The 50,435-nt window shown below is 29.5% G+C and carries 70 protein-coding genes; 4 read left to right on the forward strand and 66 right to left on the reverse strand.

All coding sequences use genetic code 11. From position 1 onward, the window contains the following. Positions 1–424: 424 nt before the first annotated feature. From BLP75_RS16760 to BLP75_RS16780, 6 genes are all read right to left on the reverse strand, one after another. Positions 425–2,701, reverse strand: a complete 2,277-nt coding sequence (locus BLP75_RS16760; protein WP_092727696.1) for a hypothetical protein — start codon at positions 2,699–2,701, stop codon at positions 425–427. Continuing rightward, positions 2,694–2,945: a hypothetical protein gene (locus BLP75_RS16765; protein ID WP_092727697.1), complete on the reverse strand. Its 252-nt coding sequence runs from the start codon at positions 2,943–2,945 to the stop codon at positions 2,694–2,696. Before BLP75_RS16765 ends, BLP75_RS16760 begins: the two co-directional genes overlap by 8 nt. Positions 2,946–3,099: 154 nt before the next feature. Further along, the gene (locus BLP75_RS16770; protein WP_092727698.1) at positions 3,100–3,495 is read right to left on the reverse strand and encodes a hypothetical protein; all 396 of its coding nucleotides are present in this window, start codon (positions 3,493–3,495) and stop codon (positions 3,100–3,102) included. A 380-nt stretch (positions 3,496–3,875) separates the two neighbouring features. Then, entirely contained in the window at positions 3,876–4,037 is a 162-nt protein-coding gene (locus BLP75_RS18235) for a hypothetical protein (protein WP_170139130.1), read from the reverse strand. Between the two features lie 129 nt (positions 4,038–4,166). After that, positions 4,167–5,168 carry a hypothetical protein gene (locus tag BLP75_RS18300; RefSeq protein ID WP_207645442.1) on the reverse strand — a complete coding sequence of 334 codons (1,002 nt, stop codon included), beginning with the start codon at positions 5,166–5,168 and terminating at the stop codon, positions 4,167–4,169. 283 nt (positions 5,169–5,451) lie between these two features. After that, entirely contained in the window at positions 5,452–7,071 is a 1,620-nt protein-coding gene (locus BLP75_RS16780; protein WP_092727699.1) for an MBL fold metallo-hydrolase, read from the reverse strand. A gap of 596 nt (positions 7,072–7,667) precedes the next feature. Between BLP75_RS16780 and BLP75_RS18450 the strand changes: the two genes are divergently transcribed. Together BLP75_RS18450 and BLP75_RS16790 are read left to right on the forward strand one after the other, a co-directional pair. Further along, positions 7,668–9,104: an amidase domain-containing protein gene (locus BLP75_RS18450; protein WP_242872455.1), complete on the forward strand. Its 1,437-nt coding sequence runs from the start codon at positions 7,668–7,670 to the stop codon at positions 9,102–9,104. Between the two features lie 11 nt (positions 9,105–9,115). Further along, entirely contained in the window at positions 9,116–9,919 is an 804-nt protein-coding gene (locus BLP75_RS16790) for a hypothetical protein (RefSeq protein WP_092727700.1), read from the forward strand. 159 nt (positions 9,920–10,078) lie between these two features. Here BLP75_RS16790 and BLP75_RS16795 read toward each other — a convergent pair whose 3' ends face one another. The 60 genes from BLP75_RS16795 to BLP75_RS17045 all read right to left on the reverse strand — a co-directional run bounded on the left by BLP75_RS16795 (position 10,079) and on the right by BLP75_RS17045 (position 48,295). Continuing rightward, a complete protein-coding gene (locus tag BLP75_RS16795) occupies positions 10,079–10,930 on the reverse strand; it encodes an N-acetylmuramoyl-L-alanine amidase (RefSeq protein ID WP_092727701.1) in 852 nt (283 codons plus the stop codon). Position 10,931: 1 nt separating this feature from the next. After that, entirely contained in the window at positions 10,932–11,192 is a 261-nt protein-coding gene (locus tag BLP75_RS16800) for a hypothetical protein (protein ID WP_092727702.1), read from the reverse strand. Between the two features lie 68 nt (positions 11,193–11,260). Then, on the reverse strand, positions 11,261–11,986 hold the full coding sequence (locus BLP75_RS16805) for a hypothetical protein (RefSeq protein WP_092727703.1): 726 nt from the start codon (positions 11,984–11,986) through the stop codon (positions 11,261–11,263). 73 nt (positions 11,987–12,059) lie between these two features. Beyond that, a complete protein-coding gene (locus BLP75_RS16810; protein WP_092727704.1) occupies positions 12,060–12,584 on the reverse strand; it encodes a sigma-70 family RNA polymerase sigma factor in 525 nt (174 codons plus the stop codon). A gap of 94 nt (positions 12,585–12,678) precedes the next feature. Beyond that, positions 12,679–12,807, reverse strand: a complete 129-nt coding sequence (locus tag BLP75_RS18025) for an XkdX family protein (protein ID WP_139149861.1) — start codon at positions 12,805–12,807, stop codon at positions 12,679–12,681. Positions 12,808–12,820: 13 nt separating this feature from the next. Further along, positions 12,821–13,138: a hypothetical protein gene (locus BLP75_RS16815; RefSeq protein ID WP_092727705.1), complete on the reverse strand. Its 318-nt coding sequence runs from the start codon at positions 13,136–13,138 to the stop codon at positions 12,821–12,823. Positions 13,139–13,156: 18 nt separating this feature from the next. Beyond that, complete coding sequence (locus BLP75_RS16820) at positions 13,157–13,900, reverse strand: hypothetical protein (protein ID WP_170139131.1); 744 nt, start codon at positions 13,898–13,900, stop codon at positions 13,157–13,159. A gap of 184 nt (positions 13,901–14,084) precedes the next feature. Beyond that, complete coding sequence (locus tag BLP75_RS16825) at positions 14,085–15,143, reverse strand: pyocin knob domain-containing protein (RefSeq protein WP_092727707.1); 1,059 nt, start codon at positions 15,141–15,143, stop codon at positions 14,085–14,087. Position 15,144: 1 nt separating this feature from the next. Next, positions 15,145–16,257, reverse strand: coding sequence for a siphovirus ReqiPepy6 Gp37-like family protein (locus tag BLP75_RS16830; RefSeq protein WP_092727708.1), 1,113 nt, complete (start codon positions 16,255–16,257; stop codon positions 15,145–15,147). A 2-nt stretch (positions 16,258–16,259) separates the two neighbouring features. Beyond that, positions 16,260–17,141, reverse strand: a complete 882-nt coding sequence (locus BLP75_RS16835; RefSeq protein ID WP_092727709.1) for a phage tail family protein — start codon at positions 17,139–17,141, stop codon at positions 16,260–16,262. Between the two features lie 14 nt (positions 17,142–17,155). Next, on the reverse strand, positions 17,156–21,496 hold the full coding sequence (locus BLP75_RS16840; protein WP_092727710.1) for a phage tail tape measure protein: 4,341 nt from the start codon (positions 21,494–21,496) through the stop codon (positions 17,156–17,158). Between the two features lie 226 nt (positions 21,497–21,722). Continuing rightward, entirely contained in the window at positions 21,723–22,142 is a 420-nt protein-coding gene (locus BLP75_RS16845) for a phage tail tape measure protein (RefSeq protein ID WP_092727711.1), read from the reverse strand. Positions 22,143–22,305: 163 nt separating this feature from the next. Next, positions 22,306–22,782 (reverse strand): hypothetical protein, encoded by a 477-nt coding sequence (locus BLP75_RS16850; RefSeq protein ID WP_092727712.1) that lies wholly within the window; start codon positions 22,780–22,782, stop codon positions 22,306–22,308. A 66-nt stretch (positions 22,783–22,848) separates the two neighbouring features. After that, entirely contained in the window at positions 22,849–23,415 is a 567-nt protein-coding gene (locus BLP75_RS16855) for a hypothetical protein (RefSeq protein ID WP_092727713.1), read from the reverse strand. A gap of 1 nt (position 23,416) precedes the next feature. Continuing rightward, positions 23,417–23,764: a hypothetical protein gene (locus BLP75_RS16860; protein ID WP_092727714.1), complete on the reverse strand. Its 348-nt coding sequence runs from the start codon at positions 23,762–23,764 to the stop codon at positions 23,417–23,419. Positions 23,765–23,773: 9 nt separating this feature from the next. Next, on the reverse strand, positions 23,774–24,115 hold the full coding sequence (locus tag BLP75_RS16865; protein ID WP_092727715.1) for a hypothetical protein: 342 nt from the start codon (positions 24,113–24,115) through the stop codon (positions 23,774–23,776). Position 24,116: 1 nt separating this feature from the next. After that, positions 24,117–24,473 (reverse strand): hypothetical protein, encoded by a 357-nt coding sequence (locus tag BLP75_RS16870; protein ID WP_092727716.1) that lies wholly within the window; start codon positions 24,471–24,473, stop codon positions 24,117–24,119. Continuing rightward, a complete protein-coding gene (locus tag BLP75_RS16875) occupies positions 24,470–24,721 on the reverse strand; it encodes a hypothetical protein (RefSeq protein ID WP_092727717.1) in 252 nt (83 codons plus the stop codon). Before BLP75_RS16875 ends, BLP75_RS16870 begins: the two co-directional genes overlap by 4 nt. Before the next feature lie 19 nt (positions 24,722–24,740). Continuing rightward, the gene (locus BLP75_RS16880) at positions 24,741–24,866 is read right to left on the reverse strand and encodes a Rho termination factor N-terminal domain-containing protein (RefSeq protein ID WP_092727718.1); all 126 of its coding nucleotides are present in this window, start codon (positions 24,864–24,866) and stop codon (positions 24,741–24,743) included. A 40-nt stretch (positions 24,867–24,906) separates the two neighbouring features. Continuing rightward, on the reverse strand, positions 24,907–25,965 hold the full coding sequence (locus tag BLP75_RS16885) for a major capsid protein (RefSeq protein ID WP_092727719.1): 1,059 nt from the start codon (positions 25,963–25,965) through the stop codon (positions 24,907–24,909). An 18-nt stretch (positions 25,966–25,983) separates the two neighbouring features. Beyond that, on the reverse strand, positions 25,984–26,295 hold the full coding sequence (locus BLP75_RS16890; RefSeq protein ID WP_092727720.1) for a hypothetical protein: 312 nt from the start codon (positions 26,293–26,295) through the stop codon (positions 25,984–25,986). Next, on the reverse strand, positions 26,295–26,915 hold the full coding sequence (locus BLP75_RS16895) for a phage scaffolding protein (protein ID WP_092727721.1): 621 nt from the start codon (positions 26,913–26,915) through the stop codon (positions 26,295–26,297). Before BLP75_RS16895 ends, BLP75_RS16890 begins: the two co-directional genes overlap by 1 nt. 87 nt (positions 26,916–27,002) lie before the next feature. Beyond that, positions 27,003–27,542 carry a DUF1643 domain-containing protein gene (locus tag BLP75_RS16900; protein ID WP_170139132.1) on the reverse strand — a complete coding sequence of 180 codons (540 nt, stop codon included), beginning with the start codon at positions 27,540–27,542 and terminating at the stop codon, positions 27,003–27,005. Positions 27,543–27,579: 37 nt separating this feature from the next. Beyond that, entirely contained in the window at positions 27,580–28,515 is a 936-nt protein-coding gene (locus tag BLP75_RS16905) for a structural protein (protein ID WP_092727723.1), read from the reverse strand. Then, on the reverse strand, positions 28,515–28,787 hold the full coding sequence (locus BLP75_RS16910; protein ID WP_092727724.1) for a DUF2829 domain-containing protein: 273 nt from the start codon (positions 28,785–28,787) through the stop codon (positions 28,515–28,517). Before BLP75_RS16910 ends, BLP75_RS16905 begins: the two co-directional genes overlap by 1 nt. A gap of 34 nt (positions 28,788–28,821) precedes the next feature. Next, entirely contained in the window at positions 28,822–29,004 is a 183-nt protein-coding gene (locus tag BLP75_RS16915) for a hypothetical protein (protein WP_139149862.1), read from the reverse strand. After that, a complete protein-coding gene (locus BLP75_RS16920) occupies positions 28,997–30,448 on the reverse strand; it encodes a phage portal protein (RefSeq protein WP_092727726.1) in 1,452 nt (483 codons plus the stop codon). Before BLP75_RS16920 ends, BLP75_RS16915 begins: the two co-directional genes overlap by 8 nt. Before the next feature lie 11 nt (positions 30,449–30,459). Then, positions 30,460–31,797, reverse strand: a complete 1,338-nt coding sequence (locus tag BLP75_RS16925) for a PBSX family phage terminase large subunit (RefSeq protein ID WP_330385838.1) — start codon at positions 31,795–31,797, stop codon at positions 30,460–30,462. Beyond that, a complete protein-coding gene (locus tag BLP75_RS16930; RefSeq protein ID WP_092727727.1) occupies positions 31,790–32,698 on the reverse strand; it encodes a terminase small subunit in 909 nt (302 codons plus the stop codon). The genes BLP75_RS16925 and BLP75_RS16930 overlap by 8 nt, the downstream gene beginning before the upstream one ends. A 75-nt stretch (positions 32,699–32,773) precedes the next feature. Beyond that, positions 32,774–33,463: a hypothetical protein gene (locus BLP75_RS16935; RefSeq protein ID WP_092727728.1), complete on the reverse strand. Its 690-nt coding sequence runs from the start codon at positions 33,461–33,463 to the stop codon at positions 32,774–32,776. Positions 33,464–33,628: 165 nt separating this feature from the next. Then, positions 33,629–34,252 carry a ribonuclease D gene (locus BLP75_RS16940; protein ID WP_242872456.1) on the reverse strand — a complete coding sequence of 208 codons (624 nt, stop codon included), beginning with the start codon at positions 34,250–34,252 and terminating at the stop codon, positions 33,629–33,631. Positions 34,253–34,265: 13 nt separating this feature from the next. Then, positions 34,266–35,060 carry a hypothetical protein gene (locus BLP75_RS16945; RefSeq protein ID WP_092727730.1) on the reverse strand — a complete coding sequence of 265 codons (795 nt, stop codon included), beginning with the start codon at positions 35,058–35,060 and terminating at the stop codon, positions 34,266–34,268. Between the two features lie 29 nt (positions 35,061–35,089). After that, entirely contained in the window at positions 35,090–35,257 is a 168-nt protein-coding gene (locus BLP75_RS18240; RefSeq protein ID WP_170139133.1) for a hypothetical protein, read from the reverse strand. A gap of 352 nt (positions 35,258–35,609) precedes the next feature. Next, positions 35,610–36,122, reverse strand: coding sequence for a sigma-70 RNA polymerase sigma factor region 4 domain-containing protein (locus tag BLP75_RS16950; protein ID WP_092727731.1), 513 nt, complete (start codon positions 36,120–36,122; stop codon positions 35,610–35,612). Positions 36,123–36,141: 19 nt separating this feature from the next. Continuing rightward, on the reverse strand, positions 36,142–36,588 hold the full coding sequence (locus BLP75_RS16955; RefSeq protein ID WP_330385839.1) for a RusA family crossover junction endodeoxyribonuclease: 447 nt from the start codon (positions 36,586–36,588) through the stop codon (positions 36,142–36,144). A gap of 107 nt (positions 36,589–36,695) precedes the next feature. Further along, a complete protein-coding gene (locus BLP75_RS18245; protein ID WP_170139134.1) occupies positions 36,696–36,869 on the reverse strand; it encodes a hypothetical protein in 174 nt (57 codons plus the stop codon). 73 nt (positions 36,870–36,942) lie between these two features. Further along, positions 36,943–37,080, reverse strand: coding sequence for a hypothetical protein (locus tag BLP75_RS18250; protein WP_170139135.1), 138 nt, complete (start codon positions 37,078–37,080; stop codon positions 36,943–36,945). A 21-nt stretch (positions 37,081–37,101) separates the two neighbouring features. Beyond that, positions 37,102–37,416 carry a hypothetical protein gene (locus BLP75_RS16960; protein WP_092727732.1) on the reverse strand — a complete coding sequence of 105 codons (315 nt, stop codon included), beginning with the start codon at positions 37,414–37,416 and terminating at the stop codon, positions 37,102–37,104. A 24-nt stretch (positions 37,417–37,440) separates the two neighbouring features. Continuing rightward, on the reverse strand, positions 37,441–37,848 hold the full coding sequence (locus BLP75_RS16965) for a hypothetical protein (protein ID WP_092727733.1): 408 nt from the start codon (positions 37,846–37,848) through the stop codon (positions 37,441–37,443). A 32-nt stretch (positions 37,849–37,880) separates the two neighbouring features. Next, positions 37,881–38,129, reverse strand: coding sequence for a hypothetical protein (locus tag BLP75_RS16970; protein ID WP_092727734.1), 249 nt, complete (start codon positions 38,127–38,129; stop codon positions 37,881–37,883). Between the two features lie 33 nt (positions 38,130–38,162). Then, the gene (locus tag BLP75_RS16975) at positions 38,163–38,633 is read right to left on the reverse strand and encodes a DUF5662 family protein (RefSeq protein ID WP_092727735.1); all 471 of its coding nucleotides are present in this window, start codon (positions 38,631–38,633) and stop codon (positions 38,163–38,165) included. Between the two features lie 128 nt (positions 38,634–38,761). Continuing rightward, entirely contained in the window at positions 38,762–39,346 is a 585-nt protein-coding gene (locus tag BLP75_RS16980) for a hypothetical protein (RefSeq protein ID WP_092727736.1), read from the reverse strand. A gap of 17 nt (positions 39,347–39,363) precedes the next feature. Next, a complete protein-coding gene (locus BLP75_RS18255; RefSeq protein ID WP_170139136.1) occupies positions 39,364–39,525 on the reverse strand; it encodes a DUF6906 family protein in 162 nt (53 codons plus the stop codon). Between the two features lie 15 nt (positions 39,526–39,540). Further along, the gene (locus tag BLP75_RS16985; protein WP_092727737.1) at positions 39,541–39,819 is read right to left on the reverse strand and encodes a hypothetical protein; all 279 of its coding nucleotides are present in this window, start codon (positions 39,817–39,819) and stop codon (positions 39,541–39,543) included. Further along, a complete protein-coding gene (locus BLP75_RS18260; protein WP_170139137.1) occupies positions 39,771–39,944 on the reverse strand; it encodes a hypothetical protein in 174 nt (57 codons plus the stop codon). The genes BLP75_RS16985 and BLP75_RS18260 overlap by 49 nt, the downstream gene beginning before the upstream one ends. 8 nt (positions 39,945–39,952) lie before the next feature. Next, positions 39,953–40,450, reverse strand: a complete 498-nt coding sequence (locus tag BLP75_RS16990) for a dUTP diphosphatase (protein ID WP_092727738.1) — start codon at positions 40,448–40,450, stop codon at positions 39,953–39,955. After that, entirely contained in the window at positions 40,443–40,601 is a 159-nt protein-coding gene (locus BLP75_RS18265; protein WP_170139138.1) for a hypothetical protein, read from the reverse strand. The genes BLP75_RS16990 and BLP75_RS18265 overlap by 8 nt, the downstream gene beginning before the upstream one ends. Positions 40,602–40,610: 9 nt before the next feature. Next, a complete protein-coding gene (locus BLP75_RS16995) occupies positions 40,611–41,195 on the reverse strand; it encodes a hypothetical protein (protein ID WP_092727739.1) in 585 nt (194 codons plus the stop codon). Between the two features lie 92 nt (positions 41,196–41,287). After that, on the reverse strand, positions 41,288–41,539 hold the full coding sequence (locus BLP75_RS17000) for a hypothetical protein (RefSeq protein ID WP_092727740.1): 252 nt from the start codon (positions 41,537–41,539) through the stop codon (positions 41,288–41,290). Continuing rightward, complete coding sequence (locus BLP75_RS18270) at positions 41,536–41,679, reverse strand: hypothetical protein (RefSeq protein ID WP_170139139.1); 144 nt, start codon at positions 41,677–41,679, stop codon at positions 41,536–41,538. The genes BLP75_RS17000 and BLP75_RS18270 overlap by 4 nt, the downstream gene beginning before the upstream one ends. Before the next feature lie 15 nt (positions 41,680–41,694). After that, on the reverse strand, positions 41,695–42,498 hold the full coding sequence (locus BLP75_RS17005; RefSeq protein ID WP_092727741.1) for a phage replisome organizer N-terminal domain-containing protein: 804 nt from the start codon (positions 42,496–42,498) through the stop codon (positions 41,695–41,697). A gap of 43 nt (positions 42,499–42,541) precedes the next feature. After that, a complete protein-coding gene (locus tag BLP75_RS17010) occupies positions 42,542–43,264 on the reverse strand; it encodes an MBL fold metallo-hydrolase (protein WP_092727742.1) in 723 nt (240 codons plus the stop codon). Next, a complete protein-coding gene (locus BLP75_RS17015) occupies positions 43,264–44,139 on the reverse strand; it encodes a recombinase RecT (protein ID WP_092727743.1) in 876 nt (291 codons plus the stop codon). The genes BLP75_RS17010 and BLP75_RS17015 overlap by 1 nt, the downstream gene beginning before the upstream one ends. A gap of 1 nt (position 44,140) precedes the next feature. Continuing rightward, positions 44,141–46,102, reverse strand: coding sequence for an AAA family ATPase (locus tag BLP75_RS17020; protein ID WP_092727744.1), 1,962 nt, complete (start codon positions 46,100–46,102; stop codon positions 44,141–44,143). Positions 46,103–46,195: 93 nt separating this feature from the next. Then, a complete protein-coding gene (locus BLP75_RS17025) occupies positions 46,196–46,375 on the reverse strand; it encodes a hypothetical protein (RefSeq protein ID WP_092727745.1) in 180 nt (59 codons plus the stop codon). Next, positions 46,366–46,518, reverse strand: coding sequence for a hypothetical protein (locus BLP75_RS18275; RefSeq protein ID WP_170139140.1), 153 nt, complete (start codon positions 46,516–46,518; stop codon positions 46,366–46,368). The genes BLP75_RS17025 and BLP75_RS18275 overlap by 10 nt, the downstream gene beginning before the upstream one ends. Positions 46,519–46,531: 13 nt before the next feature. Continuing rightward, positions 46,532–46,840, reverse strand: a complete 309-nt coding sequence (locus BLP75_RS17030) for a helix-turn-helix domain-containing protein (RefSeq protein ID WP_092727746.1) — start codon at positions 46,838–46,840, stop codon at positions 46,532–46,534. A gap of 9 nt (positions 46,841–46,849) precedes the next feature. Further along, a complete protein-coding gene (locus BLP75_RS17035; RefSeq protein WP_092727747.1) occupies positions 46,850–47,209 on the reverse strand; it encodes a hypothetical protein in 360 nt (119 codons plus the stop codon). A 17-nt stretch (positions 47,210–47,226) separates the two neighbouring features. Continuing rightward, positions 47,227–48,030 carry a phage regulatory protein/antirepressor Ant gene (locus BLP75_RS17040; RefSeq protein WP_092727748.1) on the reverse strand — a complete coding sequence of 268 codons (804 nt, stop codon included), beginning with the start codon at positions 48,028–48,030 and terminating at the stop codon, positions 47,227–47,229. Between the two features lie 64 nt (positions 48,031–48,094). Further along, entirely contained in the window at positions 48,095–48,295 is a 201-nt protein-coding gene (locus BLP75_RS17045; RefSeq protein ID WP_092727749.1) for a helix-turn-helix transcriptional regulator, read from the reverse strand. Between the two features lie 175 nt (positions 48,296–48,470). Between BLP75_RS17045 and BLP75_RS17050 the strand changes: the two genes are divergently transcribed. Next, entirely contained in the window at positions 48,471–49,148 is a 678-nt protein-coding gene (locus BLP75_RS17050) for a LexA family protein (RefSeq protein WP_139149863.1), read from the forward strand. A 14-nt stretch (positions 49,149–49,162) separates the two neighbouring features. After that, entirely contained in the window at positions 49,163–50,305 is a 1,143-nt protein-coding gene (locus tag BLP75_RS17055) for a site-specific integrase (RefSeq protein ID WP_242872457.1), read from the forward strand. Positions 50,306–50,435: the final 130 nt, after the last annotated feature.

Consider the following 50,435-nt stretch of genomic DNA (forward strand, 5'->3'; position numbering starts at 1 on the left):
GAGTATAAAACACAGTTATTAAATATAGTATTTTCAATGTTTTCGTTCAATATTTTTTAAAATTGTCAGTAGCTATTGTCAGTTTTTATTCTTAAAAAGTAAAAACCACATATTTATCCACATTTTATCCACACAGTAGGGGCTAGATTACTAGCCCCTATTTTTAATTATATTTCTCTTTCAAATATTGTAAACATAATATATATATTTTTTTATATAAATTAGTTTTTATATATAGACATGCACTTTTTCAATGTCATTTCGCATACGTATATATTAACTAGCAAATAAATTAGTATACGCTTCTAAACTGGTTTAGAAAATTTAGTTGCTGATTAGTTAATGGTTATATACGGTCATAGGCATACTCTATGTATTTAGAATATGCCTATTTTTATGTCTAAATAAAAAGAAGTTACCTACATTATGCAGGTAACTTACATACAAAACTAGAATATCCAGTATCTTCATTTTTAATTAAACATAGAGCATGATATCTTTCTAGCTCTGCTAAATCTGTTTCAGTATATCCATCTTTTTCAAAATACCTCTTAAGTTCATTATATACTTTTATATCTGTCCCTTGGATCAGTAAGAAGGATGCTCCAGATGCCAAAATACTCTTTTGTAAATTCTTAGTGCATTGGTCCAGATAATGAAGTGATAAAGTAGGTGTTAAATTAAACTTCCTACATTCTACTAATATATCTTCCATTAGCAACTGACAATGATAACTTTGATGTATTTCATTTATGAATAATTCTGTTTGTGTCTGTGTTGCCCCCTGCTCTTTCGCTATCCATATTTTTTGTAAAAAGAATGTAGCTAGTAAACTTCTCATAGTTTTGCTGAATTTCTTAGCTGGTATCTTAATTAATATAACCTTGCCTTCATTTATAGCTTTTATAAAATCTATATTATTTGAACTTTCATTTACATATGCTAATTTAGTAAAAATACTAGAGCTTTTAAGCTTACTTATCCTATCTAAAATTCCATCTATTTTAGTATCTGCATTTTCTATAGTTCCATTTTTTCTTTTAGATAGTTCTTCCAAGTCATCTATTTCATCTTTTAAAAGATCAGTTGCTGTTTTAGGAAGCCTAGATATTGTTTCATCTCTCTTTTTAGGATTCTTAAGAATATCTATAATATCTTTTAAACTAGAGTATTGATTAACTCTAAAAACTATAGTAGCAGCTGCATTTAAATATCTAAGCATTCTAGGTGTTAAAGTACTGTTAACATCATTTATTGTATCTAAGAGCATATTATATTGTTGTGCTTTCTGCATACATACATCTACTTTTTCGTATTCTGTCATGCTATCATTATAACTATATTCATCATATGAAAATGTTTGAAGCGTCTTAGGATTAGTACAATCAATTTCAATTAATCTATCTGGAGGAGTTATAGCCTTTATACTGTCTGCTAATTGACACTTATCTATATAATCTTCAACTATAAGTCCTCTACCAGCTTTTATAATATCCTTAGCTAAATTAGTCATGTAGTAATCCTTACCAGCTCCCATAGGACCTAATAGTACTCTACCCATTCTTTTCATTTGTTCATCTGTAGAATAATAAGTCATTTGTTTATTATCTTTAACTTTGACATCACCTATTCTAACATCACCATTTTCTAAACATCTTGGAGCTCTTAATTCTAGTATCTTATTATGTTTAATATTTTTATGTTGCTCAATGATATCTTTGCCAGCAACATTAATAAATTTTCCAGCTTCTAAAACAGAGGTATAATTACTTTTAACTTTTATATCATCCTTATAAAAATCTAAATCTTTTTTAACTTCTTGCATTTCTAATTCATTATCTCCATTTACACTGCTAAAAGTATTGTACAAAGTAGTACAAAGTTGATTTTCTCTATCTTTATTATCACTTTTAGCTATAATTATAGCTTGAGTTTTGATAATATCGCTCTTAGTTTTTCTAGTAGTGCTAGTAGATGTCTGCTTATCAAAAGGCACAATCATATTAACATTATTTGAAGATGTGTTTAAAAAGGCATTTAAAAGACCGTTTATAAAATCAACTAAAAATTTTAACGTTATAACACCTAAATCTATAATATTTTTAGATTTTTTTAAGTTTATACCTTTTTTAAAATTACATAAAGCTTCTCTAGAACTAATTTTAAAATAATTTTGTTCTTTTTGGCTCATAGGTATGAAGTTATAAAATATACCTACTGCTTCATCTGTTTGTAAAATTTCTAAAATACTCATATTTGCATTTAGCAAACTATTGTTTCTTTTATCTACATTTAGGCTTAATACATCGTTAAGTTTATATTGAAGTTGATACTTAGTACACTCATTTATATTTATAGGCAAACTATCAACTTTATTAATCTCCACATTTTTCCAAGTTTCCGATAACTTGGTTTTTACTTGACTATAAAAACATGAAGGTACTATAAAGTAAAATTCCGTACTTTGCTTACTTATATGAATGTAATAACTAAGTTTTAATTTACTTTCTATTATAAGCTTCTTATTCTCTATTCTAATTAATTTATCTAGCTTTTTATACATTGTATTAGCTAACACTAATATCTTATCTGTATTTGTATTCTTGCAACTCTTAGAAGGTATTACTTGGATATGTGTATACTCTGCTTTATTTACTTCTATACATTTAGACAATTTTATAGATATTCGTTTTTTAAACACCGAATACAAGGTTTCCTATTATTTTTATAAGCAGATATATAGCAGGACTTAATGTTGCTACTTTTTTACCTTTATCATATCCAAATACATACAGTATAAGAGCTACCATACCAACTATTAAACATGTATTAAAGCTTAGATCACTTACAAGTTGTAAAAATGAATGCATAGATTGTTCGAACCATCCATTAACCCAATTTTCTATCCAGCCGAATACATTATGAACACTTAAATAATCAAACATATTATAATCCCCCCTATTATTCTATTTCCATCTTGTAAATTCTTTTCCGCACTTATTGCAGATACAAATATATCTATCTTCTCTTTCCTCTATAATAGTGTAGTCGTTAGTTTCATAACATTTATTTGCCCAATCCATACTTATATCCCCCTTATTAAAGTTTTATCATTTCAAATAATCTTGGATAAATCATTATGAATATATAACACATCCAATATTGTACCCCAGCTAAAGAAGCTTGCTTGAAATTAGCACCACTTAGCATTTCTTCTACTAATCTTTTGAGTCCCATGCCTAAGCATCCCCATTTAGCAAAGCTCTTTAATAACTCTATCAATTGACCGAATGTAGCATCTAGTGAAGCTTCCATACTATCTGCAAATACAAAATTCATGTTATAGTTTAGTAATAATGCTGTGACTAAAATTAACTTACAATACATAATTTTATTTTCTTTTATGTGATCTAAAATTTTCTCTACTAATGATAGATCCTCTTTTCTGAACTCTCCAAATTTATATACTTTTGTATTATATTTTCCTAGTAACACTGTATAATCCCCCTTAGTTTAGGCAAAAATATTCTTATAAATAATTTTATCGGAGGTAATTTATATGGATATTCTTTGGTTTACTGCATTTGGTGTAATCGGTACTGCTCTAGAAATGTTAATGAAATAATTAATTTACGTGATTTATAACTCTTAATATCTTCTACTAAAACACATCTTAAGAAATTTATAGGTTTTTTTATCGTTGGTATAAGTGCAGATTTGTTTTCGCACTATTGATAGGTTAATTAGAATTATTTTGAAGTTTTAGAAGGGTTTTAGTAATATTTGTAGAAATATATCTAAGAATTATAATATTTTATTATAGTTCTAGTGTTAGGCTTCCATGGCTCTTGGTCGGGTAATGGAAGTCTTTTAATTTATTCATCTTTTATTGATTGTTTTTGGTCAAACTTTTCCTTTAAAAGGCTTTTCATATAAGCACTTTTTCCTATTGTTTCTGATTCACTCTCTAAAAAATCATGTAGCATAAGATCATTAACATTATTCTCTTTAAAACTAAGAGTAACCTTTATAGCCATGTTTTTTCCTCCTTTTTCTGTCTCTTTACTCCATCTTATGCCGCTTTACATCCAAAGATGTCTGTCCTATAAAAATTTTCATAAAAAAATAACCCTCAAGTATTAATACTCAAAGGTTATATTATATATCTAATTTTTCAAACTTGGTAGAACCCAAACATCACTAGACTTATCTATTATTTGATTAGCAGGTGTATTTCCAGATTTAACACTGTCTATAAGGTTTTTATCTAAAGTAAAGCTTATAACTTTACTTTCCGAACCATCTTCCATATCTGCAACAGCCCAGTATTGGATTTCATTGAATTGATCTCCACCTTGATTTTTTATTATATCTTCTACATTAAATTCATTTTGACTTATAGTTAGTTTATTATTTAAATTAGGCTCAATTTTAGTCTTTATTACTAGTATATCTTCAGTTATATTAGATGATAGAAATTCACCATGCTTTATAGTAAATTTCCTATTTGAATTTGAAGTTGAATCTACGTTCCCTTCAGCAAGTTTTATAGTTCCATCAATAGCTAACGAAGAGTAGTGATTTTTAGCTTCTTTAATTATGCCAGAAACATCATATTCTTCTATTTCAGGAACTTCTTCTTTTAATCCAAACACCTCATTTTTAGCTAAATACATAGAGTTATTTAATTCTTTAGTTAATGAAGGTAACACTGCGTTTATATATTTTTCTAAGCTGCTATTAAGTTTAGATTGATTTTTTTCTTCTAGAGAAGCTACTATTTCGTCTGATGAATTATCAATATTGATAGCCATGTTCTTTAGTAATATAACAGCATCTTTAAATGAGCTATTATCTATATCTTTTTCAAATACAGATATTTTATCTAATAGATCTGTACATATTTCTCTTGTATAATTTATCCTTTCTATAAAAATTTCTTTAGTAGTTACTTCATCATACGATAATACTTCGAAATATGTAGGTATTAAATCATTAGATGTCAGTTTAATACATTCTGAATATTTATCCCATATAGCTTCATCACCTTTAACTGAATTATTAATTTCAATATTTTTACCATCTTCCTGAACTTTAGTTTTAGAATTACAGGCAGTTAGACTTAAAGTTATCATAGTAATAAGTACTAATATTAGAGTTTTTTTCATATATGTCTCCCCTTTATTTTAATATCAACCAATAGTATATAATATCATCTGTGTCATATTTTGTAATTTTATGCCTAGTTTTTAAATTTTTGCATAAAAAATAGGATAGCTAATCAAAAGCTATCCTTTACTAATAATTTATATGTATTTACTTTCCAATAAATTCTAAACATTTTCTAATGGTTTAAGCTCTATCTTTTCCTTTTAGAGCTTCTCATTTAGCGTGTTTATTCTATATACTTTATTTACACACATGTATATTCATTGTAAGCTTAATTTAGTATTATCTATAGCAGCTACCACAAGGTATATATCCTTTTGATTTAGCTTGATTTCTTGTCATTTTTATTGCACCTTTCATACCATGAGCATTAGGTGATTTATGATATTTATTAGACGATGAGCTTCCTCCGTTTGCATAAACAATTCCTGAAGTATCGCTTGTATTTCCGTTGTCATTAGAGCTTCCACCATTAGAAGTTCCGCCTGTACTTGCAGGTGTTCCTACTCCACTAGCATTTATATTCCATCCACCTATAGTAGTGTTAGTTGCCATTACTCCACTTCCATAGAAATAATACCATTTACCTTGTATTTGTTGCCATCCTAAACTCATAGCACCGCTATTATTTAAATAATACCAGTTGCCACTTAATTGTTTCCATCCTTTAGCCATCACTCCGCTATTCTCTAAATAATACCAACTGTTTCCTACTTGTTCCCAACCTGTAGCCATTACTCCACTTCCTCTTAAGTAATACCAATTGCTACCAACTTGCTGCCATCCAGTTGCCATTGCTCCACTTTGTTTTAAGTAATACCAGTTTTTACCTACTTGTTGCCAACCAGTTGTCATTGCTCCATTAGATTGTAAATAGTACCAAACTCCATTCACTTGAGTCCATCCTTTTTGCATAACACCTGTTGAATTTAAGTAGTACCACTTATTAGCATCTTGTATCCAACCTTTTTGTTTAACTCCATTTTTATAGTAATACCAACTTCCATTTTCTTGAACCCAATTGTTTTTACTTGAAGTGTCTCCATTTGCTACCGATTGGCCATTTATAATTAAGTTGCTACAATCTAACTTAGCAACTATATCACCAGTAACATCAGTCCTCCATATTTTAGAACCTGCAGCAGTTAATCTATTTATTGCATTTGCATTAGGATGTCCATAAGAGTTATCCTTTCCTACGCTTATAACTGCATTTTCTGCTTTAGCTTTATTTAAAAAAGATTGTGTAGAACTATATGCAGATCCATGATGTGCAACTTTTAATATATCTACATCTGGTACTAAATTTTGAGAAACCATATCATTTTCTGTATTTTCTCCTATGTCTCCAGTAAGTAATACTTTTTTATTGCAATAATTAACTAATGTCACTACACTATCATCATTTCTATCTTCATAATCTTTAGTTGGTTGTATGAATTTTATTTCAGCTCCACCTATATTTAAATTTGTACCTGTCTTAGCATCTTTTATAGAACATCCTTCTTTACTAGCTAAATCTAACACATTTTTCCATGTCTGAGTTGTATGTGGTGCATCTGTAGGATAATAGAAGTTCTTAATATTTAGTTGCTTAAATACTTCTTGCATACCACCTACATGATCTGAATCAGGATGTGTAGCTATAAGATATTCAATATCAATATCTTTTTCTTGATTTTTCAAATAATTTACAACACTTTTTCCATATTTGCCATCTCCTGAGTCAATAAGCATATCAGTTCCATCTGGTAACTCAATATACGTCGCATCTCCTTGTCCTACATTAATAAAATGTACTTCTAATTGTTGAGATTTGATATCTGCATTAGACACAAATATACTTGATGTTACTAGCCCTAGTGCTAATGCACTAGCCATAATCTTTTGTTTAAATTTCATATATTCCCTCCAAATAAATTTTCTCCACAAGTATTATAAGCTAAAGTGTATGTCGTTTTTTGTATAATTTTGGTCATATTTAATATTTTTATTATTATTTTTTTAAATATTATATACCTTATATATACATATTATTTTTTTATAAAATAATGCATTAAATCATCAGAAATTTTACTAATATATATCCATTGAGGTCGAAAAAATACCTATTGGTGCAAAATATATTGAAAAAAATCAAAAAAAATATATATTAATTTGTAGAGATAAGTCTATATTTTTTATACAGATTATCTCTACAGTTAATTTAAATTTAACAGTTGAGACACCGAGATATGTGTAAAAAGTGTAAATATCTCTTATGGAACATTGAATTAACTAATGCTCAATATTTTAAAATAGTATTTTAAATAACTTTTTTATAAGTTTTACAATTAACTTTTTATAGGGTATAGAAATAAAAATACTTTCTATAGTTAATTTTATATGTAGATGAGTATTTATAGATGTAAAATACATAGATTTTTGTGTTTTCGGTATAGGGGAATAAATTTAAATATAACTAAGCTAAAAAATATATGCAAAAAAGAGGGGAAAACATGAAAAAAATTAATCGTAGTAGGTCAGTTTTATTAAGTTTAATATTGTCAGGAGTTACAATTAATTCTTTGCAAGTAGGCAAAGTATTTGCTGATGATGGTGGTTATAATAAAAAATGGATTGTTCATAAATCTGTAAGTGGAGAGGATACAGAATTATTAAATTCAAGAATAAGAACTATAACAAATAATATAGATTCACCTAAAAATTCTAATTCTGAATTATTATTATTGAGAGATCAATACTTAAATGATAATTATTCATTATACCAAAAATATGTTACTTGTGAACCATTATCAAAGGAAGAATTCATAGAAAATATTTTAAATGGTAGTAATGGATTATTAAATTATTTCAATGAAAGCTATAAAAATTTATCTGAAAATGAAAAATTAGAAAAAGAAGTTAAGTTGATGAGATATTGTAATGATAATGATATAATTTTAGACTCTTCTGGAAATTTTTACGAATCAATAGAAGCCTCATATCAATTAGATTGCTACTTAAAGGATGGTGGAAAAGATAACTTAATAAAAAGATCTAGTGACATGACAGATTCAGAATTATGCGAACAAAGCAACTTTTTAATTGATAATATGGAAGATTTACTTCAAAATACAGATGTTGATGTTGAGAGTATCGTTGAGCAAGTTATTCCTATAGGTGCAGATAATTTATCAGAAAAGCAAGTTGAAGAAATATTAGATAAAGCTAATGATAAAGCAATTAATTCAGAAGTTAAAAGCATAGCACCTAGGAATTTTAATCATTCAAAAAATATAAGTGAAAATAGTAGATTAGATAAATATATAAAATTAGTGAAAAATTTAAGCGATGAATATAATAAAGAAAATAATAATTTACCAATACTAAAATCAATTAATTCAATAAAAAGATCAGTAACAGCATCTTCATATCAAACTAATTGCTTAAACTATGCAAGAAAGCATGGCTATACTAATGGTTACTACGGAAGTAGTAATGACCGCAATGATGCACCATCTCCTTATTATAACTATAGAAAAAATGGTGAACATGATTGCGCTAACTTTGTATCTCAATGTTTACGTGCAGGAGGGGTAAGTTTTTGGAAGGATTGGTTTTTCAATAATAAAAATGACTATTCATACTCTTGGATAAGAGCTAAGGATTTTAGAACTCATTGGCAATCAAGAGTTCCTAGTGAGTATATGTATGTTACTAATTCATTAAGCTTTTTAAAACCAGCAACACCAATTAGTATTCTTAATCCAAGAAGTAACTTTGTAGCTACACATACTCTTATAACTACAGATAAACACAGTAATGGATATAATTTCTCTTATGCTGCTCATTCAGATCAAGGAAAAAGAACTAACTTGATAGCAAAATTACAAGCTCATAATACTCATAATGTAAAAAATAATGAAATAAAATATTATAAAGTTTACTGGTAAGAGGTGATTTTATGAAAAAAACAATCATTTTACTTATAACTACGCTACTTTTATTAATAGCTGTTGGATGTAATTCTCGTGATAATAAAAGCAACTATAATTATACATGGGATTATGAAACTGAAGAATACAAAAACATGAATGTTAGTGACTTAATTAGTTTGAGAGATAAATTAATTGATGATGAATTAAAAGGATTATCAAAAAGTGATTACGAACAACAAAAAAAAGAAATTTTAGGAAATAATAATTATCAATTAGTTGGATTTGTAAACTGCCTTTATACTGCTATGCCTGAAAAAGATAAGTTGATTAAACAAATCAAATTAATTAAGTACTTAGATTCTCTTGACTCAGGTATTGATCCAGCTGGAGAATTCATATATCAAACTAATATGAATTATCAGCTAAATGAATTCTTTACAATTAACAATTTGTGGACTGAAGAAAATAAAGAAAAACAATGCTTTGATCCAACTATTTTAGTTGATAATTTTGAAAAAATATATGAATATACAGATTTAAATAAGTATCTTGTATTTGAGTTAATTCGCTCTAGCTATGGTGATTATACAGGTAAATCAATATCATTAGAAAAAGAAATTTTCCTATTAAATGAATTAAAAAATATTAACGATAAAAAATCTGATAATAGATTAGTTGATGAAGATTACGAAAAAAATCTTTTTTTAAGTCATCTTAGATCTATGAAAACAGAATTTGAATCAAAATTAAAGGAAGAAAAATTAAGTCAAATTGAAAAAGAAAATATAAAATCTAATATAGAATTAATCAATAACTTGATTAAAAATTAGCTGCAACAAAGGAGTATCAATATTGATACTCCTTTAAATATGTTTTATAAAAAATGTAAACTTGGAATTGTCTACCTTTTACGTTTTAGACGGGAAACTCCAAAATCATCCTATTTTGGTAGGGTTAATAATATATACGCATAATAATTATAGTATAATTTACTTTCCAACAAAATCTAAACATTTTCTAACAGTTTCAGCTCTGTCTTTCCCTAATACAATTCCATATATCTCACCATTATTAAGTGCTTTTATAGCTCTTTCAGCATCTCCACCTACTACGAATAGATTTGTAGCTTCCCATTTAACATGATCTTTAACATGCTTTAAGATACAATCATCTTTGTACCAAGAGATTATTTCTGCTCCAACTCGATCTACATCATTTCCGTACAATACACAGTTTTTATAACGCTTAGTATTCTCTGTATCTGGTGGTTTGATATCATTAATTGTTTTATTTAGTACACCTTCAACAACTTTTCTAGCAATTAATCTAAGTTCATGGTCTTCATCTGCTTTATTATAATCTATTTTATTATCACAGAAAAAATACTCATTCAATATTGCAACAGGTTTAGTTTGAGTTAGTATGTATAGATCGTCTCTAGCTTTTATATCTCTATCTTCCCATATATCATCTAGTTTATCGTTAACTCTTTGAGCTACTTCTTTACCTTTTACACTACCTTTAGAATACAAAGTTTCAGTCCCCTTAGCAGTTCCATTAAACGCATTCAAGTGACTTTCTATAACTAAATCATATCCTCCACTATGTATCTTATTTAATTTATAATTTTTTTCTTCTTTAGCTGATAGAAATTGTCTTTCTGGACATTGAATGCAGTCGGCTTCTACTCCTTGATTTTTAAATTCATCAACTAATATAGGTACAAATTTCTTGCACCATCTATATTCATTTACCCCTCCTTTAGAAGTTCCATCAGCACTTGTTATATTTCCATTTTTTAAAACACTATGACCTATTGTACATGCTATTTTTTTAAACATATTACTTTACCTCCTCATTAGCTTCTTTTAAATCTTCTATTTCTGCAAATATTTTTCGTCCCCAAAACGCTATCGTTCCACCTATTAATCCTGTTATCAAACCTTCTTTAGTTTGATTAAAGAACCAACCACCAAGTCCACCTATAACTAGCATTAATAAAGCTTGATAGCTAACTGGTACAGGTGGCTCCCATTTTTCTAATATCATCTTTATTCCTATCATAACTATTAAAAGTTCTATAATTGATTTTATCTCTATCATTTTTACTCTCCTTAAATTTTCGTATTAAAAAAGACAAGCTATAAATCAGCTTGCCTTTAAAATTATTATTATACTGCCGCTGTGTTGTTAAAGTCTATTGAACTTGTAAATCCTTTAGAATGGAATCCAGTTACAGTACAACATTCATTAACTACATATGGTGGATATGTATTGCTATCACAGTTTACAACTTTTGAATGAGAATATGGTAATGCAAAACCACTTTCATCAACTGGTATTGCTTCTGATATTTTAGCATTTCTGAAGTATGCTCTACCATAACCAATACTATTTGATACATAATGAGTACTTGATTTAGGTACAAGGTTTAATTCATGAGTTACTTTATATACGTTACCATCTGCTGCTTCTTCTGCTATAGTCCCTAATGGTTTATCCTCAGGTAAATATCTATTTAATTTGATAACTAAATTACCATTAACGTATAAGCATAAATATTTATCATTCCCAAACTTTTTGCCTTTAAATTTAACTTCAACATTTTGTCCCGTTATGTCTGGTAGACGTTTCTCTATCCATGAATTATTGCCATTTAATCCACCGTTTACAAATGCAGCCCAATAACCATCTCTTCTTAATATACCACCATCAAAATACCCTCCATTTTTTGTACATATACTTATGAAAAACTCTGGGAATACTGCATGTGTATCATCCCACTTACCAAATTGGTTATAGTCAGTTGGAATTTGTATAAAACAAGACCCTCCTGTACATCTTTTTGTAGCTGAGCTAGAAACATCTTGGAATAATGCAGTTCTAAATCCTGCCATAATAATTACCTCCTATAATTTTAATATTTTGTATTACATATATTACAGAGTAATTTTTAGTAAAAAATGTAAACTAAAAATAATATTTTTTTAATTTATCTAAAGCTTTATTTTTATTAGAATAAACTGATTGTCTTGAAATACCTAAAGCACATGCTATTTCATTATCTGTTAATTTATTTATATATTTACTTATAATAATCTTTTTTTGTATGTCATTTAAACAATCAAGCATTTCATAAATTTCTACTTTATTAGTTTGTAAGTATTCTTTTTCAGTATTTATTTCATCATCATATACAATAATTTCATTATTAAATTTAGAGTTTGACTTATATAACATATTAGATTTATTATCTAAGCAAATATTTAAATATTTAAATATGCCATTATCAGATTTATTTTTTAAATTACATATATTAATAGACTTAATTAATTCTATAAAATATATTTTTAAATCAATTTCAGCACATTCATAACTTAATTTTTTAGATAGTTTATTTATTTTCAACTCAAACTTATTTAAAAGTTCTAAAATTATTTCATTCTCTCCATTTTGATATTTTAAAATTGTGTCAACTAAATTTATTGTAATCATCCCCTAATTGTCAAAAAAAGAGCTACTATTTTATTAGTAACTCTCTTTTGCTTGTTTTTATGTATAAAAAAAGAACTATTCTATGTAGTCCTTGCTAGTTTTTTATAATTTTAATTAGTTTTTCTTTTTGAGCGTCATCTATCCAACCTTTTAAAACGGCATTATTAATTTCTTTTTCACCCAAAGTTTTTTTCTCGCACATTCTTAATAAAGTTTCATACATGGTATATTCCTCCCTACTTATTTAATGAATCTAATACTAATTGTTCTATTGTTGATTCTAATTCAGATATTCTTTTTAGACTTTCAGGATCTTGTGCATATCCTTTTTTCATATTATCTATATACTTTTGAGCCACTTCATCTGAAGTTGAGTTCTCAGGCATTAGAAGATTAGCCCTCATGACATCAACTGATTCTACATAGAATACTGTTCCTGACTGTTTCACTAGGAATACATCTCCCTCCCTTAGGTGAGAATTCTCCTTCAACCAGTAACTTGCTGGAAATCCTTTTATATCCGATTTCTTGTCCCACATTTCATAACTAAACATATTGTTATTCCTCCCTTATTAATTAGTTTTTTGATTAAATAATTGTATTTTGTGAATACCATACTCACCGTGTGCCGAGAATAATATAAAGTCTTCGGTTTCAATAGGAACTACATATGAACCTACTGAAGAGGTTACACATATAATTTGATGAGTATCCATATTATATCTGAACCATCCATACTTTGAACCCGCTTGAGGGTAAAAGAATATATCTCTATCTACTAATACACCCGGATGAGATTGAACAAAGCAAGGAACACCCTCCTTCACCCAGTTTGGGTATAAGTACTCCATCTCAACACCCTTTCTAAGTAAGGATATAGTATGAGAATTAGCATCATATTTCATAATGTGTACTATATAGTAGTTTGCAGAGTCATTCCCTATCATTATAAACTGATTATTACCTATATGACATACTGAGGGAGCAGTTCTTAGAGTTATACCCGAAGGAAACACTATATTCGTAAGGTTTGTCTCTACATTAGTATTTGCGTCATATTTATGTACAGCTAGCTGTTTACCTACCTCCATTATTTTCAATGTGAATATAAAATCTGTACCATAAACAGCCCTTGGCCTATTTCCATTGTAAGACCTTACCCTAGAGAATGTGTTTGCATCCACATCTAGCTTCCATATAGATGATCCAGGGCAATCCATAATTTTAAGATTTCCATACTTATAGTCTTGTACTTCGAACATCTTATAGTCAACCTGAGCTGGATCTTGTTTATAGTCTAAAGTATCAAATTCCATATCATATACTAAAGCTTGTTTATGAGTGCCAGACATAGGAGGACGTGGATAGAAATGTACCTTGTTTCCTTTACTGACTATATTATAGGGAACAGCTTTACTACTAAGAGTGAATGCATCTGGTCCAAGTACTCCATATTGTACTGCAATACCTGCTTTCTCTAAGCTACTTCCTTTTGAACCGTCAAAGTAACCTCCAAGGTCCCCATGTATTACCCACTTGCTGTCTATGGAATACCCTTATATTATTAAAGTCGCTTAATGAAGTAGCTTTCTGATAACAGAATCCATTTAAATTAGTATGTTGCATTACTTCTATATACCACCAACCTTGATTACCCTTTGGAGCATTAGTGAATTTCTCTCCATTATACACACCAGCTTTAGTAAGTGTGTTAAGATCATACCCTGCATTCAGTAATTGAGCTGTTCCATTGTCAGAAGTAAGTTTATGTTTTTGTCCTTTATTTACTGTATCTTTAAGGGTATTATAATTGACTTGCACTGAATTCCCATCAGCCATCTGCATATTATCAGCTTTAAGTCCATTCTCTATCTTGTCTTCAAGGGCTAGAATTCTATTTGCTAATTGTCCAGCTGCATCCTCTCCTAATACACCTTTGATAGTATCAAACCAAGCCATGAAGTCCTTTTCCCACTTACCTGTTGATTCACCCATCCAGTGTTTAATGTCTTCCCCTCTCTCCATTATAAAAGCATCAAGTTTTCTATATAGTTCTGTAGTATCTATAGTCTGTACTGTTTGAGTAACTATACCACATAACTCAGAGTTTAATATCTGGTCAGTTATTTTAGATTGAAGTATATTCATAATTCCAGGATCTATCTTTATGTCACATAAAGCTAACTCATATGCATCTACATCCCTTTGTAGTGTAGGAGGCACTGGATTACTATTAAATACTCCAGCTTTAACTTTAGCAGTTATCTCTCTATTAACAAAGTCGCATCTTAGTACCACTCTGTCTATACGAGATAGTACTGCATCAGCTGGTCCTATAGTTAATGTTAGGTTATCAGTATTAGTATATGCATATCCATTAATAAAGGCATAACCAGGTGATAATGAAACGGTCATATCACCATTAGTACTAACTCTTAATGCACTACTTGGATTAGGAAATACTCCATTACCTATGAAATTAGCAAAATATGCAGCCCAGTCTGTAGCTTTGTATTTTCTGTCTCCATTTAAGGATGTAAAGAAACTACTCTTTTCCATATTAATCACCTATCTTTCTTTTTATCTTATCTATTAAAGTTGGTATGTTATTCCCAACTCTTACGTCTATTTGTAATCCTTCTTTTGTGTAAGTCTCCACTATTTGAGTTATTCTTTCGTTGAGCATTATACCTAGCTCTCTATCCATAAGAGTTACTTTATCTCCTAAGTCATAATCTTCTCTATAAATTAGCCCTTCAGTTTGTATTATATCTCCTTCGTAAGTAAGAGTTTCTTCACAATCTGATAGCTTTTCTAAACCTCTTTGCTTAAGTAGTTCATTATACTCATTGATAGGTATACTGACTTCATTTTCTCCAGATACTCTTTTATCAGATATATCCCTAGCATCTACAAATAATTCTCTTCTATCTAACCCACTTACTTCTGAATTTAACATAAGAGTCTTTCTAGCTTTACCTTCTCCAGCACCAGCTACTAAGCATGTATTCTTTAACTCAGAATCACTATCTACAAATGTTTGACCTTCTATGTTCTCGAAGTCAACTGAGAATATAGCTGGTGCATTAGTCTCCTGTAGTGCTGTTCTATCCTTACCTTTATAAAACTCTATTCCTATTTTAAAGTCGCTCTCATCAAAATATGACCTTATACCTAACTCTGATTCTTTTATAACCTCTATGACTTCTTTGTTTAAATTCTTATAATGGCTTACTCTGCTTATTTCTTTTCCTAGATCTTTGTATATGCCTAACTTAAGAAAAGGAATAACCCTTTTTAAATCTTCACAGTTTATACAATTCTTATCTATTAAAGCTCTAGCCACTGTTTCAGAGTTTCCTTTCTCTTCTTGTTGAAATAAAGTTATTCTTCTGTCTAACCATCCATCATGAGATAGTCCTCTTATAGTCAAGAAGTTAATTCCATCATCATCTTTTGATATACTTCTGTGGTCTATATAAATAGATTCTTTCATATCTGGAGCCTTAACTAGTGTGTATCCATTCTGAAACAATTCCATATTGTCAAAGTTCGGAGGAACTTTTATTGTAATCTTATCAGGATCATAATAGTTTCTCTCCCACATGAATGAATCAAACTCATCTATATTTCCTATTAACTTCATATTTTTATCAAATACATACAAATTCATATTTATACCCCCAAGAAATATTCAGTATGGTATATAAAGACTTCTAGCTGTTCTAAAAGTTCCTCTGCATCATACCTTATAATATTGTCGCCTTCTTCAAGCCACATGAATGTACTTCTAAAATCTAGTAAGTTAAATATATTTTTAGTTACTCCATTTAACTTACTAGTTACTCTCTTCTTACCTCTATGAGTAGTTACAGTTATTTCTTCTCCAGGATCCATAGTCTTATTTATCTTTATATATTCTTTAGTATATACATTATATATAGAGGGATTCTTTACCCTGGACCTAGCCCTGAATACCACTCTTATAGGTGTTGGAGATTCTCCCTGATTCTTTATATCAGCTACTATAGAATTGTTTCTAATAGATAACTCTTTACCTTCTTCTTCAATCTCTAAATCAAAGAAGAAATTGCCTATATCATTACCAAAGTCGGTTCTTATTTCATTCTCGGCTTCAAAGTATGGATAAGGCATCAAAAGTTGAATTTGAAACTCAACTAATTGATTTAGTGTAGAATAATCATCTTTAAACTCAGGAGCTTGGATAACTCTAAGGTTACTAGCTTTCCTTTGGCAAGTTTCTTTGTATATTATCATAGTACCTGATAACTTAGGATTAAAAGCTTTATATAAGTCTCTTTTCAGTTTCTCTCTTTGAACTTCTGTATCAACAAATATATAGCAATTTAAAGTTAATACTCTTTCTTTTAATATCACAGAATGTACTGTACTTCCATCCTGGTATAAAGTTTGAGTAGTAATTGGATCAGCATCCATACCATGAAATCCTTTAGGTTCATATAAAAAGAGAGGGCCATTATGATCTAATGTAATAGATTGCCCTCTCTCATTTACATATTTTATTTTATCTATCATAGTGATCCTCCTTTCTATCTTAATAGATACCCTAATTTTCTTAATTGCACTTCTTCTTGTCTCTTTAACTCTCTTATAGAAGCCTGTTTAGGACTATTATAAGTATTGTATATAGTAACATTTGGTTTATTATCATTTCTACTGTTGGAAGATTCACTAGAACCTGTATTCCTATTCGACTCTATTCCTCTAGAGTACCCTAGACTCATAGCTGATGCACTTAATGCCCTTTCATTTGAATTCATTAGATCTCTAGTTGATATATTAGAATTTCCACTCTTAAAATCATTTATTTCTTTTACAGCTCCCCTTACAGAAGTAACAACTTTAGAAGTTATTCTCTCCACAGTATTATATAAACTTCCTTCCATTGATTCTAAACCTTTTATAAATTCTATTATAGACAATTTACCAGATTGAAGGAAATCTTGAGGTACAGCACCGAACTTTTTATTAATAGTATCTATTTGCTTTTGCACTTCATCAGCCATGTCTTTACCAAGCTTTTCATACTCAGCTAAATATTTATCTTTAAGTCCTGCTATTTCATTCTCAATCCTGTTCTTTTCATCCTCAGTGTCTTGTTTAGCTCTTTCTTCAGCCATTCGCTTCTTCTCTTCAAATAGCTGTTCATATCTTTCAAGTTCTTTTTGTGATAATCTATTTAATGCTGCTATCTCTTGATGTGCTTGTGGTCCTTTCTTAAGTAATTCATCATATAGACCTTTTCCTACTTTACCTGCTAAGTCATTCATATCTTCATCCCAAGTTTTAAATATTTCTACTTGTTGTTGAAGATTATCTACTAACTGACTTCCAGATACATCATCCTTCATTTTTACTTCTGCAAATATATCAGACCATCCCATAAGAGAATTAACTCTTGATTCATATATCTTTTGATATTCATCATTTAGTTTCTTTTCTTCATTTATGTACTTTTCGTTTAAGTCTTGAACCTTCTGATGATACTTTTCTTGTATATCTAAAAGATTTTCTTTGAACAATCTCTCAGCTTCAGCTCTATCCTCTTCTAACTTTTCCTTATCTGAGTTAAGTTTTTCTAGAGATTCTTTTTCTTTCTCAGCATAATCTTCATTTATCTTAGCTTTCTTTTCCCAGTAATCTTGATTAGCTTTAGACATAGTCTCATTATGCTTCTCAGTAGCTTTTCTTTCAGCTTCTCTATACTCCTGGTCAGCTTTTTTAATAGCTTCATTACGTTTCTTTCTGTCTTTAGCATACTTACTATTAGCTTCTGATATTTTCTGAGCCTTCTTTCTTTCTGCTTCATCTAAAGCTTTTGCTTGTACACTTTGAGCTTCTGCACTTTTCTTGGCCCAGTCCTTATCTAACTCTTCTAACTTTTTATTTCTATCCTTGCCATACTTAACTAATCTATCTTCATGGTCTTTCTGTAGCTTTTCTATTCCTCCAAGGCCAGACTCCCATCTTTCTTCATTCTTATTCCACATACCGTCTACTTGGCCTATCATTACTGATAACCCTTCTATAAAGGCATTAGCAGCATTCTCACCGGACATCTTATAAGAACTCGTTATATCTAGAGAACTAGCTGCATTAGCAAGAGTATTTTTAACAGCTGATATTATACTACTTGCCCCCGAAGACACAGCTGCAAATGATCTAGTACTAAGAGAACGGGTATTTACTGATACATTAGGCTGAATGCTTAAAGCTACTGCTGACCTTACATTAAATGATTTCGGCTTAGGTATATTAGCTACTGCTGAACTCATAGCCGATTTTTTACTATTAAAACCATCTATCCATGCTTGTCCTGCTGATTGTCCCGCTGACCTAAATGATGACGTATGAGCTGATGCATTACTAGCAGCTGACGCTATATTAGAGCTTACTATTCCTGGTATTTTCTTAAATGAGTTATTTATTCCATTGTATGCATCTGACCCTGCTTGTTTAGCTACTTGTGCTAACTTAGTGAAAGACTGTTTAGCTCCATTGTACATATTGGTAGATTCCTGTTGTACGGATCTAGTTCCCTTTTTAAAATCCGCATCTATATCAGATGCTACTTTAGAAGTGTCTTTCTTCACGCCTTGAGACATTTTAGATGTAGCTGATGTAACAGCTTTGCTTCCAGCATCCATATTTGACTTAGCACTACTTCCAGCTTTCTTAGTATCCGAATCTGTATTCTTAGCTAGATTGCCTGTGTTAGCTTTAGCTTTGTCAGTACCGCTCTTTGTATTTTTATCTACATCGTTTGCATACTGTTTGGTATTAGCATCACCCTTTTTCTGTGCATCCTTAGTGTTCTTGTCTAAATCAGTTGCTAAGTCTTTGGTATTCTTACTACCTTTTTCCTTTGCCTGCTTAGTGTTATTATCCACACTAAGAGCTAGTTGTTTGGTATTATTATCAGCATCTTGTGCCATTTGTTTAGTATACTCAGATGATTCAGTTCTTAATTGTGATATTAATTGACTAGCATCTAGTCCCATACCATTAATGTTGTTAGTAACTGTATCTTTCATTTGTTGAGTCGTCATACCTGAATCTAGGTTTATTCCTTGGAATACTTGTTTCCATGAATCACCCATAGAAGAAAGTTGAGTTACTGTCTCTTGGTTCATAGTAGCTAACTGAGATACCACATTGTTTATCGCTTCAGGCATACCTTGAGTAGCTGCTGTTTTAAACTCATTAAACATATCAGTAGCTGATTGCTTGAATGCTTCGCTCTCTATTAACATGTTTTCATTTATTGTTTTCATAGCGCTATCAATATCAGTTTTGATAGTATCCATATTAAACTTTCCACTAGTAGCCATACTTTCTAAGTTCGCAGTAAACTTAGCAGTAGCTTCCTCTGGATTCATCTTCTCGTATATACCCTCAAACAGTACAGCCATAGTATCAGATGTACCTCTTAATATAGTAAGAGATTTATCATCTAAATTACCTAACTCATCTGTAAAATTCTGAGCTATTTTTCCTGCATTATCTTTAGTAAGGTTAGGTAACTCTTTCATAGCTAAGTCAAAAGTATCTACTACATTTCCTAATTTATCTGCTGAAGTAGATTTTAATAATTCTAAAGCACTATTAGTTTCTGCTGCTATATTACTTAAAGCTTCAGCAGTATTGTTTTCTATCTTAGCCCAACCTTCTCTCCAGATGTCATCTACTTTACTCCAATGTCCTGTCAGTATCGCCCCTATCATTTTAGCAGCCGTAGTTATTAAGATAATCATATTGCCGAAAGTTAATTGAACCACACCAGCTATAAACTCACATACTGTTCCTATAAATATTCCTAAGGCTCCAAATTTATCCTGTAAAAATTCTAAGGCTGAAGTAGATGTACCAACATAAGTTACTAGTCCTACTAATGCTGCTACTAACCCTGCTACTGCTAATGGAACTCCTAACACTGCTACATTCATAGATGCTGCTGCTCCAGTAACTAACTCAAAACCTAATGCCATATTAGGCAACATAGTTAATAGTGTTCCTCCTATCAATAATAGAGGCCCTATCACAGCTACTAGCCCTCCTATAGCTACCATAAACGTTTGAGTTCCTGAATCTAATTCATTAAAACAAGTTAATACATCAGTAGCACCATCTACTATACCTCTGAAAGCTGGAATTAATATATCTCCGATTACTATTCCTGCTCCTTCAAGAGCTGATTTAAAGTTATCTATAGAACCTTTTAAATTGTCCTGCATAACATCAGCCATAGACTTAGCTGCTCCATCTGAATTAGCTATTGCACCTGTTAACTTATTAAAATCACTTTCACTTGCATTCACTATAGCAGCCCATCCAGACATGGCTTCTTTACCAAATATAGTTGATAAAGCCTGCGCTTTAGTTGTTTCATTTAAGTCTCCTAGATTAGTTCTAAGATTTTCCATAGTACCCATAAAGTCTACAGAACCATCTGCATTTTTAACAAGCTCTATATTATATTTTTCCATAGCTGCTTGCATCTGGTCTGTTGGTTTTACTAAATTAGTAAGCCCTGCCCTTAAAGCAGTACCTGCTTGTGAACCTTTTATACCAGCATTACCCATAAGACCTATAGCTAATGATAAATCTTGCATATTTATGCCTAGTGTTCCAGCAACTGGACCAACATATTTAAGCGTTTCTCCCATTAGTTCTATACTTGTATTTGAATTAGAACATGTAGCAGCCATGACATCAACAAACATTCCTGTATCTTTAGCAGTAAGACCTAACCCCGTAAGTCCATCTGTAACTATATCAGACGTTAATGCTAAATCTGTTCCTCCTGCTGCTGCAAGATCTAGAACTCCTGGTAGTCCTGCCATCATATCTTCAGTTTTCCAACCAGCCATCTAACTTCATTGTCTAGGCTCTTTATCCTAGAACTAAGGTTTCCCTTAGAGTTGGACTATCTCTTTACCCTCGGCTTTACGTTAGGGCAGTGGATTTCGTGGGAGTTTCTTCTGTTCTAGATTACTTCTCCTAGTCTCTAAACCTTTTATATATCCCTATATAATTTGGTAATTGATTGGCGTATCTATTTATATAGACTTAGCTTTCCAATTTTAACCCACTAGTTTATGCTATAGATTTCTCTATAGCCGAGCATTTTAGTTTACCCATATAAGAAAGAGCATCAGCAGCTTCAGAAGCACTAAACTTAGTTGTTGCTCCTAAATTCTTAGCCATCCCCTCTAACTTTTGCATATCCGAACCGGTAGCACCACTTATAGCTTGAACTTTAGACATTCCTGCTTCAAAATCTGCTGCTGTTTTTATTGATAATGCTCCTACACCTACTAATGGTACAGTCATAAACTTTGTCATGTTGGCTCCTACACCTTTCATAACTCCACCTAATGCTTGCATTTTCTGACCACTAGTAGCAGTATCACTATTGAATATTCCTAATTGTTGTGTAGCTGATTTTATTCCACTTTCAAAACCTTTTATATCTAAGTCTAAATAACCTACAGCAGTTCCCACATCTAAACTCATAATAACACCTCCTTACCTCTTTAATATCTCGCTTTGGAATGTTTTTCTATTTCCTGTAGATTTATCTACTTTATCTTCTTCAAACATCACAGATGAAGGATCATCCCTTAGAGCTTGAATTATTTGGATACATACTTCATCAAAACAGAAGGCAACATAGGTATTACTTATTCCCATTATTTCGCTTGGCCTTTTGTGGAACTCCTTCGCTTGGGCTATTATTCTTAAGACCTTCTCTGAACTTACGAAATCGATTTAATGTACTTACGTCTCCTATTGCATATTCAGCTATCATTCTTTTCTGAATACTCGTTAATGGTAGTCCAGCTTCTTCAAAGTCTTTAAATGTAGGTTGGATAAGAGCTTGTTTATAAACTATTTCAGTAAATTCTCTTAATTGTTGTTCCCACACAGCTAACTCTTTTTCAGAAGGAGCTGGTCCTTTTTGCTGTCTTACAAATATAGCATTAACAGACATTAATAAAGAGTTAGGTAATATCTTGCATTCTGATAAATCCATTAAAGATACCTTCTTTACTTCTACTAGTATTGCACTTTCGTCATTAAACCCAGGTATTTCTATAACTTCATAAACCTCTTGTTTTAATTTCTTTAATTCCTGTAAACTAATTGCTTTCATAATTAAACCTCCTAAATTAAAAGACCTTCCGAAGAAGGTCTTATGTGTTAGTATTTTTTTATATTGTTATATTAAAGATGGTAATTCATCTACTACTTCCATTTTGTAAGGAGCTTGTCCCTTAGCTGGTCTACACTTCACTGTATATTCATTAGAGTAGTATTCTCCATCTTTTAATGATATAGGTACAGAACTTCCTTTTCCGTTTGACCAAGTTATTTTTAAATATCTTCCTGTCTTTCCATCTGTACTAACTTCTGCAGTATAAGTTATAACATCAAGAGCGACTTTATTTCTTGTAGTACCTATAGCTGGTGGTTCATATGATTTAAATGCTCCACCTTCGGTTTCATATGTTAAAGTCCCTCCCTGCATTACATGTAATAACTCTGGACACATAACATTGTCTTTAAATTTTAAATCATATCCTAATACCAAGTCTTCAGCAGGTACATTAGCCACTATTTTATTCTTTATTTGAAGAGGTCTATCTTTGCCTTCTTCTACTATTTCTTCTGTGGTTACTTCATCAGATGTATCAAATGTAAAGGTCCTAGGCTGAGATTCTTTAGTAACTACCTGAACCATCTCAACATCAGTTAATGGTAATTGGTTTTTTACTGCATTTGCCATTTTAAATTCCTTCTTTCTTTTTTATTTTTTTATATGAAAATGATGTCGTATAAGCTTCTTTTTCATCATCAATAACTATTGGAGTTGGATCATACGCTCTTTTTAACTTATTAATTTCTGCCATACTTCCTTTTACACTTTTTAAATATGGATTCAACTTGCTATATGAGCCTTTAGGATAGTAAATAATTATATCTATTAACTCATTATTGAATGACGTTCCTACAATATCCATTTCCGTATTTTCTTTTATAACTAAATAAGGACTTGAGCATATTCCTTCATGTTGACCAATCGAATATACATCAAATCCTTTTTCTTTTAAGTGTTTATATAATTCTATGAACATTTAATCACCTTATCTAAATATTTTATCTAGTCCTCTTATAGCTTGCGGACTCATTAAATCTATAGTTGGTTTAATTATTGCATATTTTTTTTCATTACATAACTCTAACCATATACCATAACTTGTACCGTGACTTAGTTCTATTCTAGCAACTGAACCTATCCATTTCCAGGTTCCAGTAATTGTTTGATGTGCTTGACCACTTCTAGGTGTCCACTTGTAATTAGTTTTCGCATGAGCTTCCATTTTTTTAGCCGTAGAATCAGCATGTAAACCAAGAGCTGCTCTAGTCTTAATTTCCTTTTCTGCTAGACCTTTCATAAGTTTACTTCCATCAAATTTAAAACTCATATCAGCATTCCTCCAGCAGCATATCAAAGTAAATATTCAATCTATTTTGATTTCCTAAATCTTTAATTCTATGTTTTTTATTATCAAGTAAGAAATAATCATTTTCTTTTATCTTAATAGTTTCATCATCATAGATAACCATCAAGAACCTTTGCTTATTTCTTTTAATCTCTCCTTTGTCCTTAGTAATAGCACTTATCATGTTGTTCCCTTCATGATAAAAACCTTTAACAGAGCATATAAGTTCCTCACCTGCAGGTTCTCCAAACTCATTTCTAGAATTTCTATAAATATCTACATGAGTTGGAAACTTATCTATTACTTTCTTAACCTTAGGTTTTATTTTATTAGCTATCATAATACAAGGCTCCTTTTCTTAGGCTTATACTGTTTAGCTAATCTAAGCCAGTACTTACTATTATTAGCTAACTGTAAACCACCTGGTAAGCTTATTGAATCATCTTCCGCTTTCAATAGTAGGCATTCATAAGTGGTTAAATCTAAATCATTATTATTTTGTTTTAAATAGTAATCTAACTCTTCCTCAGTAAAAAAGGGAGAACTATCCTCCCTTAATCTGATTTTAAGCTCTTGAATTTCTTCCATTTTAATCACCTATAATCCATCATTTTAAAGCTTCTACTAACTCAGCTTTTTTCATAGAAGAATATCCTTCTATATTTTTTTCTTTGGCTATGGCTTTAAGCTCATCTACTGTAAGATTTGATAATTCAGTATCTTTATTTTCCATTTTTTCATCATTATGCTCCCCTAATTCTTCGCTTAGGGTCTTAACTGGGATTATTTACATTAGCTATAACTATTTCATCTGCTCTTTCAAATGAAGGTAGTGCTATCATAGATGCTTTAGTTTTAACATTAACTGGATCAGTTTCTTTAGTAGTAGTTATAGCTATACCTAAGTTAACTATATTAACCTCTGCATCAGTTGCACCTGACATTAAATCACTTTCCTCTGGAGTAGTTCCAAACCACGTTTTACCTAATCCACCGTCTGGAAGTAATGTAAATACATCGTCCTTAAAATAATTAGTTACAACACCAGCTTCTGTTTTATATTTTTTAGAATTTACAACAACTCTTAAATTTAATTTATCTAATAAATAATTTTCTAACATTTGGTTAGTTATAGTTATATTACCTTGAGATAACGCCTTTAACTCTCCTTGTATATTTTGATTATTTAGTAAATACCCCCAAGTCTTTCTAGTACATATTGCTCTGGTTGGTCTTGATCCAGTTCTATCTTCTGCATCGTCCATCCATTTTAATATATCTTCAACTGGGTTTGACGTTGGAGACGTCCAATCTGTAGATACTTTTTGAGTTTCTGATAAGTTATAATCATAGTCCATAGGTTTAGCTACGCCATCTATTCCTTTAGCCATTATAGCTATTTTTCCTTCTGATAATAACTGCATTCTCATTCTTTCTAACTGAACTAATGCTCCCTCTAATAAAGTAGTAACATCGTCAAATATATTTCTAGTTATTAAATCTACGTATGGCTGATTAGCTGGATTTCCTAATAACTTATTCAACTCCTGTCTATCGCTCTCTTTAACTAGCATAGCTTCCTTAAAGAAAGGCATTTCAGTTTGTACATCAGAGAATCCTATTCTGTCTCTTAATTCTGCCTTAGTGTCAAATCCAGAAGACTTTAATGCTACTGGCATACCTTTAGAACCTTTTATCCATTTTAAGTCTAATCCTAACTTTTTATCAAATGGGAATAATGTTTCTCCTAAATAAGGTGCTCTGTCCTTTTGCATTGCATTGTAATAAACACCTATTTCTTTTGCTTTTACTATATCGTATATTGTTGGCATATTGTAAATCCTCCTAAGTTATATAAATTTTATCATTGGTAAAGCTGTTATTGCTGCTGAATCTGGCTGAACTGGTAATTTAGACTTGTCTATAAATCCATGTATAACTAATGATCCTACTTCATCACCATTTGTAACATCCACATCATAAAGTACTACACCTTTAGCTGTAGCATTATTTGCAGGTAATATAGTTCCTGCTTTAACTATTTTCTTTCCATCCACTGTAGTTGAGTTAGCTTGTGTTAACACTATCGCTTCTGATACATAATGATCATACTTTAATATTTCTTTTCTGTTTGAGTATTCAGTAACTCTTATTTTTGCCATTATTTAGCACCTCCAAAATAATCATAATTATTTGTATTTGATTCTATTGCTTGCTTAGCTAATCTTTCACCTAAGCTTTGTGTTTCTCCACCTCCACTAGGATTACGATTGAAGTTTCCTAATCCTCCTGTATTACTTGGTGTAGCATCTTCAAACCATTCTGAATAAGTTTCAGATAAAGTTTTTACTTGCTCATCTAAACCTTCAACTGTTCCATCTTCTTTAATAGTTAGCTTTTCTCTATCAAATTGACCTTCAAGAAGTGTTTTGTATTTATCATCAACTTTAGATAGCCTAGAATTGATTGCATTATCTAAAGTTAACTTTTTAATCTTAGATGCACTATCATTCTTTAAAGTTTCTATAGTTGCTTCGTGATCCTTGATAGTTTGTTGCAAATCTTCATTATCTTTATTATTTTTCTTTAAATCTTTTATAGTTGTATTTGCAGTATTTAACTGTTCATCCAAGTCTTCTTTTTCAGTTTTTAATTTGGAGTATTCTTCATCTGCATTTTCTAATGAAGTTTCATAAATTTTATTTTCCTTCATAGAAGCTTGAATTTTACTTATTTGCTCATCAGTAAAACCTTGAGCTTTTAGTATCTCTATTAATTTCACAATATCATCCTCCATGTTTTATAAGCTTATATTTTGCAATAAAAAAAGCCCTAGCATAACTAAGACTTATTCAAAAAATATTAAATTTTATAAGATATAATCTATTAATGGCACATCTACTTTACTATCCCATTTCAAAGGATGAATATTTCCCTTGCCTTCATCCATACATTTTATATTTTTATGTTTATATAGTTTTAATATATTTTTAACTTCTTGAATTTTTTCTTTTATGTATTTAGGCTGATCTTTATGTTCTTTACCATATCCCCACGCCACTACAATTAAATCTGACTCTTCCATAGCTTTATTTAAATAAAAATTAGTTTGACTTTCATATTTTAAACTTCTATTTTTTAACTTTTTAAAATCTTTATCTCTAAATGCAAATAAATTTATTATATTAATTTTATTGTATCCTAAATTAACGAAGTAATTGTTTACATTCATTGATGTTCGATCTTCATAAAGATAACTAGCATCACTTGGATTACACATTAAAACACTAACTACTTTATCTCCCTTATCCCAATAGCGAGATAATAAATATCTATACTCTTGACCTCCATCACTAGCATAATACTCTTTTATATGAATTTCTTTTTCCCTACAACTTACATTAATCATTGCCATACCTCTTTTTACTTTTAATTATAGCATATGATTAAATAAAGTCTTCTCCATATTCACTAAACCAATTATCTAACTTGCTATTTGATTCTCCATCTCTCCAAGCTCTAAGCTCCATTCCTATTTCATCAAAGCTCATAGGTATTTCTGCAATAGTTGTACAAAGTCCGTTTGGATGATCTAATGGTACTTCATTTACTTTAAATAGTTGTCCGTCTCTATCACTACATACAGGACATGTTCTTCCATGAATACCAGCACTCACCCATCTTATACCTGTAACATAAGGATTCTTTTCACAACTTCTCTTTTGAGCTTGTTGAAAAGCATGGTTAACAGCAGTTCTGGCTAACCTTTGAGCATTATAATCTACTTTTTCACTAGCATTAGGATATACATTAGACCATTCCCAAGGTTTACTAGCTTTTGGGTTAACGTATATTTCTAAATCTTTAGCTATTTCATAAACAGTTTTCTTATTTGCAATACCTTCTGTAACTATATAATCAATATCTTTATCAAACTTCTTAGTGTATTGCCATATCCTTTCAGATAAACCTTTACAGTCTTTGTAAGCAGTTCCATGTAGTATTTCATGCATAGCAGCTTTGGGTATTTTAGAAAACATACTAGAAAAAGTATCTTTCATATTCAAGCTATACTGCTCATTTATTTGCATAAAAAAATCTAGCTGTACATTGTTAGCTAGGTTCGTTGATTTTTCTGTATTCTTTTTTATAACCTTTTCAACTTTAGTATGAATGAGCTTAATCTCTTTAGCTAATTCCTTTTGAAGTTCCTCTAAATATCTTTTAGTTAAACTATCTGGATTAACCTTGTTAAGCTTCTTAGATAAATTCTTATACATATCATTGTATATTTGTTTTATCTGCCGTTCCTGCTTCTTAGCTAGATTAAGTTTCTTGTCTTGAGCTTCTTGACATAGCTTAAGATAGTCTTTACTAGCCATTATCTAATAATTTCCCAATCCTCTGCAAATATATCTCCTACGCTCGGTACCCACATTGCATGAGTTCCGTCAGCATTTTTTATTTGTAAATATGGTGAAACTTTGAATAAATCTCCTTCTTTTAAATTCCAGGCTTCGGCAGTTTGTTTATTGCAAGGTATTCCATCTGGATATCCTTTTTGTCTAACTACAAACATCCCTCTACCATTCCAACCTAATCTAAATGCTTTTTCTCCATCTTTCAATAAAGGCAATACTTTTTCAAAAGTCATTATTCATCATCCTCCAAGTAAATTTTAATAAATACTATACATCTAACGCTTGAACCTTACTTACTGTAAGCATCATCTTGCCTATAAGCATAGTTAACTTATCTTGATTTTCTTTTGTATCTTCTGATTCTTCTAAATCAGCCATTTGTTCATATATACAAGCCATTTCCATAAATAAACTTGAAGCTTCTCTTAGTATCTTTGTATCTTTACTCACCATCATCATCCTCCAAATTAGTTTCGAATTGACTAAAACTATCTTCTAATAATTGTTTCTCTAATTGTATTTGCTTAAGTTCTTCATCAGCAATATCAGCATGAACATTATGCCATTTTTCTATATATCTTTTTCTACTCATGACTTGAGTAGTTACTTGTTTCATATCATTGTCTTTTTCTTCATACTCATCACTTGGCAATGGATATTGATTTTGCACTGTTATTTCCATATCTTCGATATCTACATTAGGTAATTTACCTATTCCATATATCCTAGACATTTCTATAATAGCTTCTACCATCCATTCAAGCATTGGTATCCATGAAGTCATCTTTTCCTCTATGCATGATGTAAACTGCTGATATATAGCTTTTATAGCTTTAGAACTTGTAAGAGCCTTCATATCTTCAACACTTAGTTTTGGAACTGATAAACTATCATGCATATCTCTTATAATTCTATTTAATGCATTCTCTATTCTTTGGTCATATCCAAAATCAGAACCTATAGCATTTACTTCTGCTTTATCGCTCTCGCTTGCCTGCCTATCTTTTTCTAGATTCCAAACAGCTCCAGCTTTATAACTTATCTTCGGCTTGCCATCCTCTTCCATTATAGAATCATCATCAACATTAATCATGTATATAATCCTATTCATGCCTTTTATTATTGTGTCTATATCTTCACTTGTAAGTTGATTATAAGCCTTTTGATTCTCTACTAATGGTTTTACATCTGATTTACCTTTTGTATCACCTGTAAGAGAATCATTCATTATTACATAGCACGGTATAAAAGTTAATTTAGTATTTTCATTATCTTTTAAAAGCTTTATTATTTTTCCACTACCATCATATATAGCTTCGTGTACATAACAATATCCTTTGTCTATATAGTATTTTTGTTTCCAAAACCGCTGACCTTCTCTAGATATGTTATCTTCCAGTTGATAACAAAATATTATTTGCTCTAGCTCTTTTACATTATCTAGTTTTGGAACAAACACAAACTCCAATGAAGGAATAAAAGCTATTTCTATTTTCTTAGTTTCTTTATTAGCAACTAACTTTAAAGCTATTCTTTTGCCTATTAGAAAGTCCTTAGTGGCTTTTATAATATCATTGTTAAATAAATTCTTTTTTAATGTCCGTCTTAAATATTTATTAAGATTTTTTTCTGCTTCTTCATTACCTTCAACATTAATATTAAAATATGGTGGTTTAGAAAACATAAATCTAGCTTCTTCATCTATTAATTTTTTTATATAGTTAGTTTTCTTTTCTGTAGCTACATAATCAGTAGTTGTTTTAATCCAATCCAGTTCTTCACCTTCATACTGTTTATAGTAGTTTATTATCTCATTCATTTCCTCTAATCTATCTTTAGGAAATAAACCCTGTAGCTCCATGTTTATAATATTATTTACAGCCATTGTATTCATGCTAACACCTCCTATCTCTTTAATATTTTTTTACTCTTACCTTTATTTCCTATAATAGTCATACAGTAATATCTTATCTGGTCCATACTGTGGTCATGCTCTTTTATAACTTTGTCCTCACCTTTTTTACAAGCTTCATTATCCCAAACATAAGAACTAAACTCTTTAAAAGTATCTAAGCAACTTTCATCAAATAATATTTTGCATTGAGTTAATAAACTTGCTACAAGTCTTATTCCATCAAGTACACTATTTTTAGCAGGCAATACTTTGAATTTATCTTTTATTAATTGAGCTTTAAAAGAAGCTGCTGAAGGATCTAGAACTACATATTTAATTTTATAACCTTTTGTGAACTCTTTTAGGTCATTAGAAAACTCTACATCTGTCTTTTGTACTCCTGTATCTCTACCACTGTAATAATATTCTTTAATCATTACATGCTTATTATCTATCGTCTTACCCCACAATCCAAACGATGTAGGGTTTTGGGTACCATAGTCACAAGATACATAATACTCTTTGTATTGATAGTCAGAAGCTTTAACTACATGCTTTTCTTTATCAAACATAGAATATATAATACCTTCTGCAACTACCCACAATCCTAATATATACCTTTGATAGAATATACCAGAATACATACTTGCATATCTTTTCTTTATCTTTTCAGCTAATGACAAGTTATCATCCATAGTAAAGTGCAGATATAATATGTTCTTTTCTTCTTGTTTATCTATCCAGCTTTGCTTGAACCAGTGATAAGGACCATCTGGGTTACAGTTAAACCAAAACTTAGAACCATCAACAGAGCAACGACCTGTAGCCTGATTAACAAACGATTCTGGCATCAATGCAACTTCATCAAAGAAACAACCAGCTAATGTTATACCTTGTATTAAGTCCTGTGAGCTTTCGTCTTTTCCTCCGAAAATATAAAAATAGTTAGTAATATCTCCTTTACTAACTACAATAAGGTTATCTGACCTTTTATCTTCAACTTTATATTTCCTAGACTTAAGCATAAGTTTTAACCAAAATAAAACATTACGTCTAAATGATCCTATAGTCTTACCACACATACCAAAGCTTTGACCATTAAAATTACTCATGGCCCAAAATACATATGATAATGACATTGATATGGTTTTACCACTTCTTATAGCTCCATCTGCTATAATTCCATCTTTATCAGATGCAGGACTATTAGGCAACCACCATGTTAATACTTTTTTCTGCTTCTTAGAAAATGGACTAAATTTTATAGTAGCTTTCTTTACTGTGCTACCTCTACATGACTTCATTTTAGATACTTTTTCTTTAAGTTTATTTATCCTATCCTTAATCATCCCAAGCATCACCTACTTGAGTTTCTAAAGCTTCCATAAATCCATCATCTTCAACTTCTTCATCTTGTCCACCTTGCTTCATTATATCAAGTTCAAGCTTCATAACATCAAGTTCAAGTTTAGTCTTCTCATTTTCTAATTTTAATCTTGTATAAGTTGGCAATAAATCAACTCTATCTGATAACCACTGCAATGCTTTCATTTTATCTTGAAGCTTAATACTTGCTCCATCTTTACCTTGTTTAACTTCGCTTATAATGGTTCCGTCTACTTCTGTTGATTCTTTAAATTTAACTACATTTATAATCTTAGTTACTGTTTCACCTTCTACTTCAAGTGGTCCAAAAGGCCCCATAACCGGAACTTCTTCTTGACCAAAAGTTATGTAGTCTGTTATATCTGCAAAAGCTATGTCAATGTATCTTTGGAATATATCATCCTCTGATAACATAACTCTATTAAGTTTCTCTTGCTTTAACTTGTCTATCTCTTGCTTTACTACCACATTTGACAACATCTTATATCCATGTGAGTTAGCAGTTATATAATCACATCCATATGCTTTTTGATAAGCCTTTGTAGCATTAAAACATTTAATATAATAAATACAAAAAAGCCTTTGTTTATCAGTAAGCTCGGTATTTTCTAACACCTCTTTTACTTCACGTTCAATAGACTTTTTGATCTCTACTTTTTTATTATTTTTATTAGTAACGTTACTTTTAGTTATTGGTAACGCTCCTTTTAATTCATCATCCCATTTATCCTGTGATTTCCACTTTCTAACTTGAGAATCATTTATATTTAAGTCTTTAGCTATATCTATTAATTTAATATCCCCATTAAATTTTAAGTATATTTCCTTTGCCTTATCTCTGCTAGGACTTCTCGCTCTAGCCATATCACCACCTCACTTATTTGTTTTGAAAAGTAAAAAAGAATCCACTTAAGAATTCTTTTTTACTTTCTAATTTCATTAAAATATATAATAACTATCCGAGTTATTATATTCTTGTTCTCTTTTTTCTAATATTTGCTTAATTTCTATCTCTTTCATAGTGTAATCATCATATATTTTATTTGTTATACTTTCCTGTATATACTTTAAAGCTATTGAAATAATAATTATAATAATAATCATCAAAATATAAAATACTATATCTGAGATAGTTATAGCTCCAATAGTTATGCTTCCACTGCCACCATTAATATAAAATATAATTGCTGAAATTAAAAACATAATAGTAAATGGAATTGCAATGATATATAAAACTCGTATAAAATAATTTATATAAATGAATGCTATTCTTAATATCCCATTTATGCTATTTATAGCATTGCTTATATTATTTCTTTTCCTTGGAAAATTATTTATATAATCTACCATCAATACTTTATGTAATAATTCCTTTTCATTTTTATCTTCTAAATAAAATATATAGCTAGGTATAAAATAATCATTCATTGTATATCTTTTATTTATAAATTTTACAGCATTTAAATTTCTATGACTTTTGTACTCATTTACATATAAAGCTAATAATTTTTCGAAATACCTTTCTTTTAACTTATCTGTCTTATTTTTTTCTGGATTGAAAATAGTACCTATAAACACCATTATAGGTATTATTAATCCAATTATTTTAATATAATAATCCACATTCATTGCATATCATCCTCCCAAAATATAATATTATATTTTCAGAGTTTTGTCTTCTTTTTTATATTTTTAAGTTTAGATATACTTATAACTCGCCTTTTATTTTATATCACCACCTCATTTGTCGTTTAGAAAAATAAAAAAGAACCCTACAAGAGAGTTCTCTTAATTTTAATAAATAAATATATTTTCGATACCTTTATTATGTAACATTGCATTCGTTGGTAAATATTGAAAACAATTTTGGGCTATATTATCAATTTTATTTTCCTTTAATATAGAACTTATCTTATCCCATAGTTTATATAAAAATATAACATCATTTGCAGCGTATTCTATTTGAGCTTCTGATAAATCATTACTTTCCCAATTAGATACCTGTAAATCTTTGCTGATATTAATTCCTATATATTTTTCAACTAAATATTTAAGACTACTATTTTCATTTTTACCATTTAATAGTTTTGCACTTACCTTTGTACATCCAATATTTTTTATATCAATATTTTTAAAATTAGCTATTAAAAATCTTAAATCAAAATTAGCATGATGGAAAACTTTTCGTATTTTATTACTTTCTAATATCTCAACTAAATTTTTATATTCTAGCTTTTTATTATACCTTAAAATAAAAACGTTATTCCCGTCATATATTTGTATTAAACACAACTTATCTTTTAATGGATCCAACCCTGTGGTTTCAGTATCAATAGTTATGAATTTACAATTTTTAATTATATATTCTTTTTCGCTATCATCAATATCTTTATTATATAACCTTATACAACTTTTCAATGCAGCTACCTCCTTATAAATCATTAAAATTTACTTTTGTTGATTGTCTAACAAGTTCATCTATTTCTTTTAAATATATATTATAAAAACAATCATTTTTTTTAGTATATTTAAAAATCATAGCAGGTATTCTAGTTGTTCTTCCTTTAGTTGTTTTTGTATGTACAACTATTATTCTATCATCTATTCTATATAAGGCATTACTAGGATGACCTTTATGATAATAAAGCTCTATATCACCTTGAGTTGCTTTTTTATTTTTTATATTTTTTTTATCATAAATTTCTTTCCATCTAAGACTAACATTTTTTATTTCTTCCTTTAATCTGCCACTATCATAATCAAAATGTCCTTCTAAACCTTCGATAAACTTAGACTCTGGATCAACTAGTACTACTCTTACTTTACAATTTGATTTCATGACCCTATCTTGAATTTCATCAATATTGCTATTGGTCCAAGATCTCCCATATACATGAACAATATCTATATTTTTACTCGCGCTTCTGAAATAATATTTATAATTTATTTCTCCTATACTTGAAACTAGTTCTTCTAGCCCAGTTTTATTAACATCTTCTTTTATCTTTATCTTTTCAAGTATCATGTCAACTAAACTTTCTTTTAAAATATATTCGTTTATAATACCTATTATAACTGATATAAGAATTGCTAAAGCGATTTGACTAAATATTATTTTCCATATTTCCTTAAAGAAAGACTCACTAATATATAATAAACCAATGCCTAATAAAGATAATACTAACGACACTATTATATATTTAGATTTTAAAATTTTATTTTTCATATTTTACCTCCTTTATTAAGTATATAATTCTACTCAATTCGAGGTTTTCCTTCTTTTTTATCAATATTTTTTAAGTTTATGTTAACTTTATTAAAGTTAGGTTTTTCTTTCATTATGCTTTCACTTTCCCAAAGACCTTTAGGAACTTCAACTGTAGCTCTAACAACTTCATCTGCATCTTTCCAAACCTTAGCCATTGCCCTCACCCTTTTATTTAAGCATTAAAAAAGACCCATAAATGAAGTTATGAGCCTTTTTCAATATTCAAACAGAAACTTAAATAATAACCTTTGAAAACGTAGCTTTATTACGAAAGGCTACTCCTTTCAACCCAATAAGGTATTATTTTTTATTAGTGCAAGTTGCAGGAGTTGCACCTGCTATACTACCACTTGCATGTTGCCAGGTGGAGGGGATGTCCACCTGGTAAAATTCTATCAGGGGTTTTATTGGGAATATATTTGATGTTAAAATAAATTAATACTTTACCACAATACTATTATCTCACATTAAAACTTCTAATATCTGCAATAAAACTGCAATTACAATTTATATAATTATCATATCAAATAGTGTAGGATTTTCTTCTTCAAAGACTTTTACGCCATAAAGCTCTATAGCTATACTTCTTACAGCTTCATTTTTCTTATATATTAATTGTCTTTCTGAATAATTCATCTTATCAACTACTTCAATCCATTCTAGCCCTTCTTCCATTCTATATTGAAGTATTTCTCTATGCGTAGGTGATAAATTGTTTATAGCCCTTTGTATAGTTTCTTTGAGCTTTTTATTTCTATATAGTTCTATTCTTAATTCAGTTTCATCCTCTATTCTATCTAATGCTTTTCTTTCGGTCATTCTTCCTATATTATATGTAGGGCTTACTTGTATACTATCATAATTAATAGCTCCTACTGTTGTTATATTTTCTTCTAACCCCATATCCTTTATTTTTTTCTCTATGTTTTCTATAAATACATCTATATGTTTATACTCTTTTAATAACTCTTCTGTAAGCTCTATACAGCTCTTTTGTATTTCTTGTGTATTCTTATCCATAATATCGCCCCCTATAAAGTTATATTGATTCTATTGTCACTTCTACTCTAGGTGTCTCACTATAAAACTTTCTAGAAACTACTTCTACAACTTGCGCATCATCTTTGTATGCTATTCCATTTAAACTATCTGCAATAACCTTTATTATGTTATCTAAGTCTGGTTTCTTAGTTGGTCTATTTAAACCATCTAACTTAGCTCTAGCTTCTTTATATTCTTTAGTTTTAACATTACATTTTTCTAATGCTGATTTATCCTTTTTAGTAATCCCATAATAGCAATCAACTATCATTTTTACATTGCCTTGGAAATACTGTTTAACAGTAGTTCTGTATAATAACTTTACCCAGTTTTCATACATCATAGTTTGCTCTGCTGTGTATGCTCTACCTGTATTGGTATTAAATCTAGGTCTCTCTTTACCTTTAACTTCTCCATCTATTGTAAAACTTACTTTCATACTCATATTCAATCTCCTAAGGTTATCTTTTTATTAATTTATTTATCATATAGTTATCAATATAGATATAGAGCTATACTGATAATGATATTTACTTATTCAAATGTCTTTTTTTATTCGTATATAAAGTATGAATCTTTAATATGACCACACTTTTCACATCTTATATAAACTCTGTAACCATTTAGATTTGCATATTTTGAAATTTTTCCAAATTCAGCATATTCATGTTCACACTTTTTCTGATTTGTTTTATTTTTTATGTAATCTTTTATTCTCTTTATCATATATTCATCCACCTAAAATACAATTTTTGTTTCATAGATCATATTCCCCGAGTAGAGAATATGATCAAATTATTTATTCTGCATCAGGTCCTTCTCCATACCTTTCAGCATATAACTTACTATCTGGTATTAAAAACATACACCCATCACCACTTACGCTGCATGTATATCTTCCATCTTCCGCTTCAAACTCCGCACATTTACAAGACATAATCTTCACCACCTATTTATATTACAATCTATTATCATTTTTTAAGACACAAAAAGCATATTTTGAATTTGCTAACTTTTTATTATTAAGTCTTTCTCTCCAATTTTCATTAGTTGTTATAACTAAATAATCTTTTACTTTATTTTCATAATCATCAAATGTTTTAAGTGCATTTTCTTTATTTATTATTATTTCAAAGTCACTTCCATCATTTAATAATCTGTCTACTAACTTATGTAATAGTTCTCTTTGTTCTTTAAGTTTTAAATTTTCGTAGTTTTTATTATTAGGAAATTCTATTACATTACCTAATAACTTTAATTGCTCCGTTTTCATCTCCTAAAACTCCTCTTTTGACTTCTAATCTATAGTTCTAAGTAATTTAAAATCCATAACTAATAATTTACTTTTTATATCATTAGATATACCTGGTGTTACTGCATTACTTTTTCTTAAATATTTCTCTAGTTCTTCTAGCTCAGTAAAGTTATCTAATAATTTAGTTCTATCTACCTTGCATCTACCTCTTATATTAGGCATTTCATATATAACTAGATATTCATAAGTTTTACTTTGTTCTTTATGTTCTTGAATATCTTCCTCTATATATTTAGACCCTATTAATTCATCATCTATTTTAGGATTTAAAGTCTTGCATACTTCATATAACGCTGACTTATAATCACTCCTATCTGCAAAATAAATAGCATTATTGGCTACTGCAAAAGCTTGTTTTACATTGTCTAAATTTAATAATTCTATTTTCATAATCTCTCCTCCTAAAACCCATCTTTAGTTATCTAAATTTCTTCATCTATCTGAAAATCTCTTAAATCTGATTCAGTGACATTTCCTCGCCCTACTTCATCTGCGATATGCCATCCTTGAATATCTATATCTATTTCTTCTCCAGTTTTACTATTAAGAAGTTTGAACTCAAATTCAGAATCCATAACCATTTCTTCTGCTTCCTCAATAGAGTTCGCTTCTAATCCTGTAAAATTCATATTTATAACTATACTTAAATTTCCATAAAATTCTTTTTTCATAATACTCTCCTCTCAAAACCAATATTTTCTTTGCTACCTTGCAGTTGATACTATCATTTTTTTTATTAAATCTACCGTATTAGCTGTAGCCTTTTCTAATATTTTTGCATTTATCTCTATTGGTCTTAATTCTCCACTTCTTGCCATTCCAGCACATACACAATCTGTTATCATTTCTAGTACATCTATTAAATTTACATCTTCTGGACATCTTGATAATAAGTGATGTCTTTCATGCTTTATATGTAACTGATACCACTCGTCATTAACAAAATCAGTTCCTTTGTTCATAGTTGATAAGAAGTTTTTATAGAATAATCGTTCATCTGATTTTTTAGTGTAATCGTGTAATAATCCTGCTGTCATTATTCTCAATGCTAAATCATTCATTACACTCCTAACATCTTGCTTATGCATATCATTTGCCTCTTGGAATTGCTCAAAACTTATATTTTTTGGTGCTGTTCTTGTATCTCCGTTTGGATTTTTATATATTGTTATCATTATTTTCTCCTCCTAAAATCAATGTTTCACAATCTACTTTTTATATTTTCTAGCTATAATAGCTAGAGCATCCAGTGCCCCAACTATTACAGCCATAATCCAAATTAATATCCAAATGTCTCTCATTTTTATTCATTACCTAACTCTATAAATTCGTATTGCTCACCGCCGCCTAATCTCATTGCTATTTCACTTAAATATCCAGCTATATAATTTTTATTTATTTTTTCTGCATCTAATATTTCAGTTGCTAATTTTGCTAGTTGTCTTTTGCTCTCTTGATTGCACCATAGCTTTCTATTCATGTTGTTGTATATTTTACCTAGGGTAACGTTATCTCTTTTATATGATTGAACCTTAGCATTGGCTTGTACTAAATCTTGGTGTAGTTCATGATTTGCATCTTCTAATTGATTTCTTTCTTTCATAGTCTTTTCTAATCTATAAGTTAACCTATCCTTTTTATTTATAATTTCACCTGCATACTCTTTATGATCTGTTATTTGTTGCTCTAATTCTTCTGTTTTGTCTAATACTGCAGTAAGCTTTGTACTTAACTTACTATTTCTAATTTCTAAACTTTCTTTAATCTTATTAGATACAGCTAGTTCATCTTTAAGTCTTGCAATCTCTTTATTCTTATCATTTAATAAATTTACAGCATTATCTATTTCCTTTTCATATGTTCCTCTTAAAACTATTGGCATTTTCATCTTTAGTTCCCCCTGTATTATTTATATTTTAAAACTACAACTTCTTTAGTATGTCTATGTACATATGTGAATGTATGGTCCTTATCATTTTGTCTTTCAAGTAAATATTCCATTATGTCATACCCTGCAGCTCCTAATACTTGCATTTGACGTCTAGTAAGTTTCTTTAATTTTTTCATCCGTAAATCTCCCTCCTAATTTTGTATATAAGTCCTGTCTATATGTTCTTTTTCAAGTACATTGAATTGTGATCTATGTTTATTCCAAAGCTTTTCATGTTTCCTTACATGAGATTCAAACTTTGGTAACTCAAATATTGATTCTACTGTTTGTTTTGTACTTTCTTTTATAGCCTTATTAAAAGCTTTGTGATTTTGATATTTCCAAAACTTTTTATTTAAATTTTCATCTATGCATATATTAATTACATCACTATCTTTTGTGATTTGTTTAAATCCTTTGATTTCTTCCATTCCTCAAACTCCTCCCTTTGTTTTTCTACTACCAGGCAATCTAATATCTGACTTAATGCTACTGTAACCTCATTATGTCCGAACTCTTCGTATAATTGTCCAACTGCAAATCTTAGTTCTTCCATAATCTCACCTACTTAAACCTAATATAATTTTTTTCAATTTTAGAATTGTAAGCTTCTTGTAAATCATCAAAGTTGAATCCTAAGCTATAAATCAATTCTACAAATAAACCTAGTATAGTTTTAAAGGTAATTCTCCCAAACCTTTTACTCATTGTAAGTGTTGTAATCTGATATGCTAATCTATTGAAAGTAACTTCTACTGCTGTAACTTGTATATCCTCCGTATTTATTATCATGTCTACATTTAAGAAGTTAGCTAAATTTCCTAAGTGAGCTAAAAAGTCTGAACATTCTTCTAATACATGTTTTTCGTCTACCGCTTCATCATCCCACCACTTATGCACTTTCTTAGCATTAGCTATTTCACTTAACTCTGTTTGGAGAGCTAGTATAAGCCAATATGGAACATTAAAATTGCACTCTTGATAAAAGTATCCTTTTGTATCTTTTAAATGCTCTAAAAACTCTTTTTGTCTATTTTTTACGTACTGTAAATCTTTAATCATAATTCTTTTCCCCCAATTTATCTTTTTTCTTTTGGTTTTCTATTTCTTCCTCTGCAATAGTTATAGCTGTTAAAGGATCCACTTCCTTTTCTTTCATAATGTTCCATGCTTTTTCTATAACTACATGTCGTTCATGTATTGGTATTTCCATATCTCCCGCCTAATCTGCATATTCAATCCTATGATTGTTTGTTACACTCTTCCTACTTATGTGATAATGTAATGTTGCTTCTGCCCTTTCTAAATATTCCGCAGCATCTTTTATAGTTTTAAATTCTTTAATATCTCCATTTTCAATATTAGTAATTTTTATACGTCTCATACGGCTTGCTCGTAAATTTTTATATTTATCTATTCTACTTATCAAATAAGTACCTTTATATTTAAATCCCTTATTTGTATAGTAACTAATGCTACCTCTTTTAATCCCTATTAAGTCACAAACTGCTTTCCCGCCTTTTACTTCAACAACTTCACCAGTGGTTACATTTTCTATTTTGAATATAGCCTTTGTGGTAGTTGTTTCTTTTACTTCTCCTGATTCTGTAATTTGTTGTGATGAATCATACAGCTTATATGCACTGCAAGCTTGTGATATGCTTGGATATTTTATTTCACCGTCTATTACAACTCCACCTATACATTTAGCTAGTGCTATGTAATTTTTCATAATAGGATCATCCGTTAACATATTAGGACCTATTGATTTATTAAAATTTGTATCTTGTCTTTTTAATCCTTTCATTTTAAACGCCCCCATAATACAGTTTTTAATTTAGTTTTTCATATTAAAACTTAATTTTTTTACCTCTATGTTGCTCCTATTGAATATTTTCACTATTTAGGAGGCATTTTGAAAACTGTATCTTGTTTAATTCTATACTTCCTGTCTAAGTAGTCTTTATTTATTCCTGCTAATAAGCATTCATGTATTCTATTTATAAGTTGAATTGCTCTTTCTCTGCTCTCATATGCTCCTAATACTGTCATATGTCCATAAGCACTAAATCCTTTTATAACATTTTCATCAGCTATAACTTCTACATACTTTCCTATTACTTCTTGGCTTTGTGATCTTATGATAATCATTGTTCAATCTCCCCTTTTTCAATTTCTCTTTTGATTTTATTTGCAACCATCGTTATAAGTTCTCTATCAGCAGGAGCTGTATACTTTTTATACAACTCCTTTTGTTCTTGTAAGTACTCCTGTAATGTTTTATTCTCCATAATATTTCCACCACTTTATTTGTGACCGCTAACTAAATCATTGAATTCTTCTTCTGACATTTCGTCTAAGAAATTTTCATTAAAGTTATGAAATCTTGTTTTTTTGTATGAATTATTGGACATACTAGATTTATAATCATTTTTAATAGCATTTATTAACAGTCCTACTACATCCCTTGTGTTAGGATTGTTTTTTACATAATTTAGCTTTTCTTCTAAGTAGTTCATATCTTTGTTACTATCAATAAGTGTTTTTATAATTCTTCCTACTTCATTTTTTTCTAAAGGAAAATAATTAGTAATAAGTTTTGATGCTTCCACCACCATACTTTTTTCTTTTTCTATATGTGGTGGTTCTATATCTATCTCTAACTCTTTCTCTAGTTCTTTCTCTTTCTCTATCTCTATCGGACTTTGTCCAGACAGTAAGGGGACATTGTCCTTCTTTTGTCGTTGTAATCTTTTCTTCTCTGCCCACTTAGTTTCAGAGCCTACCATATTTTGTAGCTGCGAAATAAATATTTCTCCATTTTCTAATATCTGAACTAATCCTATTCTTGTAAATGTCTCCATAGCTACTTTTACCGTATCTATATCAGTGTTAGTTACTTTTGCAAGTGTTTTTGCATCATATGGTACTAACATACTTCCAACATTTCTTATGAGTAATCCATTAGTTTTCAAAGACTTTAAACACAATTTTAGATAAAACAAACAATAATCTTTTCCGTTTTCTTGTTCTTCTATCCATGCTATAGCATCCTCTTCAAAGAAATCTTCTTTTAGCTTTAGCCAATAATATTTCTTTGTATTTGTCATTTGTATCACCTGCTTTTATCTGTAGTATAAATATTTAATTTTTCTATAAATAAAGTTCTAAATTCGCTTTAGCTACATCTATTACTAATCCAGTTTTCTTAGCTATTTCACTTATAAATAAATTTTCATCACTATTTGAGCTACTTAAATGTAATAACATTAATGTTTTAATCTTACTTAGATCATTTGATTCTAAGAACTCAATTACATTTTCTAGTTCAAAATGACTTTTAACTATTCTATTTCTTAGAGATACTGGAATAACTCTGTTTTCTATATTTTCATCGAGTATGTCTTTACTGTAGTTACATTCAATAAGTATATGATTTAAATTATTAAAACTATATTCACAATAGTAGCTATCAGTTAGAAAGAGTAAGTTCCCTATTTTTTTATGATTAATTAGAAATCCTAAAGGCTCTTTTGCATCATGTTTAGCTTCAAAAGGCATTATTGTAAAATTACCAACTTTAAAAAACTTTTCACTTTCAATAACTGTAGTTCTGTGATTTTCTATTCCTATACTTTGGAATGTTCCTTTGCTAGAGTAGATATCTATACCATTTTCTATTAACTTTTCAACAGCTTTACAATGGTCTTTGTGTTCATGTGTTATTAAACAACCAACGACTCTTTTTAAATCAAAATTTAAACCTTCTAATATTTGTTTGTAGCTTATTCCACATTCTAATATCAATGTTTCTGTCTTAGATTGGAGCAAGTAGCAGTTCCCTTTACTGCCACTTGCTAATACCTTTAACTTCATTAAAATCCTGGTCCTTCAAATGTTTCTTGTTCTACTTCTTTAAAGTCAGCATTAACTATTTCTTCTTGTGGAATTTCTATAGTCTTTTTATTAGCATTTTGATTTATCTCTTCTCTAACTTGATTGTCAACATACTCGGGGTTGCTATCATTCATAACAGCTTGGTCATTAGTTATTGCACTTTGCATTTCTATAGATAAAATTCCATATTTACTTAATAATCTTTTCATAACAGTTTTTATTGCCATTCCATCAAAGTCTGTAGCCCATAAACTAGAATCTGCTACCCATTTTTTTGCGCTACTATAACTTTGAGAATATTTTTTAGCATGTTTCTTCATTTCTTCTCTAGACATATATATTGTCTTTTCGAACCCGTTCAATAGTTTAAAATAAGCTATATATCCTACAACTACATCTCTATTTATTAGAGCTTCATCTTCATTAAATTCAATCTCTCCAGTAAGTCTATTTACTCTTTTTATCTCACCTTCATAAATTTCTATAGCATTTATAGTTTTGTATTGTCCTGTACGCATCGCTAACTGTATATAGCCTTTATATCCCATTTGGAATTGTGCTTTTTTAACAAAACTATTACCTACTTTAGTGTTGTAAGGAACTATATATGCAAATCCTAAGTTCTGATCTATTGGTAAATCTAATGTTGCAGCTACAACAGCTGATGATATTATCGTATTTGGATCTGCATCTTTTAAAGATGGTAAATTTGATACGTTAACTATTGAGGATATAAATGCAGGAGCTTTTTTCCCCATTAATTCATTAAATCTCTTTTTATATCCATCTTGTTTTAACAAAGTATTAACTGTTAAAGGTTTACCCGCTTCTTGTGTTTGTATTTGATTTGACATACTATATCACTCCTTCTATTGAACAATTTTGTATTTTTAAAGGGTTATCTTTTGTAACTACTAAATTTATAATTTGGTTATCAATTTCTATAAGGTTATTTACGCTTTCTCTGTTATCTATAAATATTGGTGCTTGTACACTAAAATGTTTACTTAAAGTATCTATAATATCTAATCCTGCATTTATTTGACCTGCAGTATTTGCATTAGAGAATGGAACTCCATTTATTAAAGCTTCACAAGTTTCATCTATTCCGCCATTAACCTGCTCTTTAAATAGCTTAAATCTAACATTTTTAAATTTACTATTTATATTATTTTCAAGCATATTAACTCTTGTTTTTATAAATAACTCACATAGCATAACTATCTTTTCTTGTTTGGCTATCTCAATTCCAAGCTCTTTTTCTTCATCTAATAACTCTTGTTTTCTAACTTCTAAATCTTTGTTTAAACCTTCTTTAGCTAGAGTTTTATTTAACTCATTTATTTGATTTACTAACTCTCTTTTCTTATTTCTAAGTTCATCATTGTTAGATCCAGTAAAGTTTTCTACTTTTTCTTCTAAATCAGATATATTTTTATTAAGCATATCTATAGTTTCTCTATCTTCATTAGTATAAACAGCTTCAACTTTTACATCTTCTAATTCAGATTTTATACTTGAAACTATCATACTCTTATCTTGTATAACTAATAGTAACTCACTTGATTTATCGCTTAATTCTTCCAACTCAGTTGTTATTTTTTCAACTTCCTTCTTAGTTGCAAACCCTTTAGCTTGAATATCTTTTAAAATCTTTGATTTATTTAAGTTAAAGTTTTCTAGTAGCTCTTGTCTTTTAGCTTCTATATCATTAGTTTCAAAAGGTCTTTTACAAGTGGGACACTCAGTTTCTATAGAGCTTGTATCTAAAATTTCTTGTTGCTTATTTATATATTCATTTCTTAATCTATCCGTTTCCTTAGTAACTGCATCCTTCTGATATTCCTTAGATTTCTTTTCATTATCAACAGTTATTAACTTCATCCTAAAGTCATTAACTTCATTTTCAGCAGTTCTTAACTTGTCCATTAACTCTAACTTTTTAGCTGAACCTCTATTCATAGCTTGTTGATGCATATCTTGTATTTGCTTTTTCATAGAGAATACAGTTTCTTTATCTTTTAATATTTGTTCATTAACTTTACTGCTATCTAAAAGTTCATCTTCTACTTTTTCTAATGATTTATTAAGTAATTTTACTTCTTCTTTTATAGCTTTAAAGTCTATATCTACTATACTTCTATCACATTCATTTATTCTTATTGGTATATCTTTCTTCCTAGCTCCTAACTTGGTTATGCTTGCCTTTTTGCTTTTCATAATAGAGTCAACTTCTTGGCTTTCTAGTTCTACTCTTAACTGTTCTAAATCTTTATTGGTATCTATAACTTGCCCTACTGTTACATCACCTGCAACTTCTAATATTATTTTTCTAGCTTCTTTCCAGTTTAAAGAGTCAGAGAAAAAGTATGGGTTAGTTAATAACTTAAACTGATCTTCTTCTGCTATCTCTGATATTTTCTTTTTATACTCAGTCTTTTTAACTGGAACATCGTTTATTTCATATATAGTTTCATTTCCATTGAATGTTTTTTCTGCTTCTCCGCGCTTCTTAGTCCATTTTTCTTTATACGTTTTAGTTAACTTTACTTCTTGTCCATCTATTTCTAAGACTCCAGTTACAGTTGGATTAAGTCCTCTTACAGTACAGTTATTTTCATCTAATGGCTTTATTTCAAAATCAGTTCTATTCTTACTATCCTTATCAAACATCAACCAACTAAATGCATCAAATATACTTGTTTTTCCAAGTGCATTTTCTCCTAATATATTAGTTACTTTTTCAAAATCTATATTAATTTCTTTTATTCCTTTAAAGTTTTCTACTATTAATCGCTTTAAGATTATTAATTTCATTGATATTTCCTCCTAAATTTCATATAATATAATCAGTTTTAAATTTTTTTAATTCTAGTTTTTTTAGATGGAGCCACTGCAATGGCTCTTTTCTTATATAAATAATTCATATTCCTTACTAATATGTTCATTTACTATTTTTAAAGTCTCTCGTGCAGTTTCTTCTATTCCTTGATAATATCTTTTACTAGTGTCACTTATATTACTTTTTTGCATAGAAGCTGCAAGTTCTATCCTAGCTTGCATTTTTGCTTTTAATTCTTCTAGTACCATTTATTTTGAATCTCCTTTTTTTCTATTGTTGCAGTTATTAACTTTCCATCTGATACTGCAAATATCCAATTCATCTTATGCCACTCTACTGCTTCTTCTAAAGTTATAGAGTATAGATCTTTTAGTTTTCTAGTTAGCTTCATTTAGCTCACCTCCTTAAAAGCAACCACCGTTACTTCTCCATTTTTCATAAGATAGTCTGTCTAATCTGTATTCTCTACCTATTTTTGTTACACTGAATACTTTGCTTATTTCTGCATGTTTGGCTAAGTTTCTTACATAGCTTTCTGATGCTTTTAAATATTTTGCAAACTCTTTAATTGTTAGATACTCCCTAGGAGCATAATCATTACTGTCTCTAAACATTTGCATAACTTCTACTATATCTTCTCTATCAGCTATAGCTGATAGCAGAGAATCTCTATCTATATTTCTGATGATTAGCCTTTGCATTTCTGTTGCCATGTTATCCTCCTATAAATTTCCAACCACTTCTACGTTATCAAAATACCAATTAAGAGCCGCTACCTTTAACTGTTCTAAAGTTTGTATTTCTATTGTAAAATCTTCATCTATTTCATCAATTCTTGTTAGGTTAGCTTCATTCCATTCATAAATAGTTATCCAAGGGAATCTTTCATCTATTTCAAATCTAAGTTTATTTATTTCTACTGCTAATATGGAAGTTGTTTGTATATCCATATCTGTAATTGTTGTTTTTATTTTTTTTGATTGTTTAGCTAAAGCTACTGATCCTTCTGCTTCTCTTTTTTCATCACTCCATACTGGTGGATTTACTTCACACTCTTCTAATGTTAAAAAATCATTATTCATTATTAACCCCTCCTATTTTAAGCTTCTGCTAGTTCTAATACTGGTTTTAATTTATTTATAAAATATATCTGTCCTTTTCCTGTTATCTTAGGTGTCTTACTTATACTTATATGACCATCAGCATGTGTTATAGATGTTTCTTTTATTTCCATTAATTCTAATTTCATTGACTTTTGAGTTGGCATATTGTAATCCGACCCTTTTCTTTTTATTAAATATTCATTTTCCCTTAGCCATTCAAAAAATCTATTTTGTCCTATATCTACTCCATTCTGTTTTAATATCTTTGCTAATTCACCAACTAATATAGATGTATGACTTGCACTTACTGCATCTGCAAATAATACTTTTGGAGTTTGTTGTTTTATAACTTCATCTTTTTGTTTATTTTCAAGTTGAAGTTTTTCTTTTTCTTCCTCTTGCTCCACTAATTGCTCTAATGCTTCTTTATAAGTTTTTGGAAGTTTAAATTGTTGATTATTTTTAAGTTCTTCTTCCATTTCATGAAACTTTCTTATAAATTTAGCTTTTGCTATGACCATCTTTGTCCCATTATATGTAAACATTAGATTTTCAAATCCTTCTTTAGTCATTAGGTACTTTGGCATTTCTCGATTATTAGAATTGATATATGAGCACTGAGCAAAATTTCGTTGTGCTATTTCTCTTGTTTCATGATTACTCATCAATTTATTTATAAGTTCTCTTATATCTTTCATTACATCTGCATGTCTTTTATCTGTAACTTCTGCAACTTTTAAACTATCAGTTATTGGCACTAACTCACCTTTGAAATCTTCAAGTTGTACTAATTCTTTCATCTTTTCTCCTCCTATGAATTTTTGTTGTTTATTTGGTTAAACTAAGTTGTATCAAACGCAACTTTTAATTTAAAAAAATTTTGACAACATCTTCTGTCGATAATTTAAATATTTGTTTTAATTTTTTAACTTCTTCTATCGAAAAAGCAACTTTTCCATTTTCTTTTCTAGAATAAGATGAAGTTTGCTTTAAACCAAGAAGTTCAGCTAGATCTGATTGCGTATAATCAAAATCAGTTCTTAGTTTCCTTAGTTCTTTTGTCATATTATCACCTCTATATTTGTTACTTTGTTGCGTTTATTGCAACCTTATATTTATATAATATTGCATAAGAAGCAACTTGTCAACAATCTTTAACAAAAAAGTTTCTAGTAAAGCAACTTTTATTTATTTTAATGCAACTTAGCTTATAATATTCATAGTGGAGGTGTTTTTTATTGTGGATACATTTGGAAAAAGACTCAAAGAAGAAAGAATTAGTAAAAGATTGACGCAACAAGATGTTGCAGACATTTTCCATTTAAATAAAAGTTCTATAAGTAGGTACGAGAAAGATCAACAAGTGCCTGATGTAGCTACTATACAGAAAATGGCTAATTATTTTGGGGTTACAACTGATTATTTATTAGGAAATAAAAACAAAAAAACTGATGATACTGACTTATTTAACTTAAAAGGGGACGTTAGATTCCTAAAAAAAGTAAAAGAAGATGAAATGGTAAAGATACCAGTTTTAGGGGTTATAAAAGCAGGCATACCAATGTTTGCAGAAGAAAATATAATCGACTATGAGTATGTACATCAGGAGGAGTTAGTAATGGGGGAAGAATATTTCTATTTACAAATAAAGGGAGACAGCATGATAAATGCGGGAATACCGGACGGGAGTAGAGTTTTAATCAGAAAGCAAAACTTTATAGAAAGTGATGGCGAAATAATGGCCGTAAGAGTTAACGGTGATGAAGCTACATTAAAAAGGGTTTATAGACAACAAAGTGGGTTAGTTTTACAAAGTGAAAATTCAAAATATGGTCCTATGTTTTTCCCAGCTAGCGATGTAGATACTGGATACGTCGGAATAATAGGTAAAGCTATAAAGGTCGAAATAAAATTATAACGATATAAAAGAAGGTGATTGACATCAATATAAAATCAGCTTTTATAAGAGAAAGAAATGGTAATTTCAATGTTATTATAGAATACTTTGATGAAGCTAGTAATAAATGTAAGCAAAGAAGTCAAGGGAAATATAAAACTAAAAAAGAAGCTCAAAAACAATTAATAGAACTAAAAAATAATATAAATAAAAATAAAAGTGTTATCTGTAAAGATATTACACTTGTACAAAGATGTTATGCTTATGTAAAAGAAAATGAAGATACATGGTCTCATTATACAGTAACTAATCGTTTAAGCTGGATAAGGAATCATTTTGAACCTTACTGGAAAAATACTTTATTAAAAGACGTTACTGTAAGTAACTTACAAAAATTTGTTAATATTATTTTCAAAAGATTTACTGCTGAAAGTTCAAAGGTAAGGTATGGATTTTTAAGAGCTATTTTAGCTGAGTGTTATCGGTTAAGAGAAATACCAGAAAATCCTTGCGACTTTATAAAGCTACCAAAGGTAAAAGATACTTTTGAAGCTGAAGTTTATACTAAAGAAGAAGTTAAAACTCTAATTGATGCTTTAAATCAGCACATAATAGAGCCGCCAATTTTACTAATGGTCTTACTTGGATTACGTTTTGGAGAGGCTTGCGGTCTTAGATGGTCTGATATTGACTTTGATAATAACATAATAAATGTAAATCAAATTATAACATATAAGCCTAAATATGGTTTTGAATTTAAAGATCCTAAAACAGAAAGTTCTAAAAGGTCATTACATGCACCTAGTGAGCTTATGCAGAAATTAAGGAAATTAAAAAACGATCAAAATAAATTAAAACTTCAAAGTAAACTGGAAAACAAATATGACTTAGTATGTCTTAATGGAAATTTAAATCCATGGACTAATCCAAACTTAACAACTGCATATAAAAGATTATTGAAAGCTAATAATCTAAAGCAAATAAGGTTACATGATTTAAGGCACACAAATGCAACTTTAATGTTATTATCTGGAACTAATATGAAAACTGTTAGTAGTAGATTAGGTCACACAGATATTAAAATTTCTATGAATACATATAGCCATGTTTTAGAGGAAATGGATAAAGATGCATCTAATAATTTAAGTCAAATTTTATTTGATTCAAAGTCAGTTTAATTGTCAGTCAATAAAATGTCAGTTAACATTGTCAGTTAATTTTATACGATTCCAATAAAATAAAAGTAAGTAATATACTACGTTATAAAACTTTAGTATATTACTTACTAGTTAAATCTTACTCGTATAC

Origin of the sequence: Romboutsia lituseburensis DSM 797, from assembly GCF_900103615.1 — a bacterium.
Taxonomy (GTDB): domain Bacteria; phylum Bacillota; class Clostridia; order Peptostreptococcales; family Peptostreptococcaceae; genus Romboutsia_F; species Romboutsia_F lituseburensis.

What these genes read in the sequence shown, in the direction of transcription:
- BLP75_RS16765 (WP_092727697.1), bottom strand. Translation starts at nt 2,945, where the DNA reads ATGTTTGATTATTTAAGTGTTCATAATGTATTCGGCTGGATAGAAAAT.
- BLP75_RS18235 (WP_170139130.1), bottom strand. Translation starts at nt 4,037, where the DNA reads ATGGCTATAAAGGTTACTCTTAGTTTTAAAGAGAATAATGTTAATGAT.
- BLP75_RS18300 (WP_207645442.1), bottom strand. Translation starts at nt 5,168, where the DNA reads ATGAAAAAAACTCTAATATTAGTACTTATTACTATGATAACTTTAAGT.
- BLP75_RS16780 (WP_092727699.1), bottom strand. Translation starts at nt 7,071, where the DNA reads ATGAAATTTAAACAAAAGATTATGGCTAGTGCATTAGCACTAGGGCTA.
- BLP75_RS18450 (WP_242872455.1), top strand. Translation starts at nt 7,668, where the DNA reads ATGAAAAAAATTAATCGTAGTAGGTCAGTTTTATTAAGTTTAATATTG.
- BLP75_RS16790 (WP_092727700.1), top strand. Translation starts at nt 9,116, where the DNA reads ATGAAAAAAACAATCATTTTACTTATAACTACGCTACTTTTATTAATA.
- BLP75_RS16795 (WP_092727701.1), bottom strand. Translation starts at nt 10,930, where the DNA reads ATGTTTAAAAAAATAGCATGTACAATAGGTCATAGTGTTTTAAAAAAT.
- BLP75_RS16800 (WP_092727702.1), bottom strand. Translation starts at nt 11,192, where the DNA reads ATGATAGAGATAAAATCAATTATAGAACTTTTAATAGTTATGATAGGA.
- BLP75_RS16805 (WP_092727703.1), bottom strand. Translation starts at nt 11,986, where the DNA reads ATGGCAGGATTTAGAACTGCATTATTCCAAGATGTTTCTAGCTCAGCT.
- BLP75_RS16810 (WP_092727704.1), bottom strand. Translation starts at nt 12,584, where the DNA reads ATGATTACAATAAATTTAGTTGACACAATTTTAAAATATCAAAATGGA.
- BLP75_RS18025 (WP_139149861.1), bottom strand. Translation starts at nt 12,807, where the DNA reads ATGTATGAAACTTTATTAAGAATGTGCGAGAAAAAAACTTTGGGTGAA.
- BLP75_RS16815 (WP_092727705.1), bottom strand. Translation starts at nt 13,138, where the DNA reads ATGTTTAGTTATGAAATGTGGGACAAGAAATCGGATATAAAAGGATTT.
- BLP75_RS16820 (WP_170139131.1), bottom strand. Translation starts at nt 13,900, where the DNA reads ATGGAATTTGATACTTTAGACTATAAACAAGATCCAGCTCAGGTTGAC.
- BLP75_RS16825 (WP_092727707.1), bottom strand. Translation starts at nt 15,143, where the DNA reads ATGGAAAAGAGTAGTTTCTTTACATCCTTAAATGGAGACAGAAAATAC.
- BLP75_RS16830 (WP_092727708.1), bottom strand. Translation starts at nt 16,257, where the DNA reads ATGAATTTGTATGTATTTGATAAAAATATGAAGTTAATAGGAAATATA.
- BLP75_RS16835 (WP_092727709.1), bottom strand. Translation starts at nt 17,141, where the DNA reads ATGATAGATAAAATAAAATATGTAAATGAGAGAGGGCAATCTATTACA.
- BLP75_RS16840 (WP_092727710.1), bottom strand. Translation starts at nt 21,496, where the DNA reads ATGGCTGGTTGGAAAACTGAAGATATGATGGCAGGACTACCAGGAGTT.
- BLP75_RS16845 (WP_092727711.1), bottom strand. Translation starts at nt 22,142, where the DNA reads ATGAGTTTAGATGTGGGAACTGCTGTAGGTTATTTAGACTTAGATATA.
- BLP75_RS16850 (WP_092727712.1), bottom strand. Translation starts at nt 22,782, where the DNA reads ATGAAAGCAATTAGTTTACAGGAATTAAAGAAATTAAAACAAGAGGTT.
- BLP75_RS16855 (WP_092727713.1), bottom strand. Translation starts at nt 23,415, where the DNA reads ATGGCAAATGCAGTAAAAAACCAATTACCATTAACTGATGTTGAGATG.
- BLP75_RS16860 (WP_092727714.1), bottom strand. Translation starts at nt 23,764, where the DNA reads ATGTTCATAGAATTATATAAACACTTAAAAGAAAAAGGATTTGATGTA.
- BLP75_RS16865 (WP_092727715.1), bottom strand. Translation starts at nt 24,115, where the DNA reads ATGAGTTTTAAATTTGATGGAAGTAAACTTATGAAAGGTCTAGCAGAA.
- BLP75_RS16870 (WP_092727716.1), bottom strand. Translation starts at nt 24,473, where the DNA reads ATGATAGCTAATAAAATAAAACCTAAGGTTAAGAAAGTAATAGATAAG.
- BLP75_RS16875 (WP_092727717.1), bottom strand. Translation starts at nt 24,721, where the DNA reads ATGGAAGAAATTCAAGAGCTTAAAATCAGATTAAGGGAGGATAGTTCT.
- BLP75_RS16880 (WP_092727718.1), bottom strand. Translation starts at nt 24,866, where the DNA reads ATGGAAAATAAAGATACTGAATTATCAAATCTTACAGTAGATGAGCTT.
- BLP75_RS16885 (WP_092727719.1), bottom strand. Translation starts at nt 25,965, where the DNA reads ATGCCAACAATATACGATATAGTAAAAGCAAAAGAAATAGGTGTTTAT.
- BLP75_RS16890 (WP_092727720.1), bottom strand. Translation starts at nt 26,295, where the DNA reads ATGGCAAAAATAAGAGTTACTGAATACTCAAACAGAAAAGAAATATTA.
- BLP75_RS16900 (WP_170139132.1), bottom strand. Translation starts at nt 27,542, where the DNA reads ATGATTAATGTAAGTTGTAGGGAAAAAGAAATTCATATAAAAGAGTAT.
- BLP75_RS16905 (WP_092727723.1), bottom strand. Translation starts at nt 28,515, where the DNA reads ATGGCTAGTAAAGACTATCTTAAGCTATGTCAAGAAGCTCAAGACAAG.
- BLP75_RS16910 (WP_092727724.1), bottom strand. Translation starts at nt 28,787, where the DNA reads ATGACTTTTGAAAAAGTATTGCCTTTATTGAAAGATGGAGAAAAAGCA.
- BLP75_RS16920 (WP_092727726.1), bottom strand. Translation starts at nt 30,448, where the DNA reads ATGAATACAATGGCTGTAAATAATATTATAAACATGGAGCTACAGGGT.
- BLP75_RS16925 (WP_330385838.1), bottom strand. Translation starts at nt 31,797, where the DNA reads ATGATTAAGGATAGGATAAATAAACTTAAAGAAAAAGTATCTAAAATG.
- BLP75_RS16930 (WP_092727727.1), bottom strand. Translation starts at nt 32,698, where the DNA reads ATGGCTAGAGCGAGAAGTCCTAGCAGAGATAAGGCAAAGGAAATATAC.
- BLP75_RS16935 (WP_092727728.1), bottom strand. Translation starts at nt 33,463, where the DNA reads ATGAATGTGGATTATTATATTAAAATAATTGGATTAATAATACCTATA.
- BLP75_RS16945 (WP_092727730.1), bottom strand. Translation starts at nt 35,060, where the DNA reads ATGAAAAATAAAATTTTAAAATCTAAATATATAATAGTGTCGTTAGTA.
- BLP75_RS18240 (WP_170139133.1), bottom strand. Translation starts at nt 35,257, where the DNA reads ATGGCTAAGGTTTGGAAAGATGCAGATGAAGTTGTTAGAGCTACAGTT.
- BLP75_RS16950 (WP_092727731.1), bottom strand. Translation starts at nt 36,122, where the DNA reads ATGGATAAGAATACACAAGAAATACAAAAGAGCTGTATAGAGCTTACA.
- BLP75_RS16955 (WP_330385839.1), bottom strand. Translation starts at nt 36,588, where the DNA reads ATGAGTATGAAAGTAAGTTTTACAATAGATGGAGAAGTTAAAGGTAAA.
- BLP75_RS18245 (WP_170139134.1), bottom strand. Translation starts at nt 36,869, where the DNA reads ATGATAAAGAGAATAAAAGATTACATAAAAAATAAAACAAATCAGAAA.
- BLP75_RS18250 (WP_170139135.1), bottom strand. Translation starts at nt 37,080, where the DNA reads ATGTCTTGTAAATGTGCGGAGTTTGAAGCGGAAGATGGAAGATATACA.
- BLP75_RS16960 (WP_092727732.1), bottom strand. Translation starts at nt 37,416, where the DNA reads ATGAAAACGGAGCAATTAAAGTTATTAGGTAATGTAATAGAATTTCCT.
- BLP75_RS16965 (WP_092727733.1), bottom strand. Translation starts at nt 37,848, where the DNA reads ATGAAAATAGAATTATTAAATTTAGACAATGTAAAACAAGCTTTTGCA.
- BLP75_RS16970 (WP_092727734.1), bottom strand. Translation starts at nt 38,129, where the DNA reads ATGAAAAAAGAATTTTATGGAAATTTAAGTATAGTTATAAATATGAAT.
- BLP75_RS16975 (WP_092727735.1), bottom strand. Translation starts at nt 38,633, where the DNA reads ATGATAACAATATATAAAAATCCAAACGGAGATACAAGAACAGCACCA.
- BLP75_RS16980 (WP_092727736.1), bottom strand. Translation starts at nt 39,346, where the DNA reads ATGAAAATGCCAATAGTTTTAAGAGGAACATATGAAAAGGAAATAGAT.
- BLP75_RS18255 (WP_170139136.1), bottom strand. Translation starts at nt 39,525, where the DNA reads ATGAAAAAATTAAAGAAACTTACTAGACGTCAAATGCAAGTATTAGGA.
- BLP75_RS16985 (WP_092727737.1), bottom strand. Translation starts at nt 39,819, where the DNA reads ATGGAAGAAATCAAAGGATTTAAACAAATCACAAAAGATAGTGATGTA.
- BLP75_RS18260 (WP_170139137.1), bottom strand. Translation starts at nt 39,944, where the DNA reads ATGGAAGAACTAAGATTTGCAGTTGGACAATTATACGAAGAGTTCGGA.
- BLP75_RS16990 (WP_092727738.1), bottom strand. Translation starts at nt 40,450, where the DNA reads ATGATTAAAGATTTACAGTACGTAAAAAATAGACAAAAAGAGTTTTTA.
- BLP75_RS18265 (WP_170139138.1), bottom strand. Translation starts at nt 40,601, where the DNA reads ATGGAAATACCAATACATGAACGACATGTAGTTATAGAAAAAGCATGG.
- BLP75_RS16995 (WP_092727739.1), bottom strand. Translation starts at nt 41,195, where the DNA reads ATGAAAGGATTAAAAAGACAAGATACAAATTTTAATAAATCAATAGGT.
- BLP75_RS17000 (WP_092727740.1), bottom strand. Translation starts at nt 41,539, where the DNA reads ATGATTATCATAAGATCACAAAGCCAAGAAGTAATAGGAAAGTATGTA.
- BLP75_RS18270 (WP_170139139.1), bottom strand. Translation starts at nt 41,679, where the DNA reads ATGGAGAATAAAACATTACAGGAGTACTTACAAGAACAAAAGGAGTTG.
- BLP75_RS17005 (WP_092727741.1), bottom strand. Translation starts at nt 42,498, where the DNA reads ATGACAAATACAAAGAAATATTATTGGCTAAAGCTAAAAGAAGATTTC.
- BLP75_RS17010 (WP_092727742.1), bottom strand. Translation starts at nt 43,264, where the DNA reads ATGAAGTTAAAGGTATTAGCAAGTGGCAGTAAAGGGAACTGCTACTTG.
- BLP75_RS17015 (WP_092727743.1), bottom strand. Translation starts at nt 44,139, where the DNA reads ATGTCAAATCAAATACAAACACAAGAAGCGGGTAAACCTTTAACAGTT.
- BLP75_RS17020 (WP_092727744.1), bottom strand. Translation starts at nt 46,102, where the DNA reads ATGAAATTAATAATCTTAAAGCGATTAATAGTAGAAAACTTTAAAGGA.
- BLP75_RS17025 (WP_092727745.1), bottom strand. Translation starts at nt 46,375, where the DNA reads ATGGTACTAGAAGAATTAAAAGCAAAAATGCAAGCTAGGATAGAACTT.
- BLP75_RS18275 (WP_170139140.1), bottom strand. Translation starts at nt 46,518, where the DNA reads ATGAAGCTAACTAGAAAACTAAAAGATCTATACTCTATAACTTTAGAA.
- BLP75_RS17030 (WP_092727746.1), bottom strand. Translation starts at nt 46,840, where the DNA reads ATGGCAACAGAAATGCAAAGGCTAATCATCAGAAATATAGATAGAGAT.
- BLP75_RS17035 (WP_092727747.1), bottom strand. Translation starts at nt 47,209, where the DNA reads ATGAATAATGATTTTTTAACATTAGAAGAGTGTGAAGTAAATCCACCA.
- BLP75_RS17040 (WP_092727748.1), bottom strand. Translation starts at nt 48,030, where the DNA reads ATGAAAGAATTAGTACAACTTGAAGATTTCAAAGGTGAGTTAGTGCCA.
- BLP75_RS17045 (WP_092727749.1), bottom strand. Translation starts at nt 48,295, where the DNA reads ATGACAAAAGAACTAAGGAAACTAAGAACTGATTTTGATTATACGCAA.